Here is a 57,671-nt window from a genome sequence, read left to right as displayed (position 1 = left end):
GTCGGCGGGCTTGGCGCCGCGCCGCAGCGCCACGAAGAGGAACACCTCGGTCACGGTGTCGGCGAACGAGTGGGCGGCCTCGGAGAGCATCGCGGCGGAGCCGGAGGTGACGCCGGCCACCAGTTTCGCGGCGGCGATCGCCAGGTTGGCGGCTCCCGCCACCACGACGGTGCCGACGCTCTCGGATTCCTGGGCTTCTGTCACGGACGCCATCTTCCCCAGCCCCCGCGCGGATAACCGTCCGTGTGACGAGGCTGCTAGCGTTGCGTCTCGTGTCGCGCACTCGCACCGAGCGCCTGGTAAATCTGGTGATCTGTCTCCTCTCGACGCGCCGGTTCCTGACCGCCGCGCAGATCGCCGCGACCGTGCCCGGTTACGAGCACGACCCGTCGGATCCGCGTGACCACGAGGCGTTCCAGCGCAAGTTCGAGCGGGACAAGGCCGAGCTGCGCGAGCTCGGCGTCCCGCTGGAGACCGGCACGGCCAGCATCTTCGACCAGGAGCCCGGTTACCGCGTCGCCCAGCGGGAGTACGCGCTGCCCGACATCCATCTGGAACCCGACGAGGCCGCCGCGGTGGGCATCGCGGCGCGGCTCTGGCAGCACGCCGGGCTCGCCGCCGCGGCGAGCAGCGGCCTGGCGAAGCTCCGGGCCGCCGGTGTCGAGGTGGACCCGCAGGCCACCCTCGGGGTGGAGCCGGTGGTGACGGTCGACCCGGCGTTCGGGCCGCTGACCGTGGCGGCCCGGCAGCGGCGCGCGGTGAGCTTCAGGTACCGGGTGCCGGAGGTCGACGAGCCGAGCACCCGCCGCCTCGAGCCGTGGGGCGTGGTCTGCTGGCGCGGCCGGTGGTACGTGGTCGGCCACGACCGGGACCGGGGCGCCACCCGCTGCTTCCGGCTGTCCCGGATCGTCGGCGAGGTGAAGGGCACCGGCAAGCCGGACGCGTTCACGCCGCCCGGTGACGCCGACCTGATCAGCTACGTGGCGCGCTCGTCCGGCCCGGTCGCGCGCAACGGGCGGGCCGTCGTGACGGTGCGGCCGGGACGCGCGGCGGGCCTGCGGCGGATGGCGACCGAGTCGGTCAGCCTGCCCGAGGGGGACCGGCTGACCATCGCGTACGGGGACGTGGAGTGGCTGGCCGCCCGGATCGCCGGGTACGGGCCGGACGTGAAGGCGGAGGGCCCGCCGGAGCTGCGCGGCGCCGTGATCCAGAACTTGAAGGAACTGGCCGCCCGGCACGAGCAGGTGGCGCCGTGACCGGGCCGCGGACCTCGGCGGACCGGCTCGGCCGGCTGCTCAACCTGGTGCCGTACCTGCTGGCCCGGCCGGGGATCCTGATCGCCGAGGCGGCAGCGGACCTGGGCGTCACGGCGAAGCAGCTGCGCGAGGACCTGGAACTGCTCTGGGTGTGCGGGCTGCCCGGGTACGGTCCCGGCGACCTGATCGACATGGCGTTCGACGGCGACCGGGTGACGATCAGCCACGACGCCGGCATCGACAAGCCGCTGCGGCTCAACCAGGACGAGGCGCTCGCGCTGGTGGTGGCGCTGCGGATGCTCGCCGAGACGCCCGGGATCGGCACCCGGGACGCGATCGAGCGAGCCCTCGCCAAGATCGAGAGTGCGGCCGGCGACCTGGCCGACGCGCCGGTCACGGTCCGGCTGCCGGCGAACCAGAAGAAGCTGGAGGCGGTGCGGGCCGCCGTCGACTCCGGGCACGCGCTGCGGCTCACCTACTACACGGCGGCGCGGGACGAGACCACCGAGCGGGTCGTCGACCCGATGCGGATGCTGATGGTGAGCGGGTTCGCGTACCTGGAGGCGTGGTGCCGCCGCGCCGAGGGCACCCGGATGTTCCGGGTGGACCGGATCGACGCGTTCACCGAGCTGCCCGAGCCGTCCGTGCCGCCGGTCGGGGCCGTGCCGCACGACGTCAGCGACGGCGTCTTCCGGCCCGGGCCGGAGCTTCCCCTGGTCACCCTGCGGGTCGGCCGGGGCAGCCGGTGGATCACCGAGTACTACCCGGTCGAGCAGGTGCAGCGGGACGGCGCGGAGTGGCTGGTCACCATGCGGGTCACCGACCTGGGCTGGGCGCAGCGGCTGCTCGCCGGGCTGGGCCGCGACGTCACGGTGCTCGGCCCGCCCGAACTGATCGACCGGATTCACGATCAGGCCACCGCCGCCCTCAATCAGTACGCCGCGCCGCATACGCTCGGCGCCGGTGAGCCGGCCGGCCGGTAGGGTGGCCGCGTGCTGATGTGGGTCTGGATCGCCGTCGGGGCGATCGCGTTGATCATCCTGGTTTCCGCCGCCGCGCGGCTTCTGGGCCGGTTGCCGGAACTTCGGCGGGCGGCCGTGAAGCTGCAGCGCCGTCAGGAGGAGGCGATGCGGCTGCAGGCAGCCGGCGAGGAACTGCAGCGGACCGTGCTCCTGGTGCAGGAGAAAGCCGAGCGGGCCCAGGACTCGGTCACCCAGATCAAGGCCAATCTCGGTCGCTGATCCCGGGGTGTTCCGCCCCCGTTGTCCCAGACTTAGCAAGATCTTGAGAATCCCAGGGCATCCGGAAAGCGATATCCCAGGAATCCACACGTACGATGGACCCCGCAACCTGATCCGACCGACTGGAGTCATTCCATGGGCGCCCTCAAGCCATGGCACATCATCGTTCTCGTCGTCGTGCTCGTGCTGCTGTTCGGCGCGAAGCGACTGCCGGACGCGGCGCGTTCCCTCGGGCGCTCGTTGCGGATCATCAAGGCCGAGACCAAGGGCCTCGTCGATGACGACAACAACGTCGCGGAGAAGGCGGAGCCGCAGCACAGCCGCAGCCCGCTGCAGGGCGAGGTCCAGCAGCCCTACCAGCAGCAGCCCTATCAGCAGCAGCCCGGCTACCAGCAGGCGCCGCCGCCGCAGGGCTACCAGCAGCCGCAGCCTGGCTACCAGCAGCAGCCGCCGGCTCAGCCCTTCGTCGACCCGGTGCAGCGCACCAACGACCGCTGATCCGATCCGATGGCACTGAGCCTGCGCCGGGGGCCCAAGAAGCCGAGCAAATTCGAGCAGGCCGCCGAGGGCTCGATGACCCTCATCGAGCATGTCCGGGAGCTGCGCAACCGGCTGTTCATCGCGTCGATCGGCGTGGTCGTCGGCCTGATCATCGGCTTCGTCATCTCGCAGTGGGTCTTCGGGATCCTGAAGGCGCCGTACTGTAATCTGCCGACCTCGGTCGACTCGACCGGCAGCTGCGAGTTCATCACGCTCGCGGTGACCGACCAGCTGATGCTGCGCCTCAAGATCGCGCTGTGGGTCGGCCTGATCATCGGCGCGCCGGTCTGGCTGTACCAGCTCTGGGCGTTCGTCGCCCCCGGCCTGCACCGGCACGAGCGCAAATGGGCGTACGTGTTCGTCGCCCTCGCCACGCCGCTCTTCCTCGCCGGCGCGACCCTGGCCTACTTCGTGATCGGCCACAGCTTGGCCTTCATCATGGAGGCCGGTGTGATCGGCGAGCCCACGAAGCTCGAGGTCACGTCGTACGTCGGCTTCGTGATGAACATGCTGCTGCTGTTCGGCGGGGCGTTCGAGTTCCCGCTGCTGCTGCTCATGCTGAACTTCACCGGCGTGGTCTCGGCCCGCCGGCTGCTCAGCTGGTGGCGCGCGGTGGTGTTCCTGTCGTTCGCGTTCGCCGCGATCGCCACCCCCGACCCGGGACCGTTCGGGATGACGCTGCTCGCGGCGTGCATCAGCCTGCTGTACTTCATCGCGGTCGGTGTGGCGTTCCTCAACGACAAGCGCAAGGGTCGCGGCAAGGAGCTCTACGAGGGTCTGGACGACGACGCGATCTCGGAGCTGCCGGAGGAGCGGGTGCCGGTCGGCGCCTCCGATCCGGTCGAGGCCCCGACGTTGATCGAGTCTCCCGCCCCGGTCGAGAAGCCGGCTCCCCTGGAGCGCCGTTTCGACGACATGACCTAGCTGTCTGGCTCCGCTTCGCTCCGCGGGCGATCGCCTGGCCCCTCACCGGCGGCGATCGCCGGGGTGGGGTATAGCCTCCTCCGCCATGACGGGCGATTTCATCGCGGTGCTGGCCAATCCCTCTGCGGGGCGTGGCCTGCACCGCGGTTTGCTTCCGGGGGTCGTCGACGCGCTCGGGATCTCCGGGCGGCCGGTGCGGATCGTGGACGCGCACAGCGGCGCGGAAGCGGAAGCGGCCTGCCACGCGGCGGTTGCCGAGGGGGCCGCCGCGGTGGTCGCCGTCGGCGGGGACGGGACCGTGCACCGGGCACTGCAAGCGGTGGCCGGCACGGAGGTCGGCTTCGGGGTGGTGCCGGCCGGGACGGGTAACGACTTCGCGAGCGCGGTGGGCGTACCCCCGCAAGGTCTGCGGGCCGCGGAGGCGATCGGGCTGGCGCTGCGTGATCAGCGCGCCCACCGCTTCGATCTGGCCCTGGCCCGGACCGCTCAGGGTGACCGGCGATGGTTCTGCGCGGTGCTCGCCGCCGGATTCGACGCCCTCGTCAACGAACGCGCCAACCGGATGCGGCGGCCGCGCGGGCCACGGCGTTACGACCTGGCGATCGTCCTGGAACTCGCCCGGCTGCGGGCCCGCGGGTACGTCCTGCGCCTGGACGGCGTGGAGCACCGGTTCACCGCGGAGATCGTCGCGGTCGGGAACTGCGCCAGTTACGGCGGCGGCATGCGGATCCTGCCGGACGCCGACCCGGCCGACGGGATGCTTGACGTGATCTTCGCGTCGCCGCTGGGGCGGATGCGCCTGACCCGGCTCAAACCGCGGCTGCGGCAGGGCACCCACGTCAGCGATCCGCGGGTCACCGTGCTGCGGGCCCGCGAGGTGCGGATCGAGGCCGAGGGGATCATCGGGTACGCGGACGGGGAGCGGCTCGGCCCGCTGCCGCTCGACGTTACGTGCGTTCCGGGTGCGATCCGGTTGCTGCGCTGAGCCGGGTGTCAGATTTCCCGGCGCGGGCCGAACTGTCTGGCATGACGAACACGATCGGCACCAAGAGCTCGATGTCCGCGATGTTCGGCTCCGCGATGTTCGGCAGTGCCAAGCAGATGTTCAAGGCGGTGGCCGAGGCGGCGACCGCTCCGGCGGAGTCCGCGCCGGCGGCGGTGGCCGAGACGGCCGCGAAGAAGGGGCGCCGGGGCACGCTGCTGGACAGTTACGCCTGACCCGGCGCTTGTTGCCCGGCGCTCGCCGCTCGGCGCTCGCTTGGGTGAGAGCACACCGAAGGCCGCGCTGGCTGGGTGAGAGCACATCTTAGGCCGCGCTGGCCGGATGAAAGCACACCGAAGGCCGCGCCGGCCGGGATGGCGGCACACCTAAGCGGTGCGTGTGCCCGCATCGCTGCTCTGGCGTGGATGAGGGTTCACGGTGAGGTTCCGTGTGCCCTCACCGACGCCGGCGTGCGGCGAGTGGGGTGCGGGCTTGCGGCGAGTGTGGTGGGGGTTGGCGGGTCAGGCGCAGCCGGTCAGGGACAGGGTGGCGCCCAGACCGTTGGAGCGGCCCGCCTCGGCGGCCGGGAGCACCAGCACCGCGCAACCGGCGTTGACAGCGCCCGCGTCGGCCGGGGTGTCGCCGACCATCAGGGTGCGTTCCGGGTCGACGCCGAGCATGCCGCAGGCCCGCAGGAAGATCGCCGGGTCCGGTTTGGTGCGGCCCACCTCGAGGCTCAGCACGAACGCGTCCACCAGCGTGTCCAGCCCCCAGGCCGCGAAGTGCGGGCGGATGTCGAAGCCGACGTTGCTCACCACAGCGATCTTGATGCCGGCGTCGCGCAGTTTGCGCAGGGTCGGCTCGGTGTCCGGGTAGGGGAGCCAGCCGTCCGGTGTGAGCAACCGGTCGTAGAGCGCGTCGGCGAGACCCTCCACGTCGGTGTGCACGGTCGCGGCCAGGCCGGTGTAGGCGGCGCGGTGACTGTGCGCGTAGAGATCCCGGTCGGCCCAGTGCTCGGCCAGCTGCGGCGGCACCCGGTGCGGCAGCGGCCCGCCGGCCCGGCCCGCGGTCAGCAGCCGATCGGCGAGGATCGTCGCCTTTCCCCGGTCCAGCTCCCGGCCACAGGCCGCGGCTGCCGCGATCACCCAGGTCAGCGGGTCCTCCACCTGGGCCAGCGTGCCGTGAAAGTCGAAGAGGACGGCCTCCACCGGCCGTGCGCTATGGGGAGGGTGGTTGGCATCCGGCACGTGGAGCACCATACCGATGCCCCCTGACGCTCCCGCCGCCACCACCGTGATGCGTTTTGTCATACGGCGCGACTAGCCTTGTGTTCATGACTAGTCCCGCCGAGAGGTACGCGGCTTCCCAGAGGCGGGCGGCGCGAGTCGCCGAGTTTCCCGCGCTCGAGGACTTCATGCTCGACGTCGGCTTCGACCTGGACGATTTCCAGCGCGAGGCCTGTGAGGTGCTGGAGCGGGGCAACGGCGTGCTGGTCTGCGCCCCGACCGGCGCGGGCAAGACCGTCGTCGGCGAGTTCGCGGTGCACCTGGCGCTGCGCTCGGGCGAGCGCAAGTGCTTCTACACCACGCCGATCAAGGCCCTCTCCAACCAGAAGTACAACGACCTCGTCGCACGCTACGGCGCGGACAAGGTCGGCCTGCTCACCGGCGACAACGCGATCAACGGCGACGCCCCGGTGGTGGTGATGACCACCGAGGTGCTGCGCAACATGCTCTACTCCGGCTCCGACCAGCTGCGCAACCTGGCCTATGTGGTGATGGACGAGGTGCACTACCTCGCCGACCGGTTCCGCGGCGCGGTCTGGGAAGAGGTGATCATCCACCTCCCGGCGTCGGTGACCCTGGTGTCGCTGTCGGCGACGGTCAGCAACTACGAGGAGTTCGCCGACTGGCTGGTCACGGTCCGCGGCAAGACCGAGGTGGTGGTCAGCGAGCACCGGCCGGTGCCGCTCTGGCAGCACATGCTCGTCGGCCGGCGGATGTTCGACCTGTTCCACGACGCGGACGCGGCGCGCAAACACGACGTCCACCCCGAGCTGCTGCGCTACACGCGGGAGATGGACCGGCGGCTCGACCTGACCGACCGGGCGAGTTCCGGCTGGTCCGGGCGGGGTGGGCGGTCCCGGCGCTGGCAGCCGCCGCCGCGCGCCGAGGTGGTGGAGCGGCTGGAGCGGGCCGGGCTGCTGCCCGCGATCCTGTTCATCTTCAGCCGGGCCGCCTGCGACGCCGCCGTGCAGCAGTGCCTGGCCGCCGGGCTGCGGCTCACCGGCCCCGACGAGCGCGCCCAGATCCGCGAGATCGCCCAGGCGAAAGTGGCGAGCATCCCGGCCGAGGACCTGTCGGTCCTGGGGTACTGGGAGTGGCTCGACGGCCTGGAGCGCGGCGTCGCGGCGCACCACGCCGGCATGCTGCCCGCCTTCAAGGAGGCGGTCGAGGAGTGCTTCGTGCGGGGCCTGGTCAAGGCGGTCTTCGCCACCGAGACCCTGGCGCTGGGCATCAACATGCCGGCCCGCTGCGTCGTGCTGGAGCGGCTCGTCAAGTTCAACGGCGAGGCGCACGTCGACCTGACCCCGGGGGAGTACACGCAGCTCACCGGCCGGGCCGGGCGGCGCGGCATCGACGTCGAGGGGCACGCGGTGGTGCTCTGGAGCCCGGATGTCGACCCCCGGCACGTCGCCGGTCTGGCCTCCACCCGCACCTATCCACTGCGCTCGTCGTTCCGGCCGTCCTACAACATGGCGGTCAACCTGGTCGGCACGGTCGGCGCGGACCGGTCCCGCGCGCTGCTGGAGTCCTCGTTCGCGCAGTTCCAGGCGGACCGGTCGGTGGTCGGCCTGGCCCGGCAGGTGCAGCGCAACGAGGAGACCATGCAGACCTACGCCGAGGACGCCGCCTGCCACCACGGCGACTTCGAGGAGTATTTCGCGATCCGGGTGGCGATCGCCGACCGGGAGAAATCGCTGTCCCGGCAGGGCGTGCAGCAGCGTCGCTCGGCCGCCGTCGCGGCTCTGGAGAAACTGCGGATCGGCGACGTGATCCGGGTGCCGAACGGCAAGCGGGCCGGGCTGGCCGTCGTGCTGGAGCCGGTGACCGGCGGGTTCGGCGAGCCGCGGCCGCTGGTGCTCACCCAGGACCGGTGGGCCGGGCGGGTCAGCCCCGCCGACTTCGGCGGCCCGGTGGATGTGCTGGCGCGGGTGCGCGTACCCAAGAATTTCAATCATCGGTCGCCGGCGGCGCGCCGCGACCTGGCCGCGCAGGTGAGCGCGACCGGGCTGGACCGGCATCCGGACCGGCGGCGGCGCAGCCGTCAGGCGCCCGGCGAGGACGCCGAGATCGCCCTGCTCAAGGTGCGGATGCGGGAGCACCCGTGCCACGCCTGCCCGGAGCGGGAGGACCACGCCCGCTGGGCCGAGCGCCGGCACCGGCTGCTCCGCGACACCGACGCGCTGCGGGACAAGGTGGCCGGGCGCACCGGTTCGCTGGCCCGGACGTTCGACCAGGTCTGCGCGGTGCTCACGGCCCGCGGCTATCTCTCCGCCGACGGTGAGGTGACCGACGCCGGGCGCACGCTGGGACGGATCTGGACGGAGGCCGACCTGCTGGTCGCCGAGTGCCTGCGGCAGGGCGTCTGGGACGGCCTGGCGCCGGAGGAGCTGGCCGCCGCGGTCAGCATGGTGCTCTACGAGTCGCGCCGGGAGGGTGAGGACCGGGCGTCGGTGCCGAAGGGCCAGGTCACCGCGGCGGTCGACGCCTGCGCCAAGCTGTGGGGCGAGATCGCCGCCGACGAGGCGGAGCACGGCCTGTCGCTGACCCGCGAGCCGGACCCCGGCTTCGTCTGGCCGATGTACCGGTGGGCACGCGGTGAGCCGCTCGGCCGGGTCCTCGCGAGCGGGACCCAGCACGACGCGGACATGCCGGCCGGTGACTTCGTGCGCTGGGCCCGGCAGGTGCTCGATCTCCTCGGCCAGCTCAAGGAGGCGGGCTCGGCGTCGCCCAGCGTGAAGGAGACCGCCCGCAAGGCGATCTCGGCGGTGAACCGCGGGGTGCTGGCGCTGCAGCGCGGGCTGTGAGTGTGATCGGCCGGCGAGGGGGTACTGCTCGGACTGCGACCGTGTGACGGTCGGATCGGTCGGGCAGCCGGGGGTGCCACGCGCTCCCGGCTGCCGCCGTCGCGTCGCGGATGGTGAATCTCCGTTGACGCTGTCTCGCGCGGAAACCAAGAATTGCGGCGGCGGTATTGACACAGCTGATTGCATTTTGCCGGGAGTAGTGCACATGAGCGCGGGCTCACCGCATCTGATCGAATGGTCCGGTGACTCCGTGGCGGATGCCGTGCTGGCGGTCATCGACACCGACACGGCAGTCATCGAGCTCTCGGTCTGGGGTCAGTGGAACCGGCGGCTCTCCACGCAGGCGCGCACGGTGCTCGACAAGTGCCTCGCCGAGCATCCCACCGGCGTGATCGTGGACCTGCACGAGCTGAGCGACCCGCACGCGGTCAGCGCCCCGCTGTGGCTGACCGCCTGCGCGCAGGGCGCCGCCATGCAGCCGCCGGTCGCCGTGGCGGTCTGCGCGAAGGCGAACGCCCCGCTGACCCGCCGGCTGCGGCGTCTCGGCGCCCGGGACTGGCTGGTCCTGTACGCGACCGTCGCGCAGGCCCGGGCCGCGCTGGCCGGCCGGCACCCGCTCGCCGACCGGATGCATCTGGCCCTGCCGCCCGACCCGGCGGCCGCGGTGCCGGCCCGCGGGCTGGTCAACGACGCGTGCCGGGCCTGGGAGGTGCCGCGCCTCGGCCAGCGGGCCCGCCTGGTCATCTCCGAGCTGGTGGTGAACGCGGCCGAGCACGCCGGCACCGACATCGAGGTGATCGTGTCGCTGCGCGGCTCGGGCCCGAGCGCGGCGCTGCACCTGGCCGTCTACGACGGTGACGCGATCCTGCCCCGGGTCCGCGACCCGGTTCCGGGGCGGCTCGGGCCGTCGCTCGTCGACCGGGGCCTGGGTCTGCGGATCGTGAACGCGGCGGCCTCGGCGTGGGGCGCGTTGCCAGCCCGCAGCGGCAAGCTGGTGTGGGCGATCGTACGAGCCCGACCGGAGGAGATGACGTGAATGGTTCAGGCGGGGGCGGCACCCGGATCGCGGGGGAGCGGGACGGCGACCGGCTTCTGATCACGTTGCAGGGCAGCCTGGACGCGATCTCGGCGTCGGCGTTGCAGACGCAGCTCTACGACCTCACCCAGGTGCACGACCTGCTCGGGCTGGGCGTGCCGGTCCGGCACATTCACATCGACCTGGCCGGGGTGGACTTCTGCGACGCGGCCGGGTTGCGGATGCTGGTGGCCGCCCGCCGGGTCGCGGAGTCCCGGCAGGCCAGCTGTCACCTGCACGATCCGCAGCCGCACCTGCGCTGGCTGCTCCGGGCCACCCGCGCCGACTGCCTGTTCCAGGTGCATTTCTGACGGTGCTCAGTCCCAGGTGTTGGCCTCACGCGCGAAGAGGTCGCCCTCGCTCTGGATCGGGACCACGCAGAGCAGGTGGCCGCCCGGCGCGCGCAGCGTCCGGTGGCCGCCGTTGTCGACCACCACCTCGGCGCCGAGCCCGACCAGCCGGGCCGTCTCGGCCGCGACGTCGTCGGTCTCGATGTCCACGTGGTAGCGCGGCGCGTCGTCGACCGCCTGCACGTCCACGGCCAGGCCGGGGAACGCGCCGAGCAGGGCGGTGAACTCCTCCTCGCCGGGCACCGGCTTGGCGGCCGAGCCGAGCGCCGCCGACCAGAACGTGGCAGCGGCGGCGGCCTCGGCGAGCGGGGTGTCGATGAAGATGCCGAAGAGGCGGCTGCGATGCATACCGCGATCCTATGTGTACAGACCGTCCAATTGCGACTGATAACGCTGCTCGACGACCCGGCGGCGCAGCTTGAGCGAGGGCGTGAGGTCGCCGCCCTCGACGTCCAGGTTCTCCGCCAGCACCGCGAACTTCTTGATCGTCTCCCAGGAGTTGAGGGTGGCGTTCAACTCGTCGACGCAGCGGGAGATCTCCTGCCGCAGCGCCTCGGAGCCGGCGATCTCGGCGTGCGAGGCGTCACCCAGGCCGTGCGCGCCGGCCCATTTGCGGGCCTCGTCCGGGTCGAGGTCGATCAGGGCGGTGACGAACTTGCGGTTCTCGCCGTGGATCAGGACCTGGCCGGCGAGCGGGCAGAGGCCCTTGAACCGGGCCTCGATCGCCTGCGGCGCCACGTACTTGCCGTTCGAGGTCTTGATCAGGTCCTTCTTGCGGTCGGTGACCCGCAGCGAGCCGCGCTCGGTGATCTCGCCGATGTCGCCGGTGTGCAGCCAGCCGTCGGTGAGGGCGGCCGCTGTCGCCTCCGGCAGGCCGTGGTAGCCCTGCATCAGGCCGGGACCCTTGAGCAGGATCTCGCCGTCCTCGCCGAGCCGCACCCGGGTGCCGGGCAGCGGCAGGCCGACAGTGCCGTACTCCGGATGCGCCGGCCGGTTGAAGATCGTGGTGGCGCAGGACTCGGTGAGGCCGTAACCCTCGGCGACCGGCAGGCCGATCGCGTCGAACCAGCGGGCGATCTCCGGGGAGAGCGCTGCCGCGCCGGAGATGAAGAACCGCATCCGGCCGCCGAACCGATCGCGGATCTTGGACAGCACCAGGCGGTCGGCGATCGGCAGCAGGACGCCGCGCCGCTGGGCGACGCCGATCGCCCAGTCGTAGAGGCGGGCCTTGACGCCACCCTCGCGCGCCATCGTGGCGGCGACGCCGGCGTACACCTTCTCGAAGATCCGGGGGACGGCCGGCATGATCGTCGGGCGTACCTCGGTGAGCCGTTGGACGATCTTGCTGACGTCGCCGTCGACAGCGAACTCGAAGCCCACCGACAGCTGGCAGGAGAGCAGCGCCTTGCCGAACGCGTGGGAGAGCGGCAGCCAGAGATAGCCCAGGTCGTCCGGGTGCACGATGCCCATCGCCTGGATCGCCAGGCCCTGGTAGATCCAGGCGTCGTGGCCGACCCGGACACCCTTGGGCAGGCCGGTCGTGCCGGAGGTGTAGATCAGGGTGGCGAGGTCGTCCGGCCCGATCCGCCGGGTCGCCTCCACCACCGCATCCGGATTCTTCGCCAGGAACGACCGTCCGAGGTCGCGCAGATCGGCCAGGGAGAGCGCCCGCTCGTCCGTCCCGTCGATCAGGATCGCGCGTTCGATCTCCGGAGCCGCCATGATCTTGGAAAGGTGCGACGCGTTCTCGACGAACGCGAACCGGCTGCCCGAGTCGGTGAGGATGTGCAGCACCTCCTCGGGCGACGAGCTCGGGTAGACGGTGGTGGTCGCGCCGCCCGCGCACATCACGCCGAAGTCCGCCTCGATCCACTCCACCCGGGTGGCCGAGCAGATCGCCACCCGGTCCTGCGGGCGCAGTCCGAGCGCGAGCAGGCCGGCGGCGATCTCGGTGACCGCTTGCGCGGTCATCGCCCAGGTGCGCGAGACCCAGCTGCCGTCGGCGCCCGGTGTGCGATAGGCGGGAGCATCGGGGGTACGGGCGGAGCGTTCCAGGAACATCGCGCCGAACGATCGCGGGCTGTCCTGCCGCAGCCGTGCGACGAGAGCTTCCTCGGCCGCCGGGGCGGCGCACTCCTGTGCCATCAGGACTCCTGACGATTCGGTGTGGGCGGGTTCGGGGTGGGTGGCGGTGCCTCGACCATCCGGCACAGCCACGGGGAGAGCTCGCCGGCCAGGGCCGACAGGTTCGGTTCGGGTTCGGCGTCCAGGGCGTCCGAGGCGGCCTGGCGCAACGCGTGGATGGCGCCCAGGTAGGCGCTGAACGGGACTGCTCCGGTCGTACCCGGGAATCGGTGTGAGCGGAGGTCGCGCACGAAGCCGGCCAGTTCGGTGAGCGCGGCGCGGCGGCGCTCGCGCGCCGCGCGGCCCAGGGCGTCCATCTCGACCTGGAAGGCGCGGGCCGCGACCAGGTCGCGCTGCAGGGTGGCGAGGTAGGAGGCGACGAAGCCGTGGACGCAGCCCGCCCAGTCGGAACCGGACGCCCCGCTGTCGGCGAGATGGTCCAGGAAGACCGCGATGAACCGGTCGTAGGCGGCGTAGACGCAGGCGTCCTTGTCGGCGAAGCAGGCGTAGAACGCGGCCCGGGACACGGCGGCGCGCGAGCAGATCTCGCGCACGCCGAAACCGCGGTAACCCTCGCCGGCCAGCAGCTCGGTCGCGGCGATCAGCATCCGCTCGCGCTGGGCCGCGGTCACCTCGTCGCGGCTGAGCACGTGCCGGCCCCGGGGCAGCGACGGCGGCGTGGTGAAGACGACCCCGCTGGTGATCCGGTCCGGCACTCGATGATTTCCTATCGGGGTACGCGATGTTACTTAAAGCTTCGCACGCCGTTGTCGCGTCACTCGACAAGCCCTCCGGCCGCGCCGGGCAGGATGGGAACCGTGACCGACCTCCTGGAAAACCCTGACGACCTGGAAATCGCACAAGCCGCGGCGCTCGCCGGGGCCGAGGAAGCACTCCGGCACTTCGCGGTGGTGGCCGACCTGCCCCGCGAGCTCAAATCCGACGGATCGGTGGTGACGGCCGCCGACCGGGCCGTCGAGATGTCGATCCGCGCCGTGCTCGGCGAGGCGCGTCCCGGCGACGCGGTGCTCGGCGAGGAGCACGGCGCGACGGGCGGGGAGGCCGGCCGCCGGTGGATCATCGATCCGATCGACGGCACGGCGCTGTTCGTCGAGGGCGACGACCGGTGGCTCGTGCTGGTGGCCCTGGAGGATCAGGGCGCGATCACGGCGGCGGTCGCGGTGGTGCCGGCGCAGGCGCGCCTGTGGTGGGCCGGGCTCGGGACCGGTGCGTACGAGGGGAGTGTCCGGGCTGGCCGGATCACGGACGCCACCCGGATCCACGTGGCGGCCGGGGAGTCGCCGGCGCTGGCGGAGAGCACGCTCGGGGTGGTGCCCGACTGGGGGCGCGCGCCGGCCGCCGCGCTCATCGCCCGCGCGCGGGAGCGGCCCTGGGCCCTGCACCCGCCGCTGCTGGTGGCGCGCGGCGATCTGGACCTGGGCGCGCAGACCAGCGGGCAGATCTGGGACTTCGCGGCCACCTCGCTGATCGTGACGGAGGCCGGCGGGTGTTACGCCCGGTTCGACGGCGGTGACCGGCCGGGGCCGGGCGCCTCGATCTACGCGCGCAGCCCGCAACTGCGCGATGAGGCGTTGAAGGTGGTAAACGGCTTATAAAAGCGCACAAAAGCTGTAACGTCCGATTGGTGAATCCACTACTGCGCCTCGCCGTCACGGCGGTCCTGCTGCTCCCGGTCGCCGGGTGCGGCGGGGACGAGGAGGAGACGGCTACCACCACCGCGACCACCGCCCCGGCCGTCAGGTCGTACGACAAGTCGGTGGCCGGCGTCGTCGAAGCGGCCGAGGCCTTCCTCGCCACCCTCGACGACGACCAGAAGGCCGAGGCGCAGCTGGAGCTCACCCAGGAGAACGCGGTCAGCTGGTCGAACCTGCCGTGCGGCTCCACCTGCCGACCCGGCATCGCCTTCGGCGACCTCGACGAGAGCCAGCTCGCCGCGGCGAAGAGCGTGCTGAAGACGGCGCTCGGCGCGCAGACCGGCAGCGGGTACGAGCGGGTGGAGCAGCTGCTGCTCGCCGACGACTACCTGAGCGACGTGCAGGGCAGCGGCACCGGTAGCAGCGCCGGCAGCAGCACCGGCAGCAGTGGCGGTCCCGGTGGCGGCACGATGTCCGGCGGGCCGCCGGCCGGGATGTCCGGTGGTCCCGGCGGGATGATGTCGGGCGGTCCCGGCGGGGGCAGCGGCGGGACCGGCGGCTACGGCAGCGGTCTCTACTACCTGGCGTTCCTCGGCACGCCCAACACGACCGGGACGTGGGAGCTGAACTTCGGCGGGCACCACCTCGCCATCCACATGTCGTATAAATCCGGAGAAGTTGTCGGGGCCTCGCCGTACTTCGTCGGCGTCGAACCGACCAGCTGGACCGACGACAGCAGCGCCACGCACACCCCGCTCGGCGACATGAAGAACGCGATGCTGGCCATGCTCGACGGCCTGAGCGACACCGAGCAGAGCACGGCGAAACTCGGCCAGAGCTTCTCCGACGTGCTGGTCGGCCCGCAGGAGGACGGCCAGTTCCCGGCGACCAAGCAGGGCCTCGCGGTCAGCTCGCTCACCGACGAGCAGAAGGACCTGGTCCTCGCCGCGATCAAACCGTGGGTGGCGGGCGCCGACGACGCGACGGCCACGTCACTGCTCGCCGCGTACGAGGAGGAGCTGGACGAGACGTACCTCGGCTGGTCCGGCACCACCGGACTGGACACGCACGCCGACTACGTCCGCATCGACGGCCCGAGCGTGTGGGTCGAGTTCGTCTGCCAGAACGGCGTGGTGATCCAGGACCAGATCCACTACCACACGGTGTACCGGGATCACACCCGCGACTACGGTGGCGAGTTCTCCTTCTCATGATCCCGGTGCGGTCATGATCGTGGTGTGGGCACTGGCGGCGGCGCTCCTGCTCGGGGCGCCGCCGCCCGCCCATGCCCACCCGATGCCGGACTCGACCGTCGTCCTCGACGCGCACGCGGACACTGTCGACGCCGAGATCCGGCTGCCCGCCGAGGAGATGACGCTCGCCGGCGGGCCGGACGTGCGGGCCTATCTCAGCGCCCACCTGCGGCCCGCCACGATCGGCGGCGTGCCGTGGCGGGTGTCGTTCGACGAGGTCGGCACCGAGCAGTCCGGGGCGTACCGGGAGGTGGTGGCCCACGCCGTGCTGACACCGCCGGCGTCGGCTCCGCTGCGCGAAGCCCGGACGTTCGTGCTCGGGTACGACGCCGTGGTGCACCAGGTAGCGACACACCGGGCGCTGATCTCGGTACGCGAGGAGGGTGGCCGGAGTCGGCAGGTGGCCGTCCTGGCGATGGACAACCGGACGATGACGGTTCCGCCGGTGACGATCGACCTCGGCCCGCCGGGCGCGCCGGGAGTCGTACCGGGTGCCTCGCCGGGTGTCTCGCTGGTTGCCGGCGCCGTGGTGCTGGCGCTGCCGGCGGCGGCCGTCGTCATGATCGGCCTCCGGCGGACGGGTCGTTCGCGCCGTTCCGGCTGAGGCGCATCAGGCCCTCCTTCGCGGGACGGGTGGTCCCGGCAGGTGCCGGGACCACCCATGAAATCACGCGTTGTAGCTGTTGAGGAACGCCAGCAGGTCGTTGTTGAGCTGCTCCTTGTGGGTGTCGGTGATGCCGTGCGGCCCACCGGCGTACACCTTGAGCTCGGCGCCCTTGACCAGCGCGGCCGATGCCTTGCCGCCGACCTCGAACGGGACGACCTGGTCGTCGTCGCCGTGGATGACCAGCGTCGGCACGTCGAACTTGGCGAGGTCGCCGCGGAAGTCGGTGGCCGAGAACGCGGCGATCGACTCGTAGGCGTTGCGGTGCCCGGACGCCATGCCCTGCAGCCAGAACGCGTCACGCGGGCCCTGGGCGATGGTGACGCCGTCCCGGTTGTTGCCGAAGAACGGGCCGTCGGCGAGGTCCTTGTACAGCTGCGAGCGGTCCGCGAGGGAACCGGCGCGCAGGCCGTCGAACACGTCGATCGGCACGCCACCCGGGTTGTCGTCGGTCTTCAGCATGAGCGGGGGCACCGCGGAGACCAGCACGGCCTGCGCGACCCGGGCGGTGCCGTAGTTGCCGATGTACCGGGTGATCTCGCCGCCACCGGTGGAGAAGCCGACCAGCGTGACGTCCCGCAGGTCCAGGTGGTCGATCACGGCGGCCAGGTCCGCGGCGTACGTGTCCATCTCGTTGCCGTGCCAGGTCTGCGTCGACTTGCCGTGGCCGCGGCGGTCGTGCGCGATGACCCGGTAGCCGTTCTCGGCCAGGAACAGCTGCTGGGCCTCCCAGCTGTCCGAGTTCAGCGGCCAGCCGTGGCTGAGCACGACCGGGCGGCCGGTGCCCCAGTCCTTGTAGAAGATCTGGGTGCCGTCGGAGGTCGTGACGAAGCTCATGGGGATCCTTTCGATGGGCGGCGGCGCCGCCTGTTACCAGAGATCCCATCAGCCCGCGACGCGCGGAACCAGGCAGGAAAATACGCAGAAGTCGGGTTACTGCATGAGAAGCGTGCGGGCCAGCTCGACTCCCTTGCGGAAGTGCGTCTCCTCCAGCAGCTCCAGGGCCCGGATCAGATCGGCCCGTGCCTCCTCCGGCTCGCCCAGCGCGCCCCGGGCCCGGCCCAGCGTGAGGTGGACCTGCCCGACCAGGCTGTTGTCCCCGGTCTGCCGGACCATCGGCAGCGCCAGCTCGGCCTCGCGCCGCGCCTCCGGCCAGCGTCCCAGGTCGGCGAGGACCTCCGCGGCGAACGTGTGCGCGCCGGCCCGGGCGCTCGCCGCCGGCCGGGGCGAGACCGGCCGGACGTCCAGCTCGCGGATCGTCGCCGCGAACATCTCCAGGGCCTCCTCGCGCCGGCCCATCGCGGCCAGCAGCAGGCCCAGGCCCTGGAAGTGCTGCACGTACGCGTCGTGGTCGTCGGCGTCGGCGGCCAGTCGCTGCGCCCGCTGGTACAGCGGCAGGGCCCGGTCCAGCTGCCCGGCGAACCGCGACGCGGTCCCGGCGTAGGTCAGCGCCCAGGCCTGCTCCTTCACGTCACCGATCGCGGCCGCCAGCTCGTACGCGGCCATCGCGATGTCGGCGCCCTCCTCCGGCCGGCGCGCCGCGTGGGTGGCCGCCCAGGAGTGGTAGTTCAGGTGGGTGACCTCCTGGTGCCGGTCGGGCAGCTCGGCGGCGGCGGCGCGGGACAGGCCGTACACCTCGTACCAGCCCTCCCAGAAGACCATCGAGTCGGAGAACCAGTGCAGCGCCTCGGCCACGTCGACGACCAGCTGGTGCGCGCCGTCCGCGGCCGCCTGCCGCAGCGCGCCGAGCCAGTTGTCCGCCTCGGCCTGCAGCCACTCGGCGGCCTCCTTCTCGGTGGCGAGCGGGACCAGGCCGTCGTAGTCGTCGGGACGGCTGCCGTAGCCCGGCTCGAACCAGCGACCAGCCACGATCGCGGTCTCCAGCAGCCACCGGGTGAGGCGCTGGTCGGTCTCGGCGCGGACACCGGGCGGCTCCTCGATGCGGAGGCGCTGCGCCGCGAAGAGCCGGATCAGGTCGTGGAAGCGGTAGCGCACCCAGGCGTCCGGCTCGGGCGTCAGCAGGCCGAGCTCGACCAGCTCCTCCAACCCGTCGACGGCGTCGTCCGGCCCGATCCCGGCGAGCATCGCCGCGATCTCCGGGGAGAAGCAGACACCCGGCACGTGCGCGAGGCGCCGGAACAGGGTCCGCGCCGGCGCGGAGAGCTGGGCGTGCGACAGGGCGAACGCGGTCGCCACCCCGGTGTCGCCGAGCGAGAGCAGCGCGAGCCGGCGGTCCGCGTCGGCGAGCCGGGTCACCAGGTGATCGACCGTCCACGCGGGCCGGGTGGCGAGGCGGGTGCCGGCGATCCGCAGCGCGAGCGGGAGGTGGCCGCAGAGCTCGGCGACCTGGCCGACGCCGGGGCCGACCGCCTGGGCGGCGATGGTGCCGAGCAGTTCCGCCGACTCGGCCGCCGCGAACGGCGGCAGCGGGATCCGGAGCACGCCTTCCAGCCCGCCGAGCACCCGGCGGCTGGTCACCACGGCACACCCGGCGCCGTCACCGGGCAGCAGGGGGCGTACCTGGGCCTCGCCGGCGGCGTTGTCCAGCACCAGCAGGCAGCGGCGGTCGCGCAGCACGGACCGCAGCTGGCTGGAGCGTTCCTCGTCGGTCTCGGCGATCCGGCGCGGGCTCATCTCGAGGGCCCGCAGCAGCCGGACCAGGGCCTCGCCGACCGTCATCGGCTCGGGGTCGGTGCCCCGCAGGTCGAGGTAGAACCGCCCGTCCGGGAACCTCTCGGCCAGGTCACCGGCGACCCGCAGGGCGAACGCGGTCTTGCCGAGGCCGGGCTGCCCGTGCACCACCACGACCGGCGCCGGGCCCCGGCCGTCGCCGCCGGACAGATGCCGGCGGACGGAGTCCAGCTCGTCGGCGCGGCCGACGAAGTCCGCCACCGCGCGCGGCAGCTCGCAGACCCGCGGCCGGCCGGCGGTGTTGCGGACCCGCTGCTCCTGGGCCGCGTCCTCCAGGACGGCCAGCCGGTCCTCGCCCAGGCCCAGGCCTTTCGCCAGCGCCACGAGGGTACGGGTCTGCGGCGCCCGGCTGTGCCCGCGCTCCATGTCGCTGATCGCCCGGCCGCTCACCCCGGACGCCTCGGCGAGCTGCTCGATGGTCAGGCCGGCGGACCGGCGGAGGGAACGGAGGGAGGCACCGAACGACGACACGGCACCAGTGAACCAGACGGGATCACGAAGGGGCGTGCAGTGTGATCGTCGTCCAGATCCCCACGTGCACCTGGTCGCCGTCCTTGAGGGTGCGGCTCTGCCCGGCGGTCAGCGGGGTGTCCTCGGCGTTCAGGTATGTCCCGTTCGTCGACCCGAGGTCGGAGACCAGCCACTGCCCGTCGATCGTGAGGGTGAGCAGGGCGTGGTTGTGCGAGACGCCGGGGTCGCCGGTGAGGTCGAGGTCGGGCGCGGTGCCGTGGGACGAGCTGCGGCGACCGATCCGGACCTGCGGTGCCGGCAGCGTCACGGTCTGCGCCGGCGCGTCCTGCGGGAACGTCACGCCGTCGACCTCGTTGGCGTCGAAGTACACAGGGTCGGCGAAGATGGTCGCGGTCCACGCGGCGGGCGGCGTGGCGTCGAGCGCCGGGAGGCGGCCGGTGTCGTGGTCGTACCCGCAGTCCTCGCAGAAGCGGGCGCTGCCGCCGCGCGGCGCGCCGCAGTGCGGGCAGGTCTCCGCGATCTCCGCGCCGGGCGTCGCCGCCGGCCCGGCGACCGGCACGGCTGCCGGCTCGGCGCCGGTGATCTTCACCCCGCAGGTGTCGCAGAAGTCGCTCTCCGCCGATTGATGACCCTTCGGGCAGGTGTACGACGTCACTGCGCCCGCCCCACCCGGACCGTCTTGGTGGAGCGGGTGTCCAGCGCCATCTCGTCCTCCGCGTTGACCTTCCGCCGGAGCCGGACCGTCCCCGTCGCCGGGTCCTCGATCTCGACCACCTTCGCGAGCAGGTCCGAGGTGGCCGTGTTACCGCTGACGTGGGCGAGCTGGGCGGCCCGCCCGAACTTCAGCGTGGCGGTCCGGTCGTCCCCGGACTCGCGGGCGGCCAGGCCCTCCTGGATGGCGGACGCGAGCTCGGCCTGCCCGGTGTAGTGCGCCACCTGCCGGTTGATCCGGGTGGAGAGCGCGGTGTCGTCGGTCCAGACGGCCCGGACCAGCGCCTTGGCGTGCACGGTGTCGCCCTCGACGACCGACACCCGGGCGGCCAGCATCTCGTCGCCGGCCGCTCCCGGCGTCACCTGAACGCAGACGTGGTAGTCCCGGCTCTCCTGGCCCCAGGCGCCCAGCGGGTACCGCCCGGCGCGCGGCCCGTCCTCGACCCGTTTGCCGGTCAGGTCGGTGACCTGTGGTTCGACCTGTTTGACGAACCGGACCGTGGTGTTCACCGGCGTCCAGATCTTGAGCTGCACGTCGGCGCTGGTCTTGCCCATCGCGGTCGTCATCATCTGCTGGAACGCGGCGGTCAGCTCGATCGGCCGGGCCACGATGTCCACCGTACCCAGCATCGCCGTAGCGATCTTGCGGAGCTCGGAGACCTTCCAGTTGGTGCCGACGCCCCGGCAGTCCACGGTGAACCGCCCGGTGATCGACTCCAGGACCTGTTCCAGATATCCGTACCGTTCCCCGTTGTCGCCGTCGGTCAGCAGGATGGCGTGCGCGATGTCGCCCTGACGCTGGGCGAACAGCTGCGCGGCGAGCAGCAGCCACGCGCCCATCGCCGTGCCGCCGCTGGCCTGCAGGCGGTCGATCGACCGGGACGCGGCCGCGCGGGTCTCCGGCGACGCGACGGCGAGCCGGCCCGGCTCCGGGAAGAGCTGCTGGGCCGTGCTCACCCCGGCGATGATCGCGAAGTGGACGCCGTCGTCGATGCACTCCACGGCGGCCTTCGCGGCCTGCCGGGCGGCGCCGATCCGCCCCTCGGCCTGCATCGATCCGGACGCGTCCACGATGATGATCTCGGTGGCCCCGGCGGTGCGGACGCCGCCCGTGGCGCCGGTCGACGTGACAGTGACGATCGCGTTGACCTCGCTCGCGCCCAGGGCGAGGTACTCGTTCTGGAACGCCTCAGCGGTGTACGACACTCGAACTCCTCAGATTTCCTCGGCGGCGGGCGAGTCGGCGGCGGGCGAGACAGCGGCGTGTGGTTCTGCGGCGGGCGAGTCGGTGGCGGGCGGGGCCGGCGCGTGAACCGGGACCAGGGCGACCGTGATGTTGTCCGAGCCGCCGGCCCGGTTCGCGAACGAGACGAGCGCCCGCGCGGCCTCCAGCAGCGACCTGCCGGCCACGCACTCCCGGACCGTCGCGGCGAACGCCGCCGGGTCGGGCAGGTAGTTCCAGAGCCCGTCGCTGCAGAGCACCAGCAACCCGTCCCGTGTCGCGGTGAACGCGCCCACCCGCGGCATGATCGGCCCGGCGTCCGCGCCCAGCCAGGCGGTGATCGCGTGCGCCCGCGGGTCGTCCATCGCCTCGATCGGGTCGGCGCCCAGCTTCACCATGTGGGCCGCCCACGAGTCGTCCTCGGTGAGCTGCTCGGCGGGGCCGTCCGCGTTCAGCCAGTAGACGCGGCTGTCACCCACCCACCCGAACCCGACGTGCGGCCCGCGCACCGCCGCGGCCACGATCGTGCAGGCCGGGTTGGACGCGGCCCGCCGCGGGTCCCCGGTGTGCGCGAGCGACACGACCGCCTCGGCCGCGCCGGCGATGGCAGCCGCGACGACCCCGGCGATCGCGACGGCCGGCGAGGCATCCCCGCCCGCACCCTGCTCCCCGGCCTCGGGCTTCGCCTCACCGACACCCACCATGGGGGACATGTCTGATTTGTCGTCCGGCGACAGCAGCGCCGCGAGCTCCCCGGCGTCCGTGTCCCTATCCGCCGCGTCGCTCTGCGGATGCTGAGCGGCGGCCAGCAGTTCCCCCGCCGTGCGCGCCGCGATGTCCGACGCCGCGTCCGGGTCGTAGGACGCGGACACCCCGTCACAGACCACCACGTCGGCGGCCGCCGCACCGACGGCCAGCCACATGGCGTCCTCGTTGCGGTGATGCCGCCGCCCGCGGTCGCTCACCGCGGCGGCCATCGCACCACCGTCCGCCTCGATGTGATCCCGCGGCCGACCGGCCAGCATGCCGCACTCCTCGCAGTACCCGTCCGCGCCGACCGTCCGGGCAGCCCCGCAGTGCGGGCACGCCCGCCGGCGCGCGGACGACGGATCAGGATCGTCGCCCGCTCCCAGCCTGCCGCCGGGGCCGTCCGCACCGGTAGGGGCCGAACCCCCGATTTCCAGCGCCCGCCCGCACTCCTCGCAGAACGCCGCCCCGGCGTCCCGCTCGTCACCGCATGCGGCGCAATCCACCACGATCATCGTTGCCTCTTTCACGTCCGCGTCCGGGGCCGGGCCGCGTTGGCCTGGTCGACGAGGCGGATCTTCTCCGGGCCGTGTGCGGCCCGGGCCATCTCCCGGTACGCGGTCTCCAGCGCGAACCGCACATCCCGTTCGCCGGCGAACCCGGGGCCGGGCCGCCCGAGCACCGCGACCGGCACCGCGGTGCCCCGGCCCAGCGCGCTCAGCGCCTGTTCCAGGAGCTCCGCGCGGAGCGCCGCCAGCTGGGCGGCCTCCATCGTGAGCCGGTCGATCAGCTGCGCGGCGGTGGTCAGCGCGTCCACGTCGACGGCGGCCGACGGGTGCGCCCGGACCAGCGCGCGGATCGCGCCGACCTGGGAGCCGGAGAACGCCGACGACGTGCCCGGCACCCGGTTGTACGCCTCCACCGCCCCGGCCCGGTCCCCGGCGGCCAGCCGGCAGCGCGCCAGCCCGGCGGCGGCAGTGGTGTACGCCGGATCGGTCCGGCTCACCACGTCGTAGTGCTCGCAGGCGGCGTCGGAGTCCCCGGCCAGCTCGGCGGTGAACCCGAGCGCCAGCTGCGGCGCCAGTTCGCCGGGCAGCGCCGACCAGACCGCGTCGAACCGGGACCGGGCCTGGACGTGGTCGCCGGTGGCGAGCGCGAGCAGGCCGTCGTACCAGGCGACCCGCCAGTCCGCGCCGGCCGACTCGGCGAGCAGCGCCCGGAACGTGGCGGCCTCGGTGAACCGGCCGGTACGCGCGCCGAGGTCGATGTGCGCCCGCAGCTCCCGCAGCCGCACCTCCAGGGTGTACTGGGGCGACTTGCCGAGCAGCGTGAGCACCTCGGCGGGGTCGGTCACGGTGACCGAGGCGAGGAAGGCCGCGGCCGGGTCGCCGAGGTCGATCAGCGGGGTGGGCAGATCCTGCCAGCGCACGCCGTCCGAGTGCGGGTCGGTGCGCATCTCGCCGGTGAACAGCCGGGACGGCGCCGGCCGGGGCTCGCCGCCGGCCGCGAGGACCTGGCGCAGCACGCCGAGCATCTGGTCGGCCATCTCGGCGGCGTCCTCGAACCGCTCGGCCGGGTCGGTCCGGGTGGCCCGGTCGATCAGCCGGTAGAACGACTCGTGCCGCATGTAGACGTCGAACGAGCCGCGGTCCGGCAGGCTCTCCTTGAACGTGCTCTGGTAGCCCCGGAAGTCGGTGGTCAGAACCGCGAGGGTACGGCCGATCGTGTACAGATCCGAGGCGATGGACGGCCCGGCGACGGCCATCTCGGGCGCCTGGTACCCCACGGTCCCGTAGATCGCGGCTTCCTGGTCGTCGACGTGCACGACGCCGCCGAGGTCGATGAGCCGCATCTGGTCGCCGGACTGGATCACGTTGTCCGGCTTGAAGTCGCAGAAGATCAGTCCCCGGTCGTGCAGGTAGCCGAACGCCGGCATGATCTCCAGGACGTACGCCAGCGCCTGGTCGACCGGCAGCGGCGCGGAGGCCGCCTTGAGCAAGTCCTTGAGGGACTTGCCGCCGACGTACTCCATCACGATGTACCCGGCGCCGTCGTGCTCCACGAAGTTGTAGATCTTGACGATGTTCGGGTGCTCGACCTCGGCCAGGAACCGGCGCTCGGCGACAGCGGCGGCGAGCGCGTCCTCGTCACCGGAGTTCAGCAGGCCCTTGAGCACCACCCAGCGGTCCGAGACGTTCTTGTCGACGGCCAGGTAGATCCAGCCGAGACCGCCGTGGGCGAGCGGGCCGGCCACCTCGTACTGGCCGGCGACCAGGTCGCCCTTGACGAGTTTCGGGGTGAAGTTGAACGGCTCGCCGCAGGAGGCGCAGAACCCGGAGGTACGGCCGGGACGATCACCGCGGCTGCGGCCGACAGCGGTGCCGCACTTCGCGCAGTACCGTTTCGGCTCCGGCACCTCGCCGGCCACCATCACGGCGCTCGCCGGGTCGGCCTGGACCAGCGGCGCGATCTCGACGAGCCCGCCGCCGAAGCGCCGCCGGGACTGGGCGCGCGAGCTGCTCCGGCTGCCGCCGGTGCGGGTGGAGAGCGCCGACGAGGACGACCGCAGCGAGACCGACCCGTTCACGCGGGGCCGCGGAGTGGTCGGTTCGGAGAACGGAGCGGCTGCCGGGGCGGGGGAGGAGACCGGAGCGGCGGCCGGAGCGGCGGCCGGGGCCGGGGACGTGGCGCGGGTCGCGGCCGGGGCCATGCCGCACGTGTCGCAGTACCCGTCCTCGATCGTGCCGGGACAGTTCCGCTGGCATCTGGTCACCGGGCATCCCTCGCAGCGATCGTGGTGGACAGCGCCTCCTGGTACGCGCCGACGGCCGCCCGCGCCGCGTTCAGGTCGCAGGGCGCCTGGTAGAGCGCGGTCCGGGCGGCGTCGGCGAGCGGCGTCAGCGTGGCGTCCTCACCGAGGCCGCGGCGCAGCGCCTTCGCCCGGTACGCGTCCAGCCGCCCCCGCAACTCGTTGCGTTCCGCCAGCAGCCCGGCGTTGTGCGCGGCTGCGGCGCGCAGAGCGGCCAGGCGCTCGGTGGCCCGGCGGTTCCACCGTGTGAGCCGCGGCGCGATCAGTGGCCACTGCCCGGCGGTCGCGAGCGCGTCGATCGCGGTCAGCTCGGTGCGCGGGTCCTCACCCCGTACCCCGGCAAGGGTGTGCCCGGGGAAACGCCCGGCCGCAGCCGTCCGCGCGGCGTCCGCCGCCCGGGCGGCGGTCTCGATCTCGGCACAGAGCTGCTTCGCGTCCCGCAGCCGCTGCTCCAGCCAGCTGCGCAGCTCGGCGGCGGAGGTCCGCTCCGCGTCGGCGCGGGCGATCAGCTCCCGCGCCCGGTCCAGCACCGCGGGATCGGCGCTGAGCGGGTCGGAGGCGAGGGTGCCGGTGAACGCGCCGAGCAGGCGATCCGCGTCGTCCAGCAGCACGCTCGCGCTCAGCGCGCGGGCGTGGGCGAGCGCGGCCGCGGCGTCGGCGGCGCCGGGCAGAAGCGTGCGCCACCGCTCGCCCGCGGTGGCGACCACGTCGACCGCGGTGGCGAACGCGGCCTCCATCACGGCGAGCAGATCGGCGGGGGAGCAGACCGTGCTGACCTGGCCGGCGCCGAGCAGCCCGCGCTGCGCGAGCGGAACCGTGCTGGTGGAGAGCGTGATCGAGCCGCCGAGCACCAGCCGGGTGTAGGCCTGCGCGTCCACCCGGCGCTGTCCGCGCAGCGCCCGAGCCTGCGCGATCACCTCACCGAGCTGGCGGTGACCCTGCCAGAGCCGGGCCAGGGCGTCCTCGGCGTCCGCCCACGCGGTCGCGGTCCGGCCGGTCAGCGCGGTGCCGCTCAGCTCCTTGCGGTCCGGGTTCTCGTCGAGCTCGACGAGGTTCGCGGCCATCGCCGTGACGGCGTTCTCCAGGCGCTCGAGCTCGGTGTCGGCCCGGGTCAGTGCGGGGTCGGTCATCGGTATCGCGCCGCCGGTGGCTGCGGCGCCGGGCCCAGCGTGCCCAGCCATCGGTCGTAGATGGTCTTCCAGGTGCCGTCCCGGCGGCTCCGCTCCAGGACCGCGTTGACGAACCGGGTGAGATCGGGGTGTTTCTTCGAGACGGCGACAGCGTACGGCTCCTCGGTGAACCGGCGTCCGACGACCTTGGCGAACGGATCCTGCGCGGCCAGGCCGGCGAGGATCGTGTCGTCGGTGGAGATCGCCGCGACCTCGTTCTGCTGGAACGCGACGAGGCACTCCCCCCAGCCGTTGCGGGCCACCGGGACCGGGTCCGGCGCGGCATTCTCCAGGTTCTGCAGGGAGGTGGAGCCGACCGCGGCGCAGACCTTCTGTTTCGCGAGGTCCTCCAGGCCGTCCACCTCGGAGTCCTTGGCGACCAGCAGTTTCTGCCCGGTCTCCAGGTAGACCGTGGAGAAGTCGACCTCCTGCCAGCGCGCGCAGTTCGCGGTCATCGTGTTGATCACCAGGTCGACCACGTCCGGCTGGCCGTCCTCGCCGGTCAGCACCGCGGTGCGGTCGGCGTGCGGGATCACCTTGATCTGCAGCTTCTCCGGATCGCCGAAGATCGCCGCGGCGATCAGCCGGCCCATGTCGATGTCGAAGCCCTCGACCCGGCCGGTGAACGGGTTGCGCGAGCTGAACAGCGGGCTGTCCTGGCTGGTGCCGACGACCAGCCGGCCGCGTTTCTGGATCGCCGCGAGGTAGCCGCCGGCCGGCATCTTCCCCGGCGCGGGCAGGGCGCCGGTGGGCCGGAGGCTGGCCCGCGCGTCGCATGCCGCTGTCCCGGGCGCGGCCTGCGTCGTGGTCGCGGTGGGCGGGGGCGGCGCGGGCGTGGCGTCCGGATCCGCCGGGTCCGTGCACCCGGCGGCGGCCAGGATCATGGCCAGGCCCGCGGCGACGGCGATCCGGGTACGCGTCAGCGGCGCTCTCCGTCGCATCACCGGTACTCCTCCAGACGGGCGCGCAGTCCCAGCGCCGCCAGCACGCAGACCGTCAGCGCGAGCAGCGGAGCGAGCAGTGTCAGCGCGCCGAGACCGCGCCCGGCGTGCTGGATCTCGGCCTCGAAGATCGCCCGGCGTGCGGTGAGGGCCTGGTCCAGGGTGTCGGTGAGCGCCGTGAACGCGTCGGTGGCCTCCCGCCCGACGGCCAGTTTCACGGCGGCGTCGTAATCGCCGTTGTCGTCCAGCTCCCGGACCTTCTCGTGCAGCCGCAGATAGGCGTCGTGCCGTGCGCGGGCCTGGTGCATCAGCGCCGCCTCGGTGAGCAGCTCCCGGTCGTCGAAGGTGAGCCGGGCCTGCGCCGCCTGGAAGTCGTCCTCGTGCGCGTCGTCGCCGGCCCGCGCCGCCAGGGTCAGCGCCTCCGAGGCCCGCTCCCGCAACGCCAGGATGCGCCGCTCGGCGAGCGCGGTCACCGGCGCCGAGCCGTCCTCGTCGGCCGCCCGCAGATGGTCACGCTGCAACGCGAACAGCACGCCGGTGGCGGCCACCAGCAGCACGGTCAGCCCGGTCGCGGCGACCAGTGGCACGTTGAACGTGCGGCGGGTGGCGTGGCTCAGGTAGATCTGCGTGCCCACCAGCGCGAGGGTCAGCGCGACGACCAGGACCAGCAGCAGGATCAGCCACCAGGAGCTGCGTGCCTGCTCGTAGCCCGCGTCCAGCTCCCGGCTCGCGAACTGGAACAGGGCCTGCGCCTGCGGCTGCAGCGTCTGCTGGTTCAGCTCCGACGCGGTGGTCAGGTAGGACGCGCCGACCGGCAGGCCCTGCCGGTTGGCGCCGCGCGCGGTGGCGACGAGCGCGGCGTAGCGGGTGGTCCCGGCCGCGAGGGCGTGCACCGCCTCGGCCGCGGCACTTCCCTCGGGGGTACGCCGGGAGGCCGCCGTGAGAGCCGTGGTCGCCTGGGCGAGGCGTTGCTCGTACCTCCGGGTCAGCTCTTGCGGCTCCAAGCCGCCGGCGAGAAACGCCTGCGCGGCGATGGTGTCCGCCTCGGCCAGGGCGGAGTAGACCGTCTCCGCCTCGGCGAGCAGCGGCTGGGCCCGGTCGCGCAGGTCCGCGGTGCCGCCCGCGGCGGACTGCGCGGTGACCCCGGCGACCAGGCCGGTCAGCGCGCCGAGCACCAGCAGGACGACGAGCAGCAGTTGCAGGCGGCCGGGCGAGGTGTGCCGGAGCTGACCGACCCGGCGCAGGACTCCACGGCCGCCCTCCACGGGGCGTTGCGCCAGTGCTGTGGTCAAGCGGACCTCCGTAACATCCACCCTCCACTGTGCGACACCGGCGCAACCTCGCGTTACTTGAGTTCGCGCTTGAGCAGCTTCCCGGTCGCGGTCATCGGGAGCGAGTCGACGATGCTCACCACGCGCGGGTACTTGTAGCTCGCCATCTGCTCCTTGCTCCAGGCCACGATCTCCTCCTCGGTGGCCGACGCGCCCGGCTTGAGGATCACGAACGCCTTGACCTCCTCGCCGTGGCTGGGGTGCGGCACGCCGATCACCGCGGCCAGGGAGACCGCCTCGTGGGTGAGCAGAACCTCCTCGATCTCCCGCGGGTAGACGTTGAAGCCACCCCGGATGATCATGTCCTTGGCCCGGTCGACGATGTAGTAGAAGCCGTCCTTGTCGCGGCGGGCCAGGTCGCCGGTGCGGAACCAGCCGTTCTTCATCACCTCGGCGGTCGCCTCGGGGCGGTTGTAGTACCCCCGCATGATGTTGTGGCCGCGGATCGCGATCTCACCGATCTCGTCGACGCCGTCGATGGTGTTCCACTCCGCGTCGATCAGCTTCACCTCGACACCCCAGATCGGGATGCCGATCGAGCCGGGCCGGGGATCGCTGTTCGGGTCGCTGAACGTGGCGACCGGCGACGTCTCGGAGAGGCCGTAGCCCTCCAGGATCGTCACGCCGAACCGCTCCTTGACCGCCTTGATGATCTCCACGGGGAGGCTGGATCCGCCGGAGACCGCGACCCGCATGTTGGCCGCGATGCGTTCGACGTCCACGTTCTCCTTCAGCGCGTTCAGCAGGCCCCAGTACATCGTCGGCACTCCGGCGAAGAACGTCACGTTCTCGCTCTGCAGGAGCTTGACCGCCGCGTCGGCGTCGAATCGCGGCAGCAGCACCAGCGTCGAGGCGGTGGCGAAACCGGCGTTCATGTTGACCGTGCTGCCGAACGAGTGGAACAGCGGGAGCACCAGCAGGTGCGTGTCGGTGGCGGGCTGCGTGCCGAAGAGGCGGTTGCAGGTCAGCGCGTTGAGCACCAGGTTCGAGTGGGAGAGCTCGGCGCCCTTGGCCTGCCCGGTGGTGCCGCTGGTGTAGAGGATGACCGCGGGATCGGTCTCGGCGCGCTGCACCGTCTCGAAGACCGGGCTCCGGCCGGCCAGAGCCTGCCCGAGCGTCTCGGCGCCCTCGACCGTCGAGGCGGCCGCCGGGTCGGCGGTGATCAGGAAGAAGTGCTCGGCGCCCTCGGACTCCTGGAAACCGGCCCAGCCCTCGGCGCCCATCGGCAGCTCCGGGGTGCCCTGGAAGCAGAAGTACGCCTTCGCGTCCGAGTCCTTCAGGTGGTAGGCGATCTCCCGGCCCTTGAGCAGCACGTTCAGCGGGACGACCACCGCGCCGGCCTTCAGGATCCCGTAGTAGACGATCGGGAAGTACGGCAGGTTGGGGCAGGAGAGCGCCACCTTGTCGCCGGGTCGGATGCCCCGGGCGGCGAGCAGGCCGGCGACCTGGTTGGCCGCGGCGTTCACCTGCGCATACGTCAGCCGCTGCGGGCCGAGCACCACGGCGGCGCGGTCCGGGTGGTGGCGTGCGCTGTCCTCCAGGAGTACGGAGAGGTTGAGCATCCGGTGGATCCTTTGCATCAGTCTGTGACGGCGGTCTCATCTGAACACGGCTTCACCGCGATGAGGAACCCTCCGTTTCGACTTTGTTTCCTCCTCTTTCCTCCGGCTGCTTTCTCAACTGTCCTCCGTCGCTGCCGATGGCCTCGACGTGGGAATCCCGACGTTGGACGCCGTGCACGTAGGCCGTCAGCCGATCTTCGACGCGAACGGCGTCGTGGCGGCTTACGAGCTGCTCTTCCGCGGTCGCATGGACGCCGTCGAGTCGGGGCGGCAGGACACCTACGCCACCAGCACGGTGATGGTGAACGCGTTCACCGAGTTCGGCATCGCCGAGGTGGCCGGCAACCGGCCGTGCTTCATCAACCTCACCCGCGAGTTCGTGACCGGGCGCCTGCCCCTGCCGTTCGGCCCCGAACAGGTCGTCCTGGAGATCCTGGAAACCGTCGAGATCGACGACGAGGTGATCGCCGGGATCACCGCGCTCGCCGAGGCCGGGTACCGGATCGCCCTCGACGACTTCGTCTGGGGTTCCGGGCACGAGCAGCTGCTCGGCATCGCCTCGTACGTGAAACTCGACCTCCTCGACGGTGACCTGAGCGACCTCGACCGGCTCGTCGCCGAGATCCGGCGTCACCCCGGCCTGCAGATCGTCGCCGAACGCCTGGAGACCGCCGAACAGGTCGCCATCGCCGACCGCTACGGCATGGAACTGCGCCAGGGGTACGCGTTGAGCCGTCCCCAGGTCCTCAGCACACCCAGCCTCTCCCCGTCCCGGATGCGCCGCCTCGAGCTGGTGGCCGCCCTGATGCACCCCGACGTGCGCCTCGACAAGGTCACCTCGATCATCGCGAGCGACCCGGCCCTGGCCATGCGCGTCCTGCGGGTCAGCAACTCGGTGGCGGCCGGCGTCGTCAGCCGCATCTCCTCGGTCCGCCAGGCGATCATGCTGATCGGCCTGACCCACATCCGCCGCTGGGCCACCCTGATGGTCGTCGACGACGTCGGCGAGGCCCCGGAGGAGCAGTTGCTGACCGCGCTCACCCAGGCCCGCCTCTGCGAGACCCTGGCGCCCCGCTTCGGCGCCGACCCGGCCGCCGCGTTCGTGGCCGGTCTGATCAACGGCATGGCCGAGCTGATGGCGATGACGCCGGCCGCCATGGTGGAGCAGCTGCCCCTGTCGGAGGACGTGTCGGACGCGCTGACCACGGGCGCGGGCCGCCTCGGCGAGGTGCTGTGCGCGGTCCGCGCGTACGGCGACGGCGAGGTTGTCGCGGGCGACCTGGCCGGCCCGTTCCTGGACGCGATGCGCTGGTCGACGAGGACGTTGTCAGCGGCGCAGCGCTTCACGCCGGTGACGGCGGTGCCGCGTCCGTGAGCGTGGCGCCGCGTCCGTGAGCGTGGCGCCGCGTCCGTGACCGTGGCGCCGCGTCCGTGAGCGTGGCGCCGCGCCCGTGACCGCGCGGCGGCGCCGCGTTTGTGGCTGTGGTGGCGGCACCGCGCCCGTGACCGTGTGGCGGCACCGCTCCCGTGACCGTGTGGCGACGCCGCGTTCGTGGCTGTGTGGCGGCGCCGCGCCTGCTCCCGTGAGCGCCCACTTCCCGGAGTTCGCCCGCTTGATTGAGCCCTCCCGCACCACGCGCAGGTGCACAAAACGGACGCCAGCCGGTTTCGGAAGCCTGGTCGGCGCACGGTGTCACGGAGGGCGACTGATTTCGCGGAGCGCGACGGGGTTTGCGTCATTCTGCGGGGCGCGGAGCGTCCACGGATTTCCGCTAAGCCGCTGGTTGCCCAGTAATCGAGACACTCAGCGTGACGACAGCGGTTGACCGCGAAGCTGCGCAGCAGGCTCACCGTGGCCCCCAAAGGACACACGGCAACAAATATCTCAAAACAGCTTTTTCGCGTAGTTTCCCTGCGAAGATCAACTGCGGTCCTGTGATCGACAGCGGGGGAAGTGACCGAAGTGCGGAGCGACGAAGACGGCGGCACGCCAGTAATCAGCCAAAGAGAAAGCTCGACGGCATTGCCAGGCGCACGCCGAGCCGAAGCGCCGCCAGGCCACGAGCCGGACCAGCCGGCAGCCCGGGTCATCCCGTCGGCGGCTCAAGCCATGCCGCCGGCAGCTCAAGCCGCCCTGCCGGCAGCTCAAGCCGCCCTGCCGGCAGCTCAAGCCACCCTGCCGGCAGCCCACACCAACCTGCCCGGGGCACAAGGCAACCTGCCTGAGGCACAAGGCAACCTGCCCGGGGCACAAGGCATCCCGCCAGGGGCACAAGGCATCCGGGAAGCAGCTCAAGCGGCGCCACGCGCAGCTCGAACCGTGTCGGCCGCCGCCGGAGGCGCACCCGCCGATCAAGCAGCTGCCACGGGCGCTGCTCAGGCGCGTCCCGTGAACGCCCCTGCGACCCCCGCCATCCCGGGAGCCGCGGGAGCCATCCGCCCGTACCGCTCGGTTCCGGGCACGGCCTGGATGGCAGGCCCGACCCGGGCGGTGTCGGGCACGACAGGCCCGACCTCGGAGATCCCGGCCCCGGCGGTCCCGAGCGCCGCAGGCCCGGCCCCGGGCGTCCCGAGCGCGGCCGGGTCGATCCCGGCGATTCCGAGTGCGGCCCGCTCGACCGAGGACCTCGGCGTCACCGCACGCCCGCAGAACACCGGCCTCCAGCGCGCCACGATCCGATTGGACAGCGCAGCCCTCAACCGTGCCCCGAAACGGCCGGACAGGACCGCAACCACCCGGCTCCCCGCACTGTCGCTCACGCCCGATCTAGAGGAGAAGGCCCATCACCTCCCCCTGGAACTGGTCCGCCGCGACATCGCCGGAGATCACCCCGGCCTCCCGCTGATGCTGCGCCTCCGGGTGCTCGACGAGAACTCCGGCGATCCGGTGACCGGCGCGGTCATCGACATCCGGCACTGCGACGCGCTCGCGCGAACCCAGGTCCGAGGCGCGCAACTGACCGACAAGAACGGTTACGCCGAGTTCCGCACCGTCCATCCCGGATGGCACCCGGACGAACCCGTGCACATCGCCGTCGAGGTGCACGTAGGCGGTTACCTGGCCGGCGGCCGTTCGGTCGCGCACACCGGCCGCCTCGGGTTCCCCGAGTCGCTGACGGCCGAGGTGGCCCAGCTGGCGCCGTACCGGGGGATCCGCACCCCGCGAGCGGTGAGCCGGGAGCACGCAGGCACGCTCACCGTCGTACCCCGGGACCGTTTCCACCTCGCGTCCGGCCTGCTGGCGTCGATCGTCGTCGCGGTGACCCGCTGACCGCTGCGGTGCTCGGCGTGCCACATCAGCCCCGCAGATAGGCGAGAACGGCGCGGACCCGGCGGTGATCGTCGGAGTCCGGCGGCAGGTCGAGCTTGGAGAGCAGGCTGCCGATGTGCTTGGCGACGGCCGCCTCGGTGACGACGAGCGTGCGGGCGATCGCCGCGTTCGAGCGCCCCTCGGCCATCAGCGCGAGCACTTCGCGTTCCCTGCCGGTGAGCCGGTGCAGCGGGTCACGGCGCCGCCCGAGCAGCTGCCGGACGACCTCGGGGTCGACGACGGTCCGCCCGGCCGCGACCGCCTGCAGCGCGTCGACGAACTCGGTCACCTCGCCGATCCGGTCCTTGAGCAGGTATCCGACTCCAGCGGCGTGCCCGGAGTCGAGCAACTCGGCCGCGTAGGTCTGCTCGACGTACTGACTGAGCACCAGCACCGCCAGCTCCGGATCGGCAGCGCGCAGGGTGATGGCCGCCTGCAGCCCCTCGTCACTGAACCCGGGTGGCATCCGCACATCGGTGACGACGACGTCCGGCTGATGCTTGCCGACCGCTTCGACGAGTTCGTCCGCGTCGCCGACCGCGGCGACGACGTCGTGCCCGAAGCGTCGCAGCATCCCGGCGACACCCTCCCGCACGATCAGCCCGTCCTCCGCGATGACGACGCGCAAACCGGTCATGAGCGCTCCTCTCCGAGCTTCGAGGCGAGACCGTGGACAGGCTGCGGCTGGGCGCGGGGAGACGCACGAGCCTGCGAGGGTACGGGTGATGGCCCGGCACCCGGCCCGTCCGCGGGCAGGGGAATCTCGGCTCGTAGCACCGTGGGCCCACCGGGCGGGCTGGAGACCGTCACCGCACCGTCCAGGACCGCCACCCGGTCGGCCAGCCCGACCAGTCCCGAACCGGAGCCCGGATCGGCCCCGCCGCGCCCATCGTCCCGTACCTGAAGAATCAGCTGTTCCCGCTCCAGCCAGGCGGAGACCACGGCACGCGACGCTCGGCTGTGCTTGGACACGTTGGTGAGCGCCTCCACGGTGACGAAGTACGCCGTCACCTCCACGGCGGGCGGCAACCGGCCGGGCAGCGCGAAGTCGAGCTCGACGGGCAGCGGCGCTGTCGACGCGACCTCACCGACGGCGGCCTCCAGGCCCCGGCCGGTGAGCACCTGCGGGTGCACGCCCCGGACCAGCTCGCGCAGCTCGGTCAGCGCCTGTTTGGCCAGCTCGTGGGCGGCAGCGACGGACTCGCCCGCCGGTGAGTCGGGAGGCAGCTCGAGACGGGCGAGGCCGAGTTGCATGCTGAGCGCGACGAGCCGCTGCTGGGCGCCGTCGTGCAGGTCGCGCTCGATCCGGCGGCGTTCCACCTCGAAGGCGTCGACCAGGCGGGCCCGGGAGCGGGTGACCTCGACGAGGCGCTCGTCGGTGCGCGGCTCGAGCAGGGCGCGGGCCATCGCGGCGCGAGCGCCGGCCCAGGCGGTCACCGGATAGGCCAGGACAATCGTCAGCGGGATCCCGGCCAGGGTGAACAGCATCGTGTTGTACAGGGGCTCGTCGCTGATGAAATACGGCGCGCCGAGCGTGGCCAGCACCGTGTAGCCGACGCCGCCGAGGACGAGCGCGTCCATCCAGCACAACAGTCCCGCGGAGAGCGCCGCGTAACCCAGCTCCCGCCAGGTCACCTCTTCCCGCAGGCGCACCCCGAGCCAGGCACGCAGGCCCGGCTCGGCGATCGGATGGTGCGGATCGGGGATCTCGGTGAAGTCGACGAGCCGCAGCCGCCATCGCTCCACGCGCGCCACCACGATCCCGGAGAGGACCGTGGCCACGAACCCGGCGACGCCCACCACCAGCACGGACAGCAGTGTCCCGGCGACCAGGAGGGCGAGCACCGCGAGGATGGTGGCCCAGCCGACCAGCGCGCCGCCCAATAGATAGGCCAAGGACCGCCACGGCCACGCCGACCGCAGGAACACGGTCGGCCGCAGCGTGAGCGACTCGAGTGCGTTGCGGACCGGCATGCCACGCAACGCTACCGACCGCAGGCGGCATTGTCGGTAGTGCAGGCTATACCTCGGAAAGTACCCCCTGCGTGAATGCGCTCGACCGCGCGGCCGAGCAAGCTCGACGGCATGACGACGAACTCCACCCACGCTGTCGAACTCACGGCGGTGACCAGGAGATATGGCGCTGGCGAGCGGGCCGTGACCGCCCTGGACGCCATCGACGCCACCTTCCGCGCCGGCACGTTCACCGCGGTGATGGGCCCCTCCGGATCCGGCAAGTCCACATTGCTGCATTGCGCCGCCGGCCTGGACCGCGTCACGTCCGGTGACGTGAGCATCGACGGGATGACGGTGACCGGCCTGAGCGAGCGGGCCCTGACCCGGCTGCGCCGCGACCGCGTCGGGTTCGTGTTCCAGGCGTTCAATCTGGTCCCCGCGCTGACCGCCGCGCAGAATGTCGCGTTGCCGCTGCGCCTGGCCGGCCGGCGTCCGGCAGCGGGTGAGGTGACCGCTGCTCTCGCCGAGGTCGGCCTGGCCGGTCGGGCCGGTCACCGGCCGTCCGAGCTCTCCGGCGGTCAGCAGCAGCGGGTGGCGATCGCCCGTGCGCTCGTCACGCGCCCGGCCGTGCTGTTCGCGGACGAGCCGACCGGAGCGCTCGACGCCACCTCGGGCGCCGAGGTGCTGCGCCTGCTGCGATCCGCGGTGGACCGGCACGGCCGCACCGTCGTGATGGTCACCCACGATCCCTATGCCGCGGCCCACGCCGACCGGGTGCTGTTCCTGGCCGACGGCCGGGTGGTCGACGAGCTGACCGGCCCGGCGGACGCGGAGGTCATCGCGGTCCGCACCGCTCGCCTGGAGTCCGCCCACCGCACCGGCCCCGGTCATGGCGACGGCGCTGCTCACGGCAGCACCTCGGGTCATGGCACCGGCTCCGGTCACGGTGCCGGCTCGAGCCACGGTGCCGGCTGGGGTCACGGTGCCGGCTCGGGTCACGGTGCCGGCTGGGGTCACGGCAACGGCTTCGGTCCGCGCACCGGTGAGGTGGCGCGATGAGCGCGGCCTGGGCGACGGTCCGGCACCGGTTCGCGAGTTTCGCGGGCACGTTCGTCGCTGTCGCGCTGGGCGTGGCGATCCTGGCCGCGGCGGGGACGCTGCAGCTCAGCTCCCGCCCACAGGCTCCGGTCCGGCTGGCGAGCTCGCCGGTGCTGGTGCAGCCGCCGTCGACCGGGACGAACGACTACGGCGAGCCGGAACGCCCGGCGTGGACCGCTGACGAGGCGACGGCGCTGGCCGGCGAGCTGTCCGCTCTGCCGGGTGTCGAGGCCGCCGTCCCGGATCCGTCCTTCTACGTCCAGCGGGTGCGGGGCGGCAGCGCGGTGGACGACCCGGACGCCGCCCGGTCGGACGGGCACGCCTGGTCGTCGGCGGTTCTCGGCGGCTACCGGATCGAGCGCGGCCGGGCCCCGGCGAGAACGGGTGAGGTCGCGATGGCGGGCGCCGAGCCGGGTGAGCGGATCGAGGTGCTCACGGCCCGGGGACCGGAGACCTGGACGGTCACCGGGACCGTGATAGACAACGGCCACTTCACCGGCGCGGGTTCGATGGCCGGATACTTCGTGGCGGATGCCGATGCTCTCGGGCGGGCTTCCGGCGTAGGGCTGATCGGTCTGACCCTGACCGGCAGCGAAGAGCAGGTGGCGGCAGCGGCGCAAGCGCTGATCGGGTCGGCCGGCAGCGTTCTGACCGGATCTGATCGTGATCAGTTGGAGCCGGCCAGCGTCAGCCGGATCCGGTGGATCGGCGCGCAGTTGCTGATCGCGCTCGTCACGCTGGGCGCGTTCGCGACGATCTTCGTGGTCTCCTCGACGTGTGCGCTGAGCGCCGCCCAACGGCGGCGCGAGCTGGGACTTCTGCGCGCGGTCGGTGCGACTCCGGGCCAGGTGCGCCGGATGATGTATGCGGAAACCACCCTGATCGCCCTGGCCGCCGGTGTCGTCGGCGCCCCGCTCGGTGCGCTCGGCGCGCCGCTGCTGGCCGGGCCGATGGTCGAGACCGGTCTTGAACCGGCCGGCTTCACGGCGACCCAGCAGCCCCTGGCGATGGCCGGCGCCGCTCTCGTCGGTGTTCTCGCCGCGCTGGCCGGCGTGATCGTGGCAGCCCGCCGGGCTTCCATGATTCCGCCGCTCGACGCGCTGCGGGAAGCCGCCGTCGATCCCCGTCCGATGCCGGTGTCCCGGTGGGCGGCCGGCCTGCTGAGCGCGGCGGGCGGCGGCGCGCTGCTCGCGGTGATGCCGTCCCTGCCCGACGAGGTGAAGACCACTGCCGGCCTGGGCGCCGCGATGCTGCTGATCACCGCCGGCGCGATGCTGTCTCCGGTGCTGATCGGCCCGCTGGTGCGGGTGGTCGCGGCGCCGTGGCGGCGGTCGGCGACCGGCATGCTGGTTCGCGAGGGAACGCTGACCGGGGTGCGCCGGGTCGCCTCCACTGCCGCGCCCGTGCTCGCCACCGTCGGGTTGACGGTTCTGCTCACCGGCTTGATCGCGACGATCGAGGTGGCGGCCGGCATCGATGAGGCAGCGGAGTACCCGGCGGCCGACCTGCTGGTTCCCAACGGCACGCCGGGGCTCTCCGAGGCTGCGGTCGCGGCCCAGCGCGGTTCGTCCCGCCTGGAGACGCGCGTTCTGATCACCATGGGCGCCACCACGACCGGGTACGACGCGGTGGGTCTCACCCAGGCCGGGGAGCGCGCCGCAGGCGTCGCCGACGATGCCGCGGGCTCAGCGGCGGACGTCCCGAGCCAGGCCGGGGCCGTCGTGCTGAATCCGGAGACCGCCTCCGAGCTGGGCGTAACGGCGGGTCGCACGCTCGCCCTGCGCCTGGCCGACGGCACCCGTGCCGAGCTGCCGGTCGGTGCCGTCGACCCGGAGGCCGAGGCGCCCGTCGTGCTGCCCCGCGAGCTCGTCCGCGTCCACGACCCGGACGCTCTCACCAGCCTGGTCGTCCTGGACGGGCCGGGGACGGCAGCGCCCGGGGGAGAGGTGTTGCCAGTCGCGGAATACGTGCAGCGGGAGGTCGACGAGGAGAGCCAGCTGGTGGACCTGTTCCTGTGGGCGCTGATCGGTCTGAGCGCCGGGTACACCGGCATCGCGGTCGGCAACACCCTGCTGATGGCGACCGCTGCCCGCCGCGCCGAGCTGCGGGTGCTGCGGCTGGCCGGCGCCGGTCGCGGCCAGGTGCTCGGGGTGCTCTCCGTGGAGGCGCTGCTCGCGGTCGGCGTCGGGGCCGTCCTCGGTGCCGCGGTCGCGGGCCTCTCCATGATCGGGGTCCGCGCGGCTCTCGAGTCCGAGCTGGGGCACGACATCGCGCTGGTCATCCCCTGGGGCGCCGGAACCGCGGTGACCGTCGGATGCGCCGTCGTCGCTGTCCTGGCCACCGCCGTCCCGGCGCTGCGCCACGCGCGGGCCGCGTGATGACGGCCCGTCAGTCAGGCCGCCGGTCGGCGGGTCCGCGCCCGGGCGTGATTCTCAGCCGGCAGCTACGCCGACGCCCGCAGGTGGGCCAGCACCAGTGGGTCGATCGCACCGGTCACCACGCGCATCTCGAGGTTCTCCACGCCGGCCCAGGACGCCAGCTCCTCGTCGAGGTCGGCACCGGTGAAACCGGCTGCCGCGAGTCGCGACCGGACTTCCTCGGCAACCTCGCCCGCCAAGCTCAGGAGCGACGCGGGATCCGGGGACTCGAAATACAGACTGTGCATCTCGAGCAGCCGTCCGAGTTCGGCGACCGGATCCGGGTGGTCGTCCACGCGCAGGTCGGCCCAGACGTCGCTGGTACCGCCGTACCCTCGGCCCTCGGAAACCACCAGCAAGGCCGCGCTCTGCCGGCCGCGCCGGTCCCCGCCTGCCTGATCGCCGGCGCGAAGGGCGGCGAGCAACCGGTACGGCAGGGCTTCCGACGAGCTCAGCCATGCCCGCTCCATCGACGCGATCACCTCCGGCCCGGCGAGCATGTTGCCCTGCGCGGCGTAACCGTCCCCGGCCGCGCCGCCGGCCCAGGCGTGGCAGTCCGCGCCGGTGAAGGTGGCGCCCGGCCCGGTGGCTCCGACGACGCCGAGCTGGCGGTGCGAGACCGGGCCGGTGTCGGCCGCGATCAGCCCTTTCACCGCCGACTCGGCGTCCACGCCGGTGCCGAGCAGGGCGAGAGCCTGCGGACGGTAGGCGAGGTTCGCGTAGGACTGGGTGGCGACCGCGCCCACATTGACCAGCGCGGCCGGCACCGCCGCGCCGACGCCGAGGAACTTGCTGGCCACGGCCACACCGACGGCCGCGCCGTCGGCGGATCGGCCCACGATCGAGAATGTCATGGCCGCACGGTATCCGCCGGAAACACGCGAGGCGCAGGATGTGCTCGGACTGAGTTTGCGCGGAGCGCCGTCCGCGTTCAAGACTGCGGAGAGGACTTCCGGTCGCGCCCGTTCCCCGCAGGGGCGCGGCCGGTCATGGACCGTTCTGGCCGGAGCGCGGTCCACGGCTGGCGGGGCGCTTTCCGCCCGAAGCATCCCCCGGCCGGCGGCGCTGCGGGCGGGAACGGTCGTTGCCGCGACCCCGCCCGCAGCGCCGCGCCGCCGCGCCGAGCCCGCGCCGCCGCGCCGCCGCGCCGCAAGCGCTACGGGGAGCCGGTGTGCTCAGCTGCCGAGGCGGCGGTAACGGTGAACGGCCAGCGGCGCGAACACCACGATCAGCGCGATCGGCCACGCCACCGCCAGGAACATCGCGTGCTGAGTGGCCCACGAGTCGCCGCCCAGTCCGGGATTGCCGAACAGTTCCCGGATCGCCGTCGTGGTCGCCGAGATCGGGTTCCAGGCGGCGACGGTGCCGAGCCAGCCCGGCATCAGTTCCGGGGCCACGAAGATGTTCGACACAGCGCTCAGCGGAAAGGCGAGCGGGAAGACGATCGTCGCGACGGTGTCCGGGTTCGGGGCGATCAGGCCGAGGAACATGCCCGCCCAGCTCAGCGCGAGCCGCAGCAGCAGGAGCAGACCGATGGCGAGCAGCGCGTTACCGATACCGCGATGCCAGTCCCAGCCGACCAGCAGACCGCACACCACGAGCACCGTGACTTCGAGCAGCGCCCGCACCTGGTCGGCGGCGGCCCGCCCGGTCACCAGCGCGGACCGAGCCATCGGCATCGACCGGAAACGGTCCACTACGCCGCGCCCCACGTCGGTGGCGATGCCCGTCGCGGTGGCGCCGATGCCGTACAGCATGGTCATCACGAAGACGCCGGGCAGCAGGAACTCTCGGTATCCACCCCCGCCCGGCACTTGCATGCCGCTCCCGAACACATAGCCGAAGACCAGCACGAACATGATGGGCAAGGAGAAGTAGATGACGATCTCTTCAGGCGCGCGCACCACATGCCGCAGGTACCGCCCGGTCATCACCCAGCCATCCGCGACGGCGCGGCCGCGGTGGGTGGTTGCGCTCACCGCTTCCCTGGTACGGGCCGGAGTGATCGTGGTCATCGGGTTGCTCCCGTCAGCTGAAGGAAAACCTCGTCCAGAGTGGGCCGGTGCACCCCGACGTCGGCCACGGCGATCCCGGCGTCCTGCAACGCCCGTACCGTCTCGACGAGCGAACCCACCCGATCCGTGACCGGCACGCGCACCCGGCGCTGATCGGCGTCGGTGTCCGGGGTCGTGCCGGTGAGCCGGGCCACGACGGCGGCCGCGTCGGCGAGCCGGTCGGCGTCCTCGACCACGAATTCCAGCCGGTTCGCGCCGATCGTCGCCTTCAGCCGCTCCGGGGTGCCCTCGGCGATCACCCGGCCGGCGTCGACCACCGCGATCCGCGCGGCGAGCTGGTCGGCTTCGTCCAGGTACTGCGTGGTGAGCAGGACCGTGGTGCCGTCCGCGACCAGGGCCCGGACGGCGCCCCACACCTGGTTGCGGCTGCGCGGGTCGAGTCCGGTGGTCGGCTCGTCGAGGAAGAGCACCCGTGGCCGGCGGATCATGCTGGCGGCCAGGTCGAGGCGGCGGCGCATGCCACCGGAGTACTCGGCGGCGGAGCGTTTCTTCGCCTCGGTGAGCCCGAACTGTTCGAGCAATTCGTCAGCGCGCCGTTGCGCTTCACGAGGAGTGAGATGCTGGAGACGTCCGAAGAGGATCAGGTTCTGCCGGCCGCTGAGGATCTCGTCGACCGCGGCGTACTGGCCGGTCAGCGCGATCCGGTCGCGCACCAGGCCGGGGTTGTCCCGGACGTCGGCGCCGGCCACCTCCGCACGGCCGGCGTCGAAGCGCAGCAGCGTGGCGAGGACGCGGACAGCGGTGGTCTTGCCGGCGCCGTTCGGGCCGAGCAGCCCGTAGACATCGCCGGCCGGAGCGTGCAGGTCGAACCCGTCGAGCGCGGTCGTACCGCCCCGATAGCGTTTCAGCAGCCCTTCGGCCACAACCGCATAAGTCATGCCGGAAGAGTGGCCGCCCCCGCTGACCGCCCGCGCACCGCGCACGCACGGCCCGCGGCCGCGCACGCACGGCCGGCCGCCGCGCACGCATGGCCCGCCGTCGCGGCACGCACGGCCCGCCGCCGCGCACGCACGGCCCGCCCCGCCCGCCGGGCGATGTGAGCCGGTGAGGAGGAAAGACGTGAACGGATCAGGAGCGGAGCAGCGTCAACGCGTCCGCCGGGGACAGCGACGCACCTCGGGAGTGCGCCACCGCGTACCCCTGCTCGCCGAGCTCGGCCACCACCCCGGCCGCCACCCGCGCGGCGACCTCGCCCTCCGCCGGGTCGATGCGCAGCCGCAGCGCGACCACGGTCCCGAGGATCTCGGCGGCCCGGGACGGATTGCCGGCGTGCAGAGCCAGCCCGGCGAGCCGGTCGATTGCCTCGGCCGTCGCCTGGGAGCCGAGGAGCCCGCCCCGGACCGTCAAGACCGACCGATACTGTTCAGCGGCCTCGGCTGGTTCGCCGCAGGCTTCGGCGATCCGGCCGAGCATGACGAAGATCGACATTCGGGTGCCGTCGGCGCCGAACCAGCCGGCCGGACACGCGGCGAGGGCAGCCGCACAGCGACGGCGTGCCTCGTCCAGATTCCCGGTACGCATCGCGATCGCGCCCTCGCCGAGACGGGCGGCGGCGACCAGTTCCAGGGCGCCGCAGTCGCGAGCCAGCTCGGCGGAGCGGGCGAAGTCCTCGGCTGCGTCGTCGAGATGCCCGGCGCTGAGCCGGCCCTCGCCGCGGCCGCGCAGCAGGTCGGCGACGTCGACGGTGGATCCGAGTTCGGTCGCCAGCCGCAGCGCCTCCCCGATGGGCTCGATCGCGGCCGCCGGGTCGCCGCGCCAGATCGCCAGCTCGGCGATGCCGGACAGGGCGAGCATGGTGCCCCAGCGTTCGCCGATCGCCCGGAATCCGGCGAGCGCCGTGGCGAAGTCCGATTCCGCTGCGTCCGGGCCGGCCCCGGCGAAGAGCAGCATCCAGCCGCCGCCGATCGCACCGAGCGCGGCACACCACGGTTCGCCGCCGAGGCGCTCCCGCAGGTCCTTGTTGAGGGCGACCACGTCGCCGGCCGGAGAGTCCGGCGGGCCCACCGCCATCGCCGACAGATAGAGGAGGAACGGCTGGACGGGCGGCACCTCCAGGCTCAGCAGGTACGTGTCCCACGGCTCGGCGGGGCGGGTACCGCCGAGGGCGGCGTTGAGCACGCAGAGCGCGTACTCCTCGGTCATGCCCGGCGGCGGTTCGTCGCCGGCCCGTTGCAGCAGTTGCTCGGTGAGGGTGGTGGCCTCGGTTCGCAGCCCGCGCAGCCACCAGTAGAAGGAGAGCGCCGCGGCCAGCCGCAACGAGGTCCGGACGTCGCCGCGGCGCAGCGCCGCGTGCAGGTTGTCGCGGTCCGCGTCGAGCCGGTCCAGCCAGGGGAGCTGGTCGGCGGTACGCAGCCACGGGTCCGCGGTGGCGGCCAGTTCCCGGAAGTACGCGGCGTGCGCGGCCACCATGCGCGGCTGCTCCCCGGACTCGGCGAGCCGTTCCGAGCAGAATGCCCGGATGGTGGCGAGCATCCGGTACCGGCCGCCGTCCCGCTCGATCAACGACTTGCCGACGAGCCCCGCGAGAACGTCGACTATTTCCGACTCGTCCCATCCCGGTCTCGCGCGGGCTGCTGCGCCTGCTGGGCTTCCCGCGCAGACCGCCTCGACGGCCGGAAGATCGGCGCCGCCCGCGAAGATCGTGAACCGCCGGGCGAGCACCCGTTCCGGCTCGGTCAGCAGATCCCAGCTCCAGGCGACCACCGCATGCAGCGTCCGATGCCGGGTTTCCGCGGTGCGGCTGCCTCGGGACAGCAGCCGGAACCGGTCGTCGAGCCGCGCCGCCACCTCGTCGACGGAGAGCGCGTGCAGGCGGGCGGCGGCGAGTTCGACAGCGAGCGGCTGGCCGTCCAGCATCCGGCAGATCCGGCCGACCGATGCCGCGTTCTCGCTGGTCACCGCGAATTCCGGGGACACGTCGGCGGCCCGCTCGGCGAAGAGCCGCACCGCCGGGTACGCCATCAGTTCGCTCACGTCGGTCGCAGCGCCCGCCTGGGGCGGAACCGGGAGCCCGCCGACCGGATGCAGGGCCTCACCGGTGATGCCGAGCGGCTCCCGGCTGGTGGCGAGCACGCGCAGCCCGGGCGCGGCGGCGAGCAGCCGTCCGGTCAGCGCGGCGGCCTCCTCGACCACGTGCTCGCAGTTGTCCAGCACCAGCAGCAGCCGCCGGTCGGCGAGCGCGGCGACGAGGCGGTCGGTTGCGGCAGGCGCTTCGACGCCGGCAGTGGCATGGGTACGGTCACTGAGGCCGGCCTCCCGCAGACCGAGCGCTTCGAGCACGGCGCGGGGCACGTCGTCACCGGTCGCCGCGGCCAGTTCCACGAAGCAGCAGTCCCCGTCGTGGCGGGCGGCCGCCTCGGTGGCGAGCCGCGTCTTGCCGGCGCCGCCCGGCCCGTGCAGGGTGACCAGGCGTGCCGTCCCGAGGGCCTTGGTGACCCGGCTGAGGTCGGAGTCCCGCCCGACGAAGCTGGTCAACGCCACCGGAACCCCGCGCCGAGCAGGGCCGCCCCCGGTACCGCTGATCGGCGGATCGGGAACCGGGGCAGCGGTGATCGGCGGACCGGGAGCCGGTGGAGCGGTGGCCGGCGAAGCGGCGGCCGGTGGATCAGCGGTCGGGATGATGGCGTTGCCCGGCTCGGGGGTTCGGGGACGGGCGGTCCGGCGGAGGATCGCTGTGTGGATCTCGGTCAGTTCCGGCGACGGGTCCGCGCCGAGCTCCTCGGCGAAGGTGTGGCGCGCGTCCGCGTACACGGCAAGGGCTTCGGTGGACCGCCCGGCCGCCGCCAAAGCTCGCATGAGCAAGCCCCACGGTCGTTCCCGCAGCGGGTACGCGGCAACAAGCGTGCGCAGCTCCGCGATCGCGTCCCCGGAGAGTTCGCTGCTCAGCTCGGCCTCGAAGAGATCCTCGGTGGTGGCCAGCCGCGATTCGGCCAGGCGATCGGCGTGCGCGGCGGCGAACGGCGCGTCCCGGACGTCGGCCAGGGCCTCGCCCCGCCACAGGGCGGCCGCCTCCCGCAGGATCACCGCGGCCCGGTGCGGCTCGCCGGCGGTCAGAGCGCGGCGGCCCTCCGCGGCGAGGCTGTTGAAGCGGTGGGCGTCCACTTCGGACGGGTCCACCGCGAGGCGGTAACCGGCGGGTTCCCGTTCGACCGGCAGGCTCTGCCGCAGACGCGACACCTGGGACTGCAGCGCGTTGCCGGCGCCGGTCGGCGGGTGCTCCCCGTAGAGGCCGTCGATCAGCCGCTCGATCCCGACCGGGCGGCCCGCGTCGATCAGCAGCATCGCCAGCAGGGCACGCAGCCGCGGCCCGCCGGCCGGGATCGGACTCCCGTCGGGCTGTTCCGCCCGGAGTGGACCCAGGATGCCGAACCGCATGGCGACGATTCTTACGGTTCCGCCGCCGGTTGTCCCACCCGGCTCGCCCGCCACCGCCCGTGCCCCCGCGCAAAGCTCCAAGATCGGCAGCAGGCAGCGGGCAGCGGGCAGCGGGCAGCAGGCAGCGAGCGGCGAGCGGCGGCCGGCGAGCGGCGGCCGGCGAGCGGCAGGCAGCGGGCAGCGACCGGCGGCCGGCGAGGGGCGGGCGGCGAGCGGCGGCGGGTAGGCGCGGCGACGGGGTCAGGCGGCCGTCGGGTAGGAGTCGGCGGCGCTGGTCACCCGGTTGCGGCCGGCGTTCTTCGCGGCGTAGAGCGCCCGGTCCGCCGTCAGCACCAGCTCGGCGGTGGTGGCGACGGCCGGCATTCCGGCGACGCCGACCGAGACCGTCACCCGGACCAGCCGGGAATCGCTGACCGCGATCGGCGCCGCGTTCACCCCGCGGCGGATCCGTTCGGCGATCTCCCGAGCCTGCTCCGGGCCGGTCGCCGGCAGCAGCACCGCGAACTCCTCGCCGCCGTAGCGGGCCACCACGTCGCCGGGGCGGATCAGCTCGCGCAGGCGGTGCGTCACCTCCACGAGGACCCGGTCGCCGCCGTTGTGCCCGTACGTGTCATTGACGCTCTTGAAATGGTCGATGTCGAGAAGCAGCATGCTCAGGGGCAGCTGGTACCGCTCGGCGCGGGCGCTCTCGTTGCCGAGGGCCTCCTCGAAGTAGCGCCGGCTGCGCAGGCCGGTTAGCCCGTCGGTGATCGCGGCCAGCCGCTGCGCCCGGACCAGACCGGTCATCCGCACCAGGACCAGCAGGAACAGCAGGTTGCAGACGATCGCGGCGGCGATCGTGTCCGGGGTCTGCCCGAGCGACTCCTGGATCAGGATCGAGGTGGGCGCGGTCATCGCGCCGACCGCCAGGATGATCAGACGGCCGGTGGTGGCGTCCGGGGTGGCCGCGTTCGAGCGGGTCACCAGCGTCGGGGCGGACGGGTGCAGCACCGCGGCGGCGAAGGCGAAGCCGGCGGTCATCCAGAACGCGTCCAGGATGTTGCCGGCCTGGAAGGTGCCGTTGACCGACTGGTAGCTGTAGACGATGTCGGCGACCAGGACCAGCCCGAGGTAAGCGCCGATCATCCGCAGCGCGGTGCCGCGCGGCCCGGCGCCGAGCATCAGGCGGGAGCCGACCACGATCAGCATCAGGTCGCCGACCGGGTACGCGACGGAGACGAACCGGTCCGCCGACGTCAGATCCGTCAGTTGCGGGGCGATCAGGAACTGGTACACCAGGAATCCGGTGCCGATCGCCACGATCGACGCGTCGATGATGCTCGCGCCGTCCCAGCCGGGCGTGCGGCGCCGCACGATGAGCAGCAGGCCGAGCGCCATCAGCGGGTACGCAGCCAGGTAGAAGACGTCGGCGATGCTCGGGTAGACCTCGGTGCCGCTGACCAGCGCCACGAAGTAGTAGGTGACGTCACCGATCACGCTGCTGATCGCGGAGGCGGCGATGAGCAGCATCGGGGCACGCAGCGCCGGGTGCCGCCGCGCCGAGATGATCGCGGCCACGCCGAGGGCGGCGTTCGCGCTGCAGTAGAGGGCGACCTGGGTGCCGGGCAGCACATCGAGGTGACCCAGGCCGAAATAGACGATCATGGCAAGCACGCCCGCGCCGAGGCAGACCTGCCAGACCTGGACGCGACGCGTGGTGGTGGCCGCGCTGACCACAGAACTCATGGCGCAAGAGTGAGCGAGCCGGGGTGCGGGACGGCTGCACCCCGGTTGCGGAACGGGTGCGGGCAGCGCTCAGGAGCCACGGAGGGCAGGCGGTGTCCGTGGCAGTCCCGGAGGTGCCAAGGGCGACGCCGCGGGGGACGGCGACGGCGCGGGGGACGGCGACGGCGCGGGGGACGGCGACGGCGCGGGAGAGGGCGACGCCGCCGGGGACGGCGACGACCCGGCGCGCGCCCGGCGGAAGACGAGCGCCCTCTGGATCACGAAGCCGGCGGTGAACAACGACAGCTCCGTCATCAGCTTCGCGACCGGAAGTGATCCGGTCAGGCCGGCCAGCGCGCGGAGCAGCACCACGTTCGCGGCCAGCGAGACCAGCGCGAGCGCCGCGTACCGGGGCGCCGCCGTGCGGTGCGGCGCGACCGGGCCGAAGACGGTCCGGCGGTTGACCGTGTAGTTCAGCGTCGCGCTCACCATCCGGGCCGCGATCGCGGAGGCGGTCAGGTGCCCGCTCGCCGTCACGAAGACGGCCAGCAGCGCGGCGTCGACCGCGAACGCGAGCAGCGACGACCCGGCGAACGCGGCGACCGACCCGAGCAGGGGCCGGTAGATCCGGACGGAGTCCCGCAGCGGCCGGAAATGCGACGACTTGTTGCCGTCGAGGTAGACCGTGGCGATCTCCAGCTCCTCGATCGCCAGGTCCTCCCGCGCGGCCCGCAGCAGGAGCCGCAGCTCGTACTCGAACCTGTCTCCCGGGGTGTCCCCGAGCCACTTCAGCACCCACGACGGGTACCCCCGCAACCCGGTCTGGGTGTCCGACACCGATCGCCCGGTGACGAGCCGGAACAGCCCCCGTGTGACGGTGTTGCCGAACCGGCTGCGGGCCGGCACGGTCCCGGTGAAGCGCCGCACGCCGAGCACCATCGCCGCCTCGGTGACCGCCACCCGCCCGGCGACCGCCGCGATGTCGTCCGGACGATGTTGACCGTCACTGTCCGCACACACCACGTCCTGGCCGGGGTGCCGTGCCGCGATGTGGGCAAAACCGGTCTTCAGGGCGAACCCCTTACCCCGGTTGTGGTCCAGCGTGAGCACTTCGGCGCCGGCCCCGCGGGCGGCTTCGAAGATTGCGGTGTACGCGCTACCGCTCCCGTCGTCCACGACGACGATCCGATGATGCCCGAGGTGCCGGCAGAGCTCGACGAGCCGCTGATCCGGCTGGTACGCCGGAATGAGGACGATCATCGCGGTCAGCCCGCGACGTACAGGATGTCGCTGGTGCCCCGCTCCTGGCCCTTGCCGAGCGGGTTGTTGACCAATTCGTCCCGGAAGATCATCGCTGAGGAGCCGCCACCGTCCAGGTTGTACGCCACTGTCGCGCCCCGGTCCGCGAAGATCCGCGCGAACTCCGGCATCGTGACGCCCCGGCTGTACCCCTGGCTGCGCCCGTCGACCACGATGAAGAGCAGGTGGTTCTCGTCGATCAGCCCGACCCCGGTGCGTGGCTGCTGACCCTGGATCGAGTGGTTGCCGAAGTTGGTGTCCACCTCGACCTGGTCGATCCCGTCGATCACCTGGCCGCCGTCGACGAGTCCCGGCCCGAACGAGAGCGTGTTCCAGACGCCGGCCGCGAGCAGCTCGTCGGCGCTGGTGGCGGTCTCGTCGTAGAGCTTCATCGACCCGTCGGCGTAGAACGCGAGCCCCTGGCGGGCGCCCGCGTCGCGGAACTTCACCCCGTTGCGGATCACGATCCCGGTGTCCCGGAACCCGTAGTAGTCCCCGTTGATCGCGAGGACCGCGTTCACCGAGGCGGCGATCGCCGACGGGTTCGCGACGATGTTCTCGCCGAACTGGTCGTTGGCGAACGCCGACCGGACGATCGTCGCGTCGCTGACCTGGACGTCCGCCACGAAGTAGGTGATCTTGTCGCTGCCCGACCCGGTCGCCACCGTCTCGATCGCGATCGTCGACGTGTCGCTGGTCCAGCTCGTCGCGGTCGCGGCGCCGGTGCCGGCCGCCTCCGCGACGGAGACGTTCTCGGCGGCGATGGCGGAGGCGCCGGAGACCTCGACGTGGTCGAGGACGTACCTGTCGAGGGCCCAGGCGCCGCCGCCGGCGGCGGCCGCCAGCACACCGAGGCCGCCGGCCAGGAAACCGCGCCGGCCGAACCGGCGAGGGGGACGCTGAGCTGCGGGATTGGCTGTCACGCGGCCCAGTGAACGCGGCTACCTTGTGGCCGGTCTGTGCGTGTCCCTAGGACTCGATGTCGGCCAGCATGGAGCGCAGCAGATCGGGGGTGCGGCTCGGGTGCTCCGCCTCGATCGAGAGCCGGCCGAACGCCGCCGCGTAGTGGTCGACCTCTTCCCGCCGCTCCAGGTAGAGCCCGCTGGTGAGGTGTTCGATGTAGACGACGTCGGGCAGTTTCTCGTGCGGGAACCGCAGGATGGTGAAGGCGCCGCCGGCCGCCGCGTGCCCGCCCGAGGAGAACGGCATCACCTGCAGCCGCACGGCGGGGGAGTCGCAGACGTCGAGCAGCGCCTGGATCTGCTCCCGCAGCACCTCGGGGCCGCCGATCGGCCGGCGCAGCACCGCCTCGTCGAGAACCGCCCAGAGCCGCGGCGCGTCCGGCCGCTCCAGCACCTGCTTGCGGGCCATCCGGAGCCCGGCCCGGCGGTCGATCTCGCCGGGGTCGGCGTGGTCGTGCCCGAGCCGGATCACCGCGCGGGCGTAGGCGTCGGTCTGCAGCAGGCCGGGGACGAACTGGACCTCGTAGGTGCGGATCAGCTCGGCGGCCTGCTCGAGGTCGAGGTAGTTCTGGAACCAGGTGTCGAGGACGTCCCCGTACGCGTGCCACCAGCTGGGCGTGTTCGCCTCGCGGGCCAGGGCCAGGACCCGCTGGTGCTCGGCGGGGTCCTCCACGCCGTACAGTTTGAGCAGGTCGGTGATGTCGCGTTCCTTGAAGCTGACCTTGCCCAGCTCCATCCGGCTGATCTTCGACTCGGACCCGCGTATCCGGTAGCCGGCCTCGTCCCGGGTCACCCCTCTGGCACGGCGCAGGGCACGCAGATGCGCGCCCAGTTGCAACCGGCGCACGGTTGCCCCGCCGTTGTCGTTCTCGGTCACCCCGGCCAACCCTTCAGGGGTCGTCGGCGCCCACGCGCCGGGCTGCGCCGATCGTACTGCGACAGGCGTCTCTTCTCCACAACCCAGGTAATCCTATGTGGACACGGAGAGTGAGGAGAAGGCCCCCGGCGATCTTCCCGGGGGCCTGTGATCCTAGCGGCGGCGGCCGAAGCCACCCGCCGGGGCCTCGCCGGCGGTCACCGTGGCGACCACGGTGGCCGAGCCGAGCGACCCCGAGGCGGTCAGCCCGCCGATGCTGTCCCCGCTCGCGGTCCCGCCGGCGTGGACCGTGTACTTCTCGCCGGACGTGATCTCCGGCGACGAGTAGACGATGTTCTGGACGGTCTTGCTGGTCACGTAGGAGGCCACGACCGTACCGTCGCTGCCGGCGATCTGGATCGTGGTGCCGGCCTCGACCGCGCTGTCCAGGGTGGCCGACAGCCAGCCCTGCGCCGAGTCGGTGCCCGGTGCGACCACCATGCCGGCGCTGCCGGCGGCGAGCAGGACGCCGCCGCTGATCGTGAAGCTGCCGTTGACGTCGAGCGCGCCGTTGCCGCTGCCCTGCGGCCCGTTCACCACCACGGTCCCGCCGGTGATCGTGGCGGTGCCGTTGGAGTCGAGGCCGTCGCCCTCGGCGTCGATGACCAGGGTGCCGCCGTTGATCGTGACGGAGAAGTCGCCGGTCGACCCCCCGCCGCCGGGACCGAATCCTTGATCAGAGGATGTCGAGGTCCCGCCGGCGCCGTTGATGCCGTCGTCGCTGGAGACCACGTGCACGTTTCCGGAGTTGAGCACGAACGCGGCCGCCTCCAGGCCCTCGACGGCCGCCGTGACCTCGAGGCTGCCGCCGTCGATGACCTGCGCACCCTCGGCGTGCACCCCGTCGTCGCCGCTGGCCACGCTGACCGTGGCGCCGGCGAGGTGGACCGCGCCGTCGCTGTGCAGCGCGTCGTCGGCGGCGTCGACGGTGGCGGTGCCGCCCTCGAGGACCGTGATGACGCCGGACTTGAGTCCCTTCGCCGAGGCGTCGTCGGCGAGCCGCGCGGTGTGCCCGCCGCCGGCCGTGACCGCGACGGTCCCGCCGGTCAGCACGATGTCGGTCGCGGCGTCCACGCCGTCGCCGCCCGCTGTCACGGCGACCTCCCCGGAGGAGAACGCGACGTATCCGGAGTCGGCGTCGGTGTCGTTGTCGGCCTTGATCCCGTCACCACCGGCCTTCACCGTGATCGTCCCGCCGTTGACGACCACGTAGTCCTTGCCGCGGATGCCGTCGTCCTTCGCCTCGACCGTGATCGTGCCGGACTCGATCAGCAGACCGTCCTTGCTCGTGATCGCGTCGTTGCCGTTGCCGGTCACGGTCAGCGCGCCGCTGCCGGTGATCGTCAGGTCGCCGGCGCTGAAGAGGGCCGCGTTCACGTCGGCGTCCTCGGCGTAGGAGGAGGTGTCGGACAGGGTGTTCGTGCTGCCGTCGGCGAGCTGGATCACCAGTTGCTCGGCCTCGGTGGCGGCGATCGCGGCCGTGGCCGAGCTGGTGATGGACGCGTTGTCGAGGATCAGCGTGACGGTGGCGTCGGGGGCGTTCACCACGATCTGCCCATCCGACAAAGAACCGGATATCCGATATGTTCCGGCTGCGGTGATCGTCACGGTGGACCCGTCAATCGTGACGCCGGAAGCCGTGGTGGAAGCCGATGACCCGGCGAGGGTGATCTCGGAGACCGAGCCGGACGAAGAGACGGTGTGCACCGTCGTGTTCGCGGCAAGCACCGCCGCGGCGCTCTGCGTCCCGTCCACGGTGGACGCCACCACGGCCGCGGTGGTGCCCGACGTATCCGCCGCGGCGGTGGACGAGGAGGCGGAACTCGAACAGCCGGCCAGCACGGCCGCGGCCAGCACGGCCGAACTGACCGCGGCGACGAACTTCTTACGCAAGCGCATGGGAGACCCCTCAGGAGGTGAAGTGACGTCGCAGGACGCCGTGCCACTTGTTGGCGGGCAGATCGGGGCGCAACGCGGCGAGCCCGGTGGCGTACTTGGAAATGCGGCACGGGCGGTGCCCGAGCGACCAGAGCAGGCGGTCGACGTCCGAGGCGGCGCGCGCCGACTTCGTCTCTACCACGACCGAGTCCGGCATCCGGGTGCTCGATCCGTCCGGGAGCTGCCAGGCCAGGTCGCTGTCGACGGTCACCCGGCTGCCGGTCGCCGGGACGTAGAGCGTGGTCCGCCGGTAGTAGGTGGCCATCACCGGGTGGAAGTCCAGCCCGTCGGCCGGGATGCCGGCGTCGGCCAGCACACTCTGGGCGTACTCGACGCCTTCCGGGCCCAGGCGGGAGCCGTCTCCCTCGTACCGGATGCGCTCTTTGACCGTGGTTCCTCGCGCGCCTCGGGTCTTCACCTCGACGAAATCCAGGCCGGTGTCCAGGTAGCTGCGGATCCGGACCTTGAAGCGGCGGCGCCTGCCGTGCGCCGCCGCGTGATAGCTGTCCAGGCCCGCTGTGTCGAAGTAGACCGACCGGTAGGCGAACGAGCGCTGCCCGCCGATCTCCAGCATCCGCACGCCGGACGGCATCCGGCCCAGCAGCTCCGGCAGCTCGGCCGCCGGGAGCAGGTACTTGCGGTCCAGGCGGGTGAGCAGCGCCGCCTCGCCGACCAGCTCCTCCAGGGAGATCGTCGCGAAGGTGGTCATGCGGCGTTCACCCGCTGACGCAGTCCCGGCTCCTGCGGCGCGCGGCCGGCCGCCGGCGCCACGTAGCGCACGTCGACGAGCGTGCTGTCGTTGACCATGTCGACCTGGCGCACCACCATGCTCGTCACCCGGCCGCCGAGCAGCGTCTCCAGGTGGGTGCGGAGCGCGTCCTCGTCGGTGTACGCGACGTCGAGCCGCAGCTGCTGATTGCGGTACCGCCGGAACAGCGCCGGATGATCGCCGATCCAGAGCCCCACGATGATCAGCAGCATCAGGCCGACCGTGGTCGCGTCCGGCGTCCCGCCGAGTCCGGCGATCAGGCCCAGGCCGAGCGCCGCGAAGTAGTACGCGATCTCGTGCTGGGAGATCTCGTCGGACCGCAGCCGGATGATCGAGAGGACACCGAAGAGACCCAGACCGAGGCCGGCGCCGACGGTCGTCGAACCGAGCACGCTCGCGACCGCGAGGACGCCGATGTTGATGCCGAGAAAAGCGGTCACCAGGTCGCGCCGGCGATGCCGGGGGAAGTAGACGCCGAACGTCAGGAGGGCGATCGCGGCGAGGTCCACCGCGGCGGCTAGCAACGTGGTCACAGTCTGTCCTTCAAGCTCTGTTCATAGAGTGTTCGTTCAGTTGGTGTTTCCCATTCCGCACCAGCTAGCTGTAGGGACCCTGTGAGGGGCGTAAGGCGTTGGTGAAAGGTGTTCTTAGGCAACCCTTAGGCTGGCCCTGACCGCCTCTTATCCGATTCGGTCACGGTTGGCCGCATGACCACCACCGCCGTACCCGGGAATGCTCGAAGCGCTGCTCATCGCCGGCCTCGCGCCGCGCCGCGATGGTGGAAGGACGCCGGAGGCGTCGCCGCCGGGCTGAGCCTGCTCGTCGTCACAGCGCTCTGGGTGAAGGGCGGCGGGGCGCGGGAGATCGCCGACGGTGGCTCCGCCGCGATCACCGCGTTCGCCCGGCTCGCCGGTCTCTGGGCCTCCGACCTGCTGCTCCTCCAGGTGCTGCTGATGGCCCGGATCCCGATGGTGGAGCGCGCGTTCGGCCAGGACCGGCTGGCCCGCTGGCACCGGTGGACCGGGTTCACCTCGTTCTGGCTGATGCTGGCGCACATCGTCACGGTCACGATCGGGTACGCGGCCGGCACCACCAACGTCCTCACCCAGTTCTGGGACCTGGTCCGGACGTACCCGGGCATGCTGCTCGCCGCGGCCGGGACGCTGCTGCTCCTGCTGGTGGTGGCCAGCTCGATCCGCGCGGCGCGCCGCAAGCTGCGGTACGAGTCCTGGCACCTCCTGCACCTCTACGCCTACCTCGGCGTGGGGCTGGCCCTGCCGCACCAGATCTGGACCGGCTCCGACTTCACCGGCTCGGCGCTGGCCCGCGCGTACTGGTGGACGCTGTACGCGGTGGCGCTCGCCGCCGTGGTCGTCTACCGGCTCGGCGTGCCGGCCTGGCGCAACTGGCGGCACCGTCTCGTGGTCACCCGGGTCGTGCCGGAGGGACCCGGGCTGACCTCGGTCTACCTGACCGGCTCGCATCTGGCGGACCTGACGGTACGGGCCGGGCAGTTCTTCCACTGGCGGTTCCTGGACGGGCCGGGCTGGACCCGGTCCCACCCGTTCTCGCTGTCCGCGGCCCCGCAGCCGGACACGTTGCGGATCACCGTGAAGAACTCCGGGGACGGCAGCGGGCGGGTCGCCGGCCTGAAGCCCGGCACCCGGGTGCTGGTCGAGGGGCCGTACGGGAAGCTGACCGGCGAGTCCTACGAGGGCGGGCCGGTCGTGCTGATGGCCTGCGGCATCGGCATCACGCCGCTGCTGTCGCTGCTCGGCGAGCTGCCGTACCGCAGCGGCGAGGCGACGCTGATCTACCGGGCCCGCAGCGAGGAGGATCTGGCGTTCCGCGGCGAGCTGGAGTGGTTCGCGGCGCAGCGCGGGGTGCGGGTCGTCCCGCTGACCGGCCACCGGCCGGACCGTGACTCGTGGTTGCCGGCGAACCTGGCCGGCCAGGCGGACGCTGCGGTGCTGCGGCAGGTGGCGCCGCAGATCGCGGCCGCGCACGTCTACATCTGCGGGCCGGAGCAGTGGGCCGGGATGGCACGGGCGGCGGCGGTCGAGGCGGGCGTCAAGACGTCCCGCGTGCACACCGAGCTCTTCTCCTGGTGATTCGAAAGGTTTCCGGAACAATGCGACGTATCACGCTCTGGCTTCTGTCGACCGTGGCGGCCCTCGTGCTGCTGTTCAGCTATCGGACCAGCACCGGCGCGTCCATCACGCCCGAGGTGGTGGCTGTCGGAACGGCGCCTGCCACGTCGGCGGGCTCCGGCGCGGAGACCTACACCGGTGACGTCGTGCAGACCCAGCAGGGCGACGTCCAGGTCTCGATCACCGTCGCCGACGGGAAGATCACCGCGGTCACGGTGCCGGTCTACCCGAGCGGCAGCTCCCGGCACGAGGAGATCAGCGCCCGGTCCATCCCGGTCCTCGTGCAGGAGACCCTGGACGCGCAGAGCGCCGACATCGACTCCGTCTCCGGCGCCACGTTCACCAGTGGCGGCTACAAGGAGTCGTTGCAGTCGGCACTCGACGCGGCCCAGCTGTCATAACTGTCGTACCGGGCTGGCAGGGTGGAGGCATGCGGATCCTGGTGGTCGAGGACGATGCGGCGGTGCGTGACTCGCTCGCGCGCACGCTGCGTTTCGAGGGTTACCAGGTGGAGATCGCCGGTGACGGCCGCGCCGCGCTCGACGCGGTCCGCACCGGCGAGCCCGACGCGGTGATCCTCGACGTGAACATGCCCCGGATGGACGGCCTCGAGGCGTGCCGCCGGATGCGCGCCGACGGAGTGGTGCTGCCGGTCCTCATGCTCACCGCCCGGGACACGGTCGGCGACCGGGTCGCCGGCCTCGACGCGGGCGCCGACGACTACCTGGTGAAACCGTTCGCCCTGCAGGAGCTTCTGGCCCGCATCCGCGCGCTGCTGCGCCGGTCCGCGCTGACCGTCCCGGCCGCGGCCACCGAGCCGGACGACTTGCTCACCTTCGCCGACATCCGCCTCAACCCCCGTACCCGTGAGGTGTGGCGCGGTTCCCGTGCGCTGCGCCTGACCCGCACCGAGTTCACCATTCTGGAAGCGTTCCTGCGCCATCCCCGGCAGGTGCTGTCCCGGGCCGCGCTGTTCGAGCAGGTCTGGGGTTACGACTTCGGCGAGCAGTCGAACAGCCTGCACGTCTACCTGGGCTACCTGCGCCGCAAGCTGGAGTCCGACGGCGAGGCCCGGCTGCTGCACACGGTCCGGGGCGTCGGTTTCGTGCTGCGAGAGGAGCCCCTGTGAGCCGGCGGCCGGTGACGCGCTGGTGGCGTGAGCGCACCCTGCACGCCCGGCTCGCCCTGCTGGTCGCCGGCGCGGTGGCCGCCGCCGTCCTGGTCGTCTCGGCCGGCGCCTGGTTCACCGTCCGCGAGATCCAGCAGGACAAGGTCGCCGCCGAGCTGGCGTCGGACGCGAGCACGATCGCGGCGAACCCGGGCTACTGGCTGTCGATGGAGGGCAAGCGGGAAGCCTCGGGCTACGGCCAGGGCTACGGCCGCGGCAAGGAGATCGGCCCGTGCTGGCAGATCATCGACGCGTCCGGCACTGTCGTCGGCGGCACCGCCACCCCGCTGCCGGTCACCGACGCGGCCGCCGCGGTCGCCGCCGGCACCAGCGAGCCGGTGCGGGAGGAGGTGAGCATCGGCCCCGGCGACTACCTGATGTTCACCAAGCCGCTGCGCGGTGGGGGAGCGGTCCAGGTGGCCCTCGACCGGCACCCCGACGACCGCGTCCTGATGACGCTGGCGCTGCTCCTCGCGGTGGGCTGCGCGGCCGGCATCGGCGGCGCCGCGCTGCTCGGCCGCACCGTCTCGCGCGCCGGCCTGGCCCCGGTCGACCGTCTCACCGAGGCGGTCGAGGACGTCGCGGTCACGATGGATCTGTCGCGTTGGGGGGAGGCCCGCCCGATCGAGGTGGCCGGAAAGGACGAGGTCGCCCGCCTCGGCCGCTCGGTCAACACGATGCTCTCCACCCTCGACGCGTCCCGCCGCGCCCAGCGAGCCCTGGTCGAGGACGCCGGTCACGAGCTGCGCACCCCGCTGACCAGCATCCGGACGAACGTCGAGCTCCTGCTCACCGTCGAGCGCCACCCCGAGCTGGCCCACCGCCTGACCAGCGAGGACCGCACCAGCCTGCTCGAGGATCTGGACGCTCAGGTCCGCGAGCTGGCCACGCTCACCACCGAGCTGGTCGAGCTCTCCCGCGAGGAGGCCAGCCGCGAAGCCGTCGAGCCCCTGGACCTGGCCGAGGTGGTCACCGCCGCGGTCAGCCGGGTCCAGCTGCGCGCCCCCGCCCTGACCTTCGACACGGTCCTCACCCCGGCAACCGTCCTCGGCCGCCCCGGCGAGCTGGAACGCATGGTCGTCAACGTCCTCGACAACGCCGCGAAATGGAGCCCGCCCGCCGGCAAGGTGTCGGTCCGCCTGACACCCGACGGCCCCGGCGCCTGCCTCCTCACGGTCACCGACACCGGCCCCGGCATAGCCGACGAGGACCGCCCCCACGTCTTCGACCGCTTCTACCGAGCAGCGGCCGCCCGCGCCATGCCCGGCTCCGGCCTGGGCCTGGCGATAGTAGCCCAAACCGCCACAAACCACGGCGGCTCGGTGCAGGCCCTCCCCAACACTCCCACCGGCACAATCCTGACAATCCGCCTACCCGGGACCCCAGCCTGAGCCCTTCCGGGTACGCCCCCCATGCTCCCCGCACCGCCAACCAGTCCCCAGGTGCTCCACCCCTGACGCCCCTTCCGCCGGCGCATCCCGCCGCCGGCCCCGGCCGCCCCTCCCGCTCAGCCCGGACCGCCGCCCGGCCGGTCGCCGCCGGTCCCGCCGGTCGCACCGGTCCCGTGGTCCCCACCGGTCGTCGCTGGTCGCGTGGTCCCCACCGGTCGTCGCTGGTCGCGTGGTCCCCGCCGGTCGTCGCTGGTCGCGTGGTCCCCGCCGGTCGTCGCTGGTCGCGTGGTCCCCGCCGGTCGTCGCTGGTCGCGTGGTCCCCGCCGGTCGTCGCTG

The 57,671-nt window shown here is 72.6% G+C and carries 48 protein-coding genes and 1 pseudogene (1 of these 49 only partly in view); 21 read left to right on the top strand and 28 right to left on the bottom strand.

Annotated elements, in window-relative coordinates; translation table 11 throughout:
- On the bottom strand, window positions 1-213 hold the beginning of the coding sequence (locus tag AB0F72_RS04955; protein WP_360425289.1) for a cation diffusion facilitator family transporter. 756 nt of this gene lie to the left of the window's left edge; 213 of the gene's 969 nt are visible here — the first part of the coding sequence; the start codon lies at window positions 211-213; the stop codon falls past the left edge of the window.
- Between the two features lie 59 nt (window positions 214-272).
- On the opposite strand from AB0F72_RS04955, the gene AB0F72_RS04950 reads away from it, so the two are divergent.
- From AB0F72_RS04950 to AB0F72_RS04920, 7 genes are all read left to right on the top strand, one after another.
- On the top strand, window positions 273-1,256 hold the full coding sequence (locus AB0F72_RS04950) for a WYL domain-containing protein (RefSeq protein WP_360425286.1): 984 nt from the start codon (window positions 273-275) through the stop codon (window positions 1,254-1,256).
- Complete coding sequence (locus AB0F72_RS04945; protein ID WP_360425283.1) at window positions 1,253-2,239, top strand: YafY family protein; 987 nt, start codon at window positions 1,253-1,255, stop codon at window positions 2,237-2,239. Before AB0F72_RS04950 ends, AB0F72_RS04945 begins: the two co-directional genes overlap by 4 nt.
- 15 nt (window positions 2,240-2,254) lie before the next feature.
- Window positions 2,255-2,497, top strand: a complete 243-nt coding sequence (locus AB0F72_RS04940; protein WP_360426032.1) for a hypothetical protein — start codon at window positions 2,255-2,257, stop codon at window positions 2,495-2,497.
- A gap of 135 nt (window positions 2,498-2,632) precedes the next feature.
- Window positions 2,633-2,995, top strand: coding sequence for a Sec-independent protein translocase subunit TatA (gene tatA / locus AB0F72_RS04935; RefSeq protein WP_360425280.1), 363 nt, complete (start codon window positions 2,633-2,635; stop codon window positions 2,993-2,995).
- Window positions 2,996-3,004: 9 nt separating this feature from the next.
- A complete protein-coding gene (gene tatC, locus AB0F72_RS04930; protein WP_360425277.1) occupies window positions 3,005-3,961 on the top strand; it encodes a twin-arginine translocase subunit TatC in 957 nt (318 codons plus the stop codon).
- Between the two features lie 85 nt (window positions 3,962-4,046).
- On the top strand, window positions 4,047-4,946 hold the full coding sequence (locus AB0F72_RS04925; RefSeq protein ID WP_360425274.1) for a diacylglycerol kinase family protein: 900 nt from the start codon (window positions 4,047-4,049) through the stop codon (window positions 4,944-4,946).
- 41 nt (window positions 4,947-4,987) lie between these two features.
- Complete coding sequence (locus AB0F72_RS04920) at window positions 4,988-5,179, top strand: hypothetical protein (RefSeq protein ID WP_360425271.1); 192 nt, start codon at window positions 4,988-4,990, stop codon at window positions 5,177-5,179.
- A gap of 285 nt (window positions 5,180-5,464) precedes the next feature.
- On the opposite strand, the gene AB0F72_RS04915 is transcribed toward AB0F72_RS04920, so the two are convergent.
- Entirely contained in the window at window positions 5,465-6,202 is a 738-nt protein-coding gene (locus AB0F72_RS04915) for an HAD-IA family hydrolase (protein ID WP_360426029.1), read from the bottom strand.
- A 74-nt stretch (window positions 6,203-6,276) separates the two neighbouring features.
- Between AB0F72_RS04915 and AB0F72_RS04910 the strand changes: the two genes are divergently transcribed.
- The 3 genes from AB0F72_RS04910 to AB0F72_RS04900 all read left to right on the top strand — a co-directional run bounded on the left by AB0F72_RS04910 (window position 6,277) and on the right by AB0F72_RS04900 (window position 10,419).
- On the top strand, window positions 6,277-9,033 hold the full coding sequence (locus AB0F72_RS04910) for a DEAD/DEAH box helicase (RefSeq protein ID WP_360425268.1): 2,757 nt from the start codon (window positions 6,277-6,279) through the stop codon (window positions 9,031-9,033).
- Between the two features lie 205 nt (window positions 9,034-9,238).
- Window positions 9,239-10,069 (top strand): ATP-binding protein, encoded by an 831-nt coding sequence (locus AB0F72_RS04905; RefSeq protein WP_360425265.1) that lies wholly within the window; start codon window positions 9,239-9,241, stop codon window positions 10,067-10,069.
- Entirely contained in the window at window positions 10,066-10,419 is a 354-nt protein-coding gene (locus AB0F72_RS04900) for an STAS domain-containing protein (protein ID WP_360425262.1), read from the top strand. Before AB0F72_RS04905 ends, AB0F72_RS04900 begins: the two co-directional genes overlap by 4 nt.
- A 6-nt stretch (window positions 10,420-10,425) precedes the next feature.
- Here AB0F72_RS04900 and AB0F72_RS04895 read toward each other — a convergent pair whose 3' ends face one another.
- The 3 genes from AB0F72_RS04895 to AB0F72_RS04885 are packed head-to-tail and all read right to left on the bottom strand — an operon-like array spanning window position 10,426 to window position 13,298.
- On the bottom strand, window positions 10,426-10,806 hold the full coding sequence (locus tag AB0F72_RS04895; RefSeq protein WP_360425259.1) for a VOC family protein: 381 nt from the start codon (window positions 10,804-10,806) through the stop codon (window positions 10,426-10,428).
- Window positions 10,807-10,815: 9 nt separating this feature from the next.
- Window positions 10,816-12,603 (bottom strand): long-chain fatty acid--CoA ligase, encoded by a 1,788-nt coding sequence (locus AB0F72_RS04890; RefSeq protein WP_360425257.1) that lies wholly within the window; start codon window positions 12,601-12,603, stop codon window positions 10,816-10,818.
- Window positions 12,603-13,298 (bottom strand): TetR/AcrR family transcriptional regulator, encoded by a 696-nt coding sequence (locus AB0F72_RS04885; RefSeq protein WP_360425254.1) that lies wholly within the window; start codon window positions 13,296-13,298, stop codon window positions 12,603-12,605. The genes AB0F72_RS04890 and AB0F72_RS04885 overlap by 1 nt, the downstream gene beginning before the upstream one ends.
- 102 nt (window positions 13,299-13,400) lie before the next feature.
- On the opposite strand from AB0F72_RS04885, the gene AB0F72_RS04880 reads away from it, so the two are divergent.
- The 3 genes from AB0F72_RS04880 to AB0F72_RS04870 are packed head-to-tail and all read left to right on the top strand — an operon-like array spanning window position 13,401 to window position 16,094.
- Window positions 13,401-14,198, top strand: a complete 798-nt coding sequence (locus AB0F72_RS04880; protein WP_360425251.1) for an inositol monophosphatase family protein — start codon at window positions 13,401-13,403, stop codon at window positions 14,196-14,198.
- Between the two features lie 29 nt (window positions 14,199-14,227).
- A complete protein-coding gene (locus AB0F72_RS04875; RefSeq protein WP_360425248.1) occupies window positions 14,228-15,451 on the top strand; it encodes a DUF3500 domain-containing protein in 1,224 nt (407 codons plus the stop codon).
- Between the two features lie 13 nt (window positions 15,452-15,464).
- A complete protein-coding gene (locus tag AB0F72_RS04870; RefSeq protein ID WP_360425245.1) occupies window positions 15,465-16,094 on the top strand; it encodes a hypothetical protein in 630 nt (209 codons plus the stop codon).
- A gap of 63 nt (window positions 16,095-16,157) precedes the next feature.
- Here the strand turns inward: AB0F72_RS04870 and AB0F72_RS04865 are convergent, their stop codons facing one another.
- The 10 genes from AB0F72_RS04865 to AB0F72_RS04820 form a co-directional block, all read right to left on the bottom strand.
- Window positions 16,158-16,991: an alpha/beta hydrolase gene (locus tag AB0F72_RS04865; protein ID WP_360425242.1), complete on the bottom strand. Its 834-nt coding sequence runs from the start codon at window positions 16,989-16,991 to the stop codon at window positions 16,158-16,160.
- Window positions 16,992-17,087: 96 nt separating this feature from the next.
- Window positions 17,088-19,316, bottom strand: a complete 2,229-nt coding sequence (locus tag AB0F72_RS04860) for a tetratricopeptide repeat protein (RefSeq protein ID WP_360425239.1) — start codon at window positions 19,314-19,316, stop codon at window positions 17,088-17,090.
- A gap of 22 nt (window positions 19,317-19,338) precedes the next feature.
- Window positions 19,339-19,971, bottom strand: coding sequence for an FHA domain-containing protein (locus AB0F72_RS04855; RefSeq protein WP_360425236.1), 633 nt, complete (start codon window positions 19,969-19,971; stop codon window positions 19,339-19,341).
- The gene (locus AB0F72_RS04850) at window positions 19,968-21,233 is read right to left on the bottom strand and encodes a VWA domain-containing protein (RefSeq protein ID WP_360425234.1); all 1,266 of its coding nucleotides are present in this window, start codon (window positions 21,231-21,233) and stop codon (window positions 19,968-19,970) included. The genes AB0F72_RS04855 and AB0F72_RS04850 overlap by 4 nt, the downstream gene beginning before the upstream one ends.
- A gap of 9 nt (window positions 21,234-21,242) precedes the next feature.
- Window positions 21,243-22,511, bottom strand: coding sequence for a PP2C family serine/threonine-protein phosphatase (locus tag AB0F72_RS04845; protein ID WP_360425231.1), 1,269 nt, complete (start codon window positions 22,509-22,511; stop codon window positions 21,243-21,245).
- Window positions 22,512-22,522: 11 nt separating this feature from the next.
- On the bottom strand, window positions 22,523-24,769 hold the full coding sequence (locus tag AB0F72_RS04840; protein ID WP_360425228.1) for a tetratricopeptide repeat protein: 2,247 nt from the start codon (window positions 24,767-24,769) through the stop codon (window positions 22,523-22,525).
- Window positions 24,766-25,935: a hypothetical protein gene (locus AB0F72_RS04835; protein ID WP_360425226.1), complete on the bottom strand. Its 1,170-nt coding sequence runs from the start codon at window positions 25,933-25,935 to the stop codon at window positions 24,766-24,768. The genes AB0F72_RS04840 and AB0F72_RS04835 overlap by 4 nt, the downstream gene beginning before the upstream one ends.
- Entirely contained in the window at window positions 25,932-26,915 is a 984-nt protein-coding gene (locus AB0F72_RS04830; RefSeq protein WP_360426026.1) for a glutamate ABC transporter substrate-binding protein, read from the bottom strand. Before AB0F72_RS04830 ends, AB0F72_RS04835 begins: the two co-directional genes overlap by 4 nt.
- Window positions 26,915-28,207, bottom strand: a complete 1,293-nt coding sequence (locus AB0F72_RS04825) for a hypothetical protein (protein WP_360425224.1) — start codon at window positions 28,205-28,207, stop codon at window positions 26,915-26,917. Before AB0F72_RS04825 ends, AB0F72_RS04830 begins: the two co-directional genes overlap by 1 nt.
- Before the next feature lie 53 nt (window positions 28,208-28,260).
- Window positions 28,261-29,808 (bottom strand): long-chain fatty acid--CoA ligase, encoded by a 1,548-nt coding sequence (locus tag AB0F72_RS04820; RefSeq protein ID WP_360425221.1) that lies wholly within the window; start codon window positions 29,806-29,808, stop codon window positions 28,261-28,263.
- A 172-nt stretch (window positions 29,809-29,980) separates the two neighbouring features.
- Between AB0F72_RS04820 and AB0F72_RS04815 the strand changes: the two genes are divergently transcribed.
- Both AB0F72_RS04815 and AB0F72_RS04810 read left to right on the top strand, forming a co-directional pair.
- The gene (locus tag AB0F72_RS04815) at window positions 29,981-31,183 is read left to right on the top strand and encodes an HDOD domain-containing protein (protein WP_360425218.1); all 1,203 of its coding nucleotides are present in this window, start codon (window positions 29,981-29,983) and stop codon (window positions 31,181-31,183) included.
- 1,014 nt (window positions 31,184-32,197) lie between these two features.
- On the top strand, window positions 32,198-33,079 hold the full coding sequence (locus AB0F72_RS04810) for a hypothetical protein (RefSeq protein WP_360425216.1): 882 nt from the start codon (window positions 32,198-32,200) through the stop codon (window positions 33,077-33,079).
- Between the two features lie 25 nt (window positions 33,080-33,104).
- On the opposite strand, the gene AB0F72_RS04805 is transcribed toward AB0F72_RS04810, so the two are convergent.
- Window positions 33,105-33,755 (bottom strand): response regulator transcription factor, encoded by a 651-nt coding sequence (locus tag AB0F72_RS04805; protein WP_360425213.1) that lies wholly within the window; start codon window positions 33,753-33,755, stop codon window positions 33,105-33,107.
- A complete protein-coding gene (locus AB0F72_RS04800; RefSeq protein ID WP_360425211.1) occupies window positions 33,752-35,092 on the bottom strand; it encodes a sensor histidine kinase in 1,341 nt (446 codons plus the stop codon). Before AB0F72_RS04800 ends, AB0F72_RS04805 begins: the two co-directional genes overlap by 4 nt.
- 111 nt (window positions 35,093-35,203) lie before the next feature.
- Between AB0F72_RS04800 and AB0F72_RS04795 the strand changes: the two are divergent.
- Together AB0F72_RS04795 and AB0F72_RS04790 are read left to right on the top strand one after the other, a co-directional pair.
- Window positions 35,204-35,923, top strand: a pseudogene (locus tag AB0F72_RS04795) (ABC transporter ATP-binding protein); the annotation flags it as partial.
- A gap of 206 nt (window positions 35,924-36,129) precedes the next feature.
- Entirely contained in the window at window positions 36,130-38,550 is a 2,421-nt protein-coding gene (locus tag AB0F72_RS04790) for an FtsX-like permease family protein (RefSeq protein ID WP_360425208.1), read from the top strand.
- Between the two features lie 65 nt (window positions 38,551-38,615).
- Here the strand turns inward: AB0F72_RS04790 and AB0F72_RS04785 are convergent, their stop codons facing one another.
- From AB0F72_RS04785 to AB0F72_RS04735, 11 genes are all read right to left on the bottom strand, one after another.
- On the bottom strand, window positions 38,616-39,443 hold the full coding sequence (locus AB0F72_RS04785) for a DUF1028 domain-containing protein (protein ID WP_360425206.1): 828 nt from the start codon (window positions 39,441-39,443) through the stop codon (window positions 38,616-38,618).
- Between the two features lie 321 nt (window positions 39,444-39,764).
- A complete protein-coding gene (locus AB0F72_RS04780) occupies window positions 39,765-40,604 on the bottom strand; it encodes an ABC transporter permease (protein WP_360425203.1) in 840 nt (279 codons plus the stop codon).
- On the bottom strand, window positions 40,601-41,542 hold the full coding sequence (locus tag AB0F72_RS04775) for an ATP-binding cassette domain-containing protein (protein WP_360425200.1): 942 nt from the start codon (window positions 41,540-41,542) through the stop codon (window positions 40,601-40,603). Before AB0F72_RS04775 ends, AB0F72_RS04780 begins: the two co-directional genes overlap by 4 nt.
- A gap of 190 nt (window positions 41,543-41,732) precedes the next feature.
- Window positions 41,733-45,038 carry a BTAD domain-containing putative transcriptional regulator gene (locus tag AB0F72_RS04770; RefSeq protein ID WP_360425197.1) on the bottom strand — a complete coding sequence of 1,102 codons (3,306 nt, stop codon included), beginning with the start codon at window positions 45,036-45,038 and terminating at the stop codon, window positions 41,733-41,735.
- Between the two features lie 240 nt (window positions 45,039-45,278).
- Complete coding sequence (locus AB0F72_RS04765) at window positions 45,279-46,763, bottom strand: GGDEF domain-containing protein (RefSeq protein WP_360425194.1); 1,485 nt, start codon at window positions 46,761-46,763, stop codon at window positions 45,279-45,281.
- Between the two features lie 69 nt (window positions 46,764-46,832).
- Complete coding sequence (locus AB0F72_RS04760) at window positions 46,833-48,002, bottom strand: GtrA family protein (protein ID WP_360425191.1); 1,170 nt, start codon at window positions 48,000-48,002, stop codon at window positions 46,833-46,835.
- A 5-nt stretch (window positions 48,003-48,007) separates the two neighbouring features.
- Window positions 48,008-48,964, bottom strand: coding sequence for a phosphodiester glycosidase family protein (locus AB0F72_RS04755; RefSeq protein WP_360425188.1), 957 nt, complete (start codon window positions 48,962-48,964; stop codon window positions 48,008-48,010).
- A 46-nt stretch (window positions 48,965-49,010) separates the two neighbouring features.
- On the bottom strand, window positions 49,011-49,889 hold the full coding sequence (locus AB0F72_RS04750; RefSeq protein WP_360425185.1) for a helix-turn-helix transcriptional regulator: 879 nt from the start codon (window positions 49,887-49,889) through the stop codon (window positions 49,011-49,013).
- A gap of 144 nt (window positions 49,890-50,033) precedes the next feature.
- On the bottom strand, window positions 50,034-51,818 hold the full coding sequence (locus tag AB0F72_RS04745; RefSeq protein WP_360425182.1) for a carbohydrate-binding domain-containing protein: 1,785 nt from the start codon (window positions 51,816-51,818) through the stop codon (window positions 50,034-50,036).
- A 10-nt stretch (window positions 51,819-51,828) separates the two neighbouring features.
- A complete protein-coding gene (locus AB0F72_RS04740; RefSeq protein ID WP_360425179.1) occupies window positions 51,829-52,566 on the bottom strand; it encodes a polyphosphate polymerase domain-containing protein in 738 nt (245 codons plus the stop codon).
- On the bottom strand, window positions 52,563-53,159 hold the full coding sequence (locus AB0F72_RS04735) for a DUF4956 domain-containing protein (RefSeq protein WP_360425176.1): 597 nt from the start codon (window positions 53,157-53,159) through the stop codon (window positions 52,563-52,565). Before AB0F72_RS04735 ends, AB0F72_RS04740 begins: the two co-directional genes overlap by 4 nt.
- A 174-nt stretch (window positions 53,160-53,333) precedes the next feature.
- Here AB0F72_RS04735 and AB0F72_RS04730 point away from each other — a divergent pair, with 174 nt between their 5' ends.
- The 4 genes from AB0F72_RS04730 to AB0F72_RS04715 are packed head-to-tail and all read left to right on the top strand — an operon-like array spanning window position 53,334 to window position 57,335.
- On the top strand, window positions 53,334-54,737 hold the full coding sequence (locus tag AB0F72_RS04730) for a ferredoxin reductase family protein (RefSeq protein ID WP_360425173.1): 1,404 nt from the start codon (window positions 53,334-53,336) through the stop codon (window positions 54,735-54,737).
- A gap of 20 nt (window positions 54,738-54,757) precedes the next feature.
- On the top strand, window positions 54,758-55,177 hold the full coding sequence (locus AB0F72_RS04725; RefSeq protein ID WP_360425170.1) for an FMN-binding protein: 420 nt from the start codon (window positions 54,758-54,760) through the stop codon (window positions 55,175-55,177).
- 29 nt (window positions 55,178-55,206) lie between these two features.
- A complete protein-coding gene (locus AB0F72_RS04720; protein WP_360425167.1) occupies window positions 55,207-55,905 on the top strand; it encodes a response regulator transcription factor in 699 nt (232 codons plus the stop codon).
- Complete coding sequence (locus tag AB0F72_RS04715) at window positions 55,902-57,335, top strand: HAMP domain-containing sensor histidine kinase (protein ID WP_360425164.1); 1,434 nt, start codon at window positions 55,902-55,904, stop codon at window positions 57,333-57,335. The genes AB0F72_RS04720 and AB0F72_RS04715 overlap by 4 nt, the downstream gene beginning before the upstream one ends.
- Window positions 57,336-57,671: the final 336 nt, after the last annotated feature.

It is taken from the genome of Actinoplanes sp. NPDC023936 (assembly GCF_040639325.1).
Lineage (GTDB): Bacteria > Actinomycetota > Actinomycetes > Mycobacteriales > Micromonosporaceae > Actinoplanes.
Note: the sequence above shows the minus strand (reverse complement) of the source record. Positions and strands in the feature narration are given on the sequence as shown.

Bases quoted from the DNA above. Each gene is read 5' to 3' on its own strand.
- AB0F72_RS04940 (WP_360426032.1), top strand. From the start codon at position 2,255: ATGTGGGTCTGGATCGCCGTCGGGGCGATCGCGTTGATCATCCTGGTT.
- tatA (WP_360425280.1), top strand. From the start codon at position 2,633: ATGGGCGCCCTCAAGCCATGGCACATCATCGTTCTCGTCGTCGTGCTC.
- tatC (WP_360425277.1), top strand. From the start codon at position 3,005: ATGGCACTGAGCCTGCGCCGGGGGCCCAAGAAGCCGAGCAAATTCGAG.
- AB0F72_RS04925 (WP_360425274.1), top strand. From the start codon at position 4,047: ATGACGGGCGATTTCATCGCGGTGCTGGCCAATCCCTCTGCGGGGCGT.
- AB0F72_RS04920 (WP_360425271.1), top strand. From the start codon at position 4,988: ATGACGAACACGATCGGCACCAAGAGCTCGATGTCCGCGATGTTCGGC.
- AB0F72_RS04915 (WP_360426029.1), bottom strand. From the start codon at position 6,202: ATGGTGCTCCACGTGCCGGATGCCAACCACCCTCCCCATAGCGCACGG.
- AB0F72_RS04910 (WP_360425268.1), top strand. From the start codon at position 6,277: ATGACTAGTCCCGCCGAGAGGTACGCGGCTTCCCAGAGGCGGGCGGCG.
- AB0F72_RS04905 (WP_360425265.1), top strand. From the start codon at position 9,239: ATGAGCGCGGGCTCACCGCATCTGATCGAATGGTCCGGTGACTCCGTG.
- AB0F72_RS04895 (WP_360425259.1), bottom strand. From the start codon at position 10,806: ATGCATCGCAGCCGCCTCTTCGGCATCTTCATCGACACCCCGCTCGCC.
- AB0F72_RS04890 (WP_360425257.1), bottom strand. From the start codon at position 12,603: ATGGCACAGGAGTGCGCCGCCCCGGCGGCCGAGGAAGCTCTCGTCGCA.
- AB0F72_RS04870 (WP_360425245.1), top strand. From the start codon at position 15,465: ATGATCGTGGTGTGGGCACTGGCGGCGGCGCTCCTGCTCGGGGCGCCG.
- AB0F72_RS04865 (WP_360425242.1), bottom strand. From the start codon at position 16,991: ATGAGCTTCGTCACGACCTCCGACGGCACCCAGATCTTCTACAAGGAC.
- AB0F72_RS04845 (WP_360425231.1), bottom strand. From the start codon at position 22,511: ATGATCGTGGTGGATTGCGCCGCATGCGGTGACGAGCGGGACGCCGGG.
- AB0F72_RS04835 (WP_360425226.1), bottom strand. From the start codon at position 25,935: ATGACCGACCCCGCACTGACCCGGGCCGACACCGAGCTCGAGCGCCTG.
- AB0F72_RS04830 (WP_360426026.1), bottom strand. From the start codon at position 26,915: ATGCGACGGAGAGCGCCGCTGACGCGTACCCGGATCGCCGTCGCCGCG.
- AB0F72_RS04820 (WP_360425221.1), bottom strand. From the start codon at position 29,808: ATGCTCAACCTCTCCGTACTCCTGGAGGACAGCGCACGCCACCACCCG.
- AB0F72_RS04805 (WP_360425213.1), bottom strand. From the start codon at position 33,755: ATGACCGGTTTGCGCGTCGTCATCGCGGAGGACGGGCTGATCGTGCGG.
- AB0F72_RS04800 (WP_360425211.1), bottom strand. From the start codon at position 35,092: ATGCCGGTCCGCAACGCACTCGAGTCGCTCACGCTGCGGCCGACCGTG.
- AB0F72_RS04790 (WP_360425208.1), top strand. From the start codon at position 36,130: ATGAGCGCGGCCTGGGCGACGGTCCGGCACCGGTTCGCGAGTTTCGCG.
- AB0F72_RS04785 (WP_360425206.1), bottom strand. From the start codon at position 39,443: ATGACATTCTCGATCGTGGGCCGATCCGCCGACGGCGCGGCCGTCGGT.
- AB0F72_RS04780 (WP_360425203.1), bottom strand. From the start codon at position 40,604: ATGACCACGATCACTCCGGCCCGTACCAGGGAAGCGGTGAGCGCAACC.
- AB0F72_RS04775 (WP_360425200.1), bottom strand. From the start codon at position 41,542: ATGACTTATGCGGTTGTGGCCGAAGGGCTGCTGAAACGCTATCGGGGC.
- AB0F72_RS04770 (WP_360425197.1), bottom strand. From the start codon at position 45,038: ATGCGGTTCGGCATCCTGGGTCCACTCCGGGCGGAACAGCCCGACGGG.
- AB0F72_RS04765 (WP_360425194.1), bottom strand. From the start codon at position 46,763: ATGAGTTCTGTGGTCAGCGCGGCCACCACCACGCGTCGCGTCCAGGTC.
- AB0F72_RS04760 (WP_360425191.1), bottom strand. From the start codon at position 48,002: ATGATCGTCCTCATTCCGGCGTACCAGCCGGATCAGCGGCTCGTCGAG.
- AB0F72_RS04745 (WP_360425182.1), bottom strand. From the start codon at position 51,818: ATGCGCTTGCGTAAGAAGTTCGTCGCCGCGGTCAGTTCGGCCGTGCTG.
- AB0F72_RS04740 (WP_360425179.1), bottom strand. From the start codon at position 52,566: ATGACCACCTTCGCGACGATCTCCCTGGAGGAGCTGGTCGGCGAGGCG.
- AB0F72_RS04730 (WP_360425173.1), top strand. From the start codon at position 53,334: ATGACCACCACCGCCGTACCCGGGAATGCTCGAAGCGCTGCTCATCGC.
- AB0F72_RS04725 (WP_360425170.1), top strand. From the start codon at position 54,758: ATGCGACGTATCACGCTCTGGCTTCTGTCGACCGTGGCGGCCCTCGTG.
- AB0F72_RS04720 (WP_360425167.1), top strand. From the start codon at position 55,207: ATGCGGATCCTGGTGGTCGAGGACGATGCGGCGGTGCGTGACTCGCTC.